Source organism: Klebsiella sp. BIGb0132 (assembly GCF_024810075.1).
Lineage (GTDB): Bacteria > Pseudomonadota > Gammaproteobacteria > Enterobacterales > Enterobacteriaceae > Klebsiella > Klebsiella terrigena.
The window spans coordinates 225,387-283,057 of sequence record NZ_JANUDW010000007.1 but is presented as its reverse complement, the minus strand read 5'-3'; the positions used below and the strand labels follow the sequence as shown (position 1 = coordinate 283,057).

The 57,671-nt window shown below is 57.5% G+C and carries 51 protein-coding genes (1 of these 51 only partly in view); 33 read left to right on the top strand and 18 right to left on the bottom strand.

The genetic code is table 11. From position 1 onward, the window contains the following. Positions 1–47 precede the first annotated feature (47 nt). The 3 genes from msrQ to acuI form a co-directional block, all read right to left on the bottom strand. Entirely contained in the window at positions 48–647 is a 600-nt protein-coding gene (gene msrQ, locus M2416_RS19600) for a protein-methionine-sulfoxide reductase heme-binding subunit MsrQ (protein ID WP_259226353.1), read from the bottom strand. Then, positions 647–1,648, bottom strand: coding sequence for a protein-methionine-sulfoxide reductase catalytic subunit MsrP (gene msrP, locus M2416_RS19595; RefSeq protein WP_076946534.1), 1,002 nt, complete (start codon positions 1,646–1,648; stop codon positions 647–649). Before msrP ends, msrQ begins: the two co-directional genes overlap by 1 nt. A 77-nt stretch (positions 1,649–1,725) precedes the next feature. Next, complete coding sequence (gene acuI / locus M2416_RS19590) at positions 1,726–2,700, bottom strand: acrylyl-CoA reductase (NADPH) (protein ID WP_076946535.1); 975 nt, start codon at positions 2,698–2,700, stop codon at positions 1,726–1,728. Positions 2,701–2,919: 219 nt separating this feature from the next. Between acuI and csrD the strand changes: the two genes are divergently transcribed. The 8 genes from csrD to tldD all read left to right on the top strand — a co-directional run bounded on the left by csrD (position 2,920) and on the right by tldD (position 15,389). Beyond that, positions 2,920–4,860 (top strand): RNase E specificity factor CsrD, encoded by a 1,941-nt coding sequence (csrD, locus tag M2416_RS19585; protein ID WP_076946536.1) that lies wholly within the window; start codon positions 2,920–2,922, stop codon positions 4,858–4,860. A 304-nt stretch (positions 4,861–5,164) separates the two neighbouring features. Next, a complete protein-coding gene (gene mreB / locus M2416_RS19580) occupies positions 5,165–6,208 on the top strand; it encodes a rod shape-determining protein MreB (protein ID WP_002918653.1) in 1,044 nt (347 codons plus the stop codon). A 69-nt stretch (positions 6,209–6,277) separates the two neighbouring features. After that, positions 6,278–7,270 (top strand): rod shape-determining protein MreC, encoded by a 993-nt coding sequence (mreC, locus tag M2416_RS19575; RefSeq protein ID WP_076946537.1) that lies wholly within the window; start codon positions 6,278–6,280, stop codon positions 7,268–7,270. Further along, positions 7,270–7,758, top strand: a complete 489-nt coding sequence (gene mreD, locus M2416_RS19570; RefSeq protein ID WP_041147459.1) for a rod shape-determining protein MreD — start codon at positions 7,270–7,272, stop codon at positions 7,756–7,758. The genes mreC and mreD overlap by 1 nt, the downstream gene beginning before the upstream one ends. 7 nt (positions 7,759–7,765) lie before the next feature. Further along, positions 7,766–8,347: a Maf family protein gene (locus tag M2416_RS19565; protein ID WP_045856513.1), complete on the top strand. Its 582-nt coding sequence runs from the start codon at positions 7,766–7,768 to the stop codon at positions 8,345–8,347. Positions 8,348–8,349: 2 nt separating this feature from the next. Continuing rightward, positions 8,350–9,819, top strand: coding sequence for a ribonuclease G (gene rng, locus M2416_RS19560; protein ID WP_041147457.1), 1,470 nt, complete (start codon positions 8,350–8,352; stop codon positions 9,817–9,819). Between the two features lie 123 nt (positions 9,820–9,942). Then, positions 9,943–13,743, top strand: a complete 3,801-nt coding sequence (gene yhdP / locus M2416_RS19555; RefSeq protein ID WP_259226352.1) for an AsmA2 domain-containing protein YhdP — start codon at positions 9,943–9,945, stop codon at positions 13,741–13,743. Positions 13,744–13,943: 200 nt separating this feature from the next. Continuing rightward, the gene (tldD, locus tag M2416_RS19550; protein ID WP_259226351.1) at positions 13,944–15,389 is read left to right on the top strand and encodes a metalloprotease TldD; all 1,446 of its coding nucleotides are present in this window, start codon (positions 13,944–13,946) and stop codon (positions 15,387–15,389) included. 78 nt (positions 15,390–15,467) lie between these two features. Here tldD and aaeR read toward each other — a convergent pair whose 3' ends face one another. Then, the gene (gene aaeR, locus M2416_RS19545; protein ID WP_076946539.1) at positions 15,468–16,397 is read right to left on the bottom strand and encodes an HTH-type transcriptional activator AaeR; all 930 of its coding nucleotides are present in this window, start codon (positions 16,395–16,397) and stop codon (positions 15,468–15,470) included. 131 nt (positions 16,398–16,528) lie between these two features. Between aaeR and aaeX the strand changes: the two genes are divergently transcribed. The 4 genes from aaeX to M2416_RS19525 all read left to right on the top strand — a co-directional run bounded on the left by aaeX (position 16,529) and on the right by M2416_RS19525 (position 20,078). Further along, the gene (aaeX, locus tag M2416_RS19540) at positions 16,529–16,732 is read left to right on the top strand and encodes a p-hydroxybenzoic acid efflux pump operon protein AaeX (protein WP_004868260.1); all 204 of its coding nucleotides are present in this window, start codon (positions 16,529–16,531) and stop codon (positions 16,730–16,732) included. 7 nt (positions 16,733–16,739) lie between these two features. Next, positions 16,740–17,672 (top strand): p-hydroxybenzoic acid efflux pump subunit AaeA, encoded by a 933-nt coding sequence (gene aaeA, locus M2416_RS19535; RefSeq protein ID WP_076946540.1) that lies wholly within the window; start codon positions 16,740–16,742, stop codon positions 17,670–17,672. Between the two features lie 5 nt (positions 17,673–17,677). After that, positions 17,678–19,645 carry a p-hydroxybenzoic acid efflux pump subunit AaeB gene (gene aaeB, locus M2416_RS19530; RefSeq protein ID WP_045856525.1) on the top strand — a complete coding sequence of 656 codons (1,968 nt, stop codon included), beginning with the start codon at positions 17,678–17,680 and terminating at the stop codon, positions 19,643–19,645. A gap of 157 nt (positions 19,646–19,802) precedes the next feature. Next, positions 19,803–20,078 (top strand): barstar family protein, encoded by a 276-nt coding sequence (locus M2416_RS19525; protein ID WP_041147450.1) that lies wholly within the window; start codon positions 19,803–19,805, stop codon positions 20,076–20,078. A 49-nt stretch (positions 20,079–20,127) separates the two neighbouring features. On the opposite strand, the gene yhcN-B is transcribed toward M2416_RS19525, so the two are convergent. The 3 genes from yhcN-B to argR form a co-directional block, all read right to left on the bottom strand. Next, positions 20,128–20,394: a DUF1471 family stress response protein YhcN-B gene (gene yhcN-B, locus M2416_RS19520; RefSeq protein ID WP_045857851.1), complete on the bottom strand. Its 267-nt coding sequence runs from the start codon at positions 20,392–20,394 to the stop codon at positions 20,128–20,130. A gap of 104 nt (positions 20,395–20,498) precedes the next feature. Further along, positions 20,499–20,762 carry a peroxide/acid stress response protein YhcN gene (yhcN, locus tag M2416_RS19515; protein WP_041147449.1) on the bottom strand — a complete coding sequence of 88 codons (264 nt, stop codon included), beginning with the start codon at positions 20,760–20,762 and terminating at the stop codon, positions 20,499–20,501. Between the two features lie 359 nt (positions 20,763–21,121). Further along, positions 21,122–21,592 (bottom strand): transcriptional regulator ArgR, encoded by a 471-nt coding sequence (gene argR / locus M2416_RS19510; protein ID WP_259226350.1) that lies wholly within the window; start codon positions 21,590–21,592, stop codon positions 21,122–21,124. 415 nt (positions 21,593–22,007) lie between these two features. Here argR and mdh point away from each other — a divergent pair, with 415 nt between their 5' ends. The 6 genes from mdh to M2416_RS19480 all read left to right on the top strand — a co-directional run bounded on the left by mdh (position 22,008) and on the right by M2416_RS19480 (position 29,590). Next, positions 22,008–22,946, top strand: a complete 939-nt coding sequence (gene mdh / locus M2416_RS19505) for a malate dehydrogenase (RefSeq protein WP_041147447.1) — start codon at positions 22,008–22,010, stop codon at positions 22,944–22,946. Positions 22,947–23,191: 245 nt separating this feature from the next. Then, on the top strand, positions 23,192–24,091 hold the full coding sequence (locus M2416_RS19500; protein ID WP_259226349.1) for a helix-turn-helix domain-containing protein: 900 nt from the start codon (positions 23,192–23,194) through the stop codon (positions 24,089–24,091). Further along, positions 24,088–25,521 (top strand): arabinose isomerase, encoded by a 1,434-nt coding sequence (locus tag M2416_RS19495; protein ID WP_259226348.1) that lies wholly within the window; start codon positions 24,088–24,090, stop codon positions 25,519–25,521. The genes M2416_RS19500 and M2416_RS19495 overlap by 4 nt, the downstream gene beginning before the upstream one ends. 18 nt (positions 25,522–25,539) lie before the next feature. Next, on the top strand, positions 25,540–26,940 hold the full coding sequence (locus tag M2416_RS19490; protein WP_115191780.1) for a sugar isomerase: 1,401 nt from the start codon (positions 25,540–25,542) through the stop codon (positions 26,938–26,940). A gap of 169 nt (positions 26,941–27,109) precedes the next feature. Next, on the top strand, positions 27,110–28,558 hold the full coding sequence (locus M2416_RS19485; protein ID WP_259226346.1) for a sugar porter family MFS transporter: 1,449 nt from the start codon (positions 27,110–27,112) through the stop codon (positions 28,556–28,558). Between the two features lie 9 nt (positions 28,559–28,567). After that, positions 28,568–29,590 carry an alcohol dehydrogenase catalytic domain-containing protein gene (locus M2416_RS19480; RefSeq protein ID WP_259226345.1) on the top strand — a complete coding sequence of 341 codons (1,023 nt, stop codon included), beginning with the start codon at positions 28,568–28,570 and terminating at the stop codon, positions 29,588–29,590. 47 nt (positions 29,591–29,637) lie between these two features. Here the strand turns inward: M2416_RS19480 and degS are convergent, their stop codons facing one another. The 3 genes from degS to zapG form a co-directional block, all read right to left on the bottom strand. Continuing rightward, positions 29,638–30,696: an outer membrane-stress sensor serine endopeptidase DegS gene (degS, locus tag M2416_RS19475; protein WP_041147441.1), complete on the bottom strand. Its 1,059-nt coding sequence runs from the start codon at positions 30,694–30,696 to the stop codon at positions 29,638–29,640. A gap of 153 nt (positions 30,697–30,849) precedes the next feature. Further along, positions 30,850–32,217: a serine endoprotease DegQ gene (degQ, locus tag M2416_RS19470; RefSeq protein WP_259226344.1), complete on the bottom strand. Its 1,368-nt coding sequence runs from the start codon at positions 32,215–32,217 to the stop codon at positions 30,850–30,852. 175 nt (positions 32,218–32,392) lie between these two features. Continuing rightward, positions 32,393–32,791: a Z-ring associated protein ZapG gene (gene zapG, locus M2416_RS19465; protein WP_041147439.1), complete on the bottom strand. Its 399-nt coding sequence runs from the start codon at positions 32,789–32,791 to the stop codon at positions 32,393–32,395. Positions 32,792–32,981: 190 nt separating this feature from the next. Here zapG and zapE point away from each other — a divergent pair, with 190 nt between their 5' ends. The 11 genes from zapE (at position 32,982) to nanQ (ending at position 42,398) form a co-directional block, all read left to right on the top strand. Further along, positions 32,982–34,109 (top strand): cell division protein ZapE, encoded by a 1,128-nt coding sequence (zapE, locus tag M2416_RS19460; protein ID WP_178995350.1) that lies wholly within the window; start codon positions 32,982–32,984, stop codon positions 34,107–34,109. A gap of 289 nt (positions 34,110–34,398) precedes the next feature. Next, positions 34,399–34,827, top strand: coding sequence for a 50S ribosomal protein L13 (gene rplM, locus M2416_RS19455; RefSeq protein WP_004106200.1), 429 nt, complete (start codon positions 34,399–34,401; stop codon positions 34,825–34,827). A gap of 15 nt (positions 34,828–34,842) precedes the next feature. Next, a complete protein-coding gene (gene rpsI, locus M2416_RS19450) occupies positions 34,843–35,235 on the top strand; it encodes a 30S ribosomal protein S9 (RefSeq protein WP_003025138.1) in 393 nt (130 codons plus the stop codon). Positions 35,236–35,546: 311 nt separating this feature from the next. After that, on the top strand, positions 35,547–36,185 hold the full coding sequence (sspA, locus tag M2416_RS19445) for a stringent starvation protein SspA (protein WP_041147437.1): 639 nt from the start codon (positions 35,547–35,549) through the stop codon (positions 36,183–36,185). A 3-nt stretch (positions 36,186–36,188) separates the two neighbouring features. Continuing rightward, entirely contained in the window at positions 36,189–36,683 is a 495-nt protein-coding gene (gene sspB, locus M2416_RS19440; RefSeq protein WP_041147436.1) for a ClpXP protease specificity-enhancing factor, read from the top strand. Positions 36,684–36,854: 171 nt separating this feature from the next. Beyond that, positions 36,855–37,652 (top strand): transcriptional regulator NanR, encoded by a 798-nt coding sequence (nanR, locus tag M2416_RS19435; RefSeq protein WP_041147435.1) that lies wholly within the window; start codon positions 36,855–36,857, stop codon positions 37,650–37,652. 131 nt (positions 37,653–37,783) lie between these two features. Beyond that, a complete protein-coding gene (gene nanA / locus M2416_RS19430; protein WP_041147434.1) occupies positions 37,784–38,686 on the top strand; it encodes an N-acetylneuraminate lyase in 903 nt (300 codons plus the stop codon). Between the two features lie 150 nt (positions 38,687–38,836). Beyond that, positions 38,837–40,324, top strand: a complete 1,488-nt coding sequence (locus M2416_RS19425) for an MFS transporter (RefSeq protein ID WP_259226343.1) — start codon at positions 38,837–38,839, stop codon at positions 40,322–40,324. 48 nt (positions 40,325–40,372) lie between these two features. Beyond that, positions 40,373–41,062 carry an N-acetylmannosamine-6-phosphate 2-epimerase gene (locus tag M2416_RS19420; protein WP_259226342.1) on the top strand — a complete coding sequence of 230 codons (690 nt, stop codon included), beginning with the start codon at positions 40,373–40,375 and terminating at the stop codon, positions 41,060–41,062. Continuing rightward, entirely contained in the window at positions 41,059–41,934 is an 876-nt protein-coding gene (gene nanK, locus M2416_RS19415; RefSeq protein ID WP_076946546.1) for an N-acetylmannosamine kinase, read from the top strand. The genes M2416_RS19420 and nanK overlap by 4 nt, the downstream gene beginning before the upstream one ends. Then, a complete protein-coding gene (gene nanQ, locus M2416_RS19410; protein WP_259226341.1) occupies positions 41,931–42,398 on the top strand; it encodes an N-acetylneuraminate anomerase in 468 nt (155 codons plus the stop codon). The genes nanK and nanQ overlap by 4 nt, the downstream gene beginning before the upstream one ends. Positions 42,399–42,470: 72 nt before the next feature. Here the strand turns inward: nanQ and M2416_RS19405 are convergent, their stop codons facing one another. Further along, the gene (locus M2416_RS19405; RefSeq protein ID WP_041147429.1) at positions 42,471–43,889 is read right to left on the bottom strand and encodes a glutamate synthase small subunit; all 1,419 of its coding nucleotides are present in this window, start codon (positions 43,887–43,889) and stop codon (positions 42,471–42,473) included. 9 nt (positions 43,890–43,898) lie between these two features. Further along, complete coding sequence (gene gltB / locus M2416_RS19400) at positions 43,899–48,359, bottom strand: glutamate synthase large subunit (RefSeq protein ID WP_071844990.1); 4,461 nt, start codon at positions 48,357–48,359, stop codon at positions 43,899–43,901. 672 nt (positions 48,360–49,031) lie between these two features. Here gltB and mnmL point away from each other — a divergent pair. The 4 genes from mnmL (at position 49,032) to mtgA (ending at position 54,062) form a co-directional block, all read left to right on the top strand. Continuing rightward, positions 49,032–49,961 carry a tRNA modification radical SAM protein MnmL/YtqA gene (gene mnmL, locus M2416_RS19395; protein WP_259226357.1) on the top strand — a complete coding sequence of 310 codons (930 nt, stop codon included), beginning with the start codon at positions 49,032–49,034 and terminating at the stop codon, positions 49,959–49,961. Positions 49,962–50,112: 151 nt separating this feature from the next. Continuing rightward, the gene (gene arcB / locus M2416_RS19390; protein ID WP_041147426.1) at positions 50,113–52,452 is read left to right on the top strand and encodes an aerobic respiration two-component sensor histidine kinase ArcB; all 2,340 of its coding nucleotides are present in this window, start codon (positions 50,113–50,115) and stop codon (positions 52,450–52,452) included. Positions 52,453–52,686: 234 nt separating this feature from the next. Next, positions 52,687–53,340 (top strand): isoprenoid biosynthesis glyoxalase ElbB, encoded by a 654-nt coding sequence (gene elbB / locus M2416_RS19385; RefSeq protein ID WP_259226340.1) that lies wholly within the window; start codon positions 52,687–52,689, stop codon positions 53,338–53,340. Beyond that, on the top strand, positions 53,337–54,062 hold the full coding sequence (mtgA, locus tag M2416_RS19380) for a monofunctional biosynthetic peptidoglycan transglycosylase (protein WP_259226339.1): 726 nt from the start codon (positions 53,337–53,339) through the stop codon (positions 54,060–54,062). Before elbB ends, mtgA begins: the two co-directional genes overlap by 4 nt. Positions 54,063–54,122: 60 nt before the next feature. Here the strand turns inward: mtgA and npr are convergent, their stop codons facing one another. From npr to lptB, 6 genes are all read right to left on the bottom strand, one after another. Further along, positions 54,123–54,395 (bottom strand): PTS phosphocarrier protein NPr, encoded by a 273-nt coding sequence (npr, locus tag M2416_RS19375; RefSeq protein ID WP_041147423.1) that lies wholly within the window; start codon positions 54,393–54,395, stop codon positions 54,123–54,125. Next, positions 54,392–55,246, bottom strand: coding sequence for an RNase adapter RapZ (rapZ, locus tag M2416_RS19370; RefSeq protein WP_041147422.1), 855 nt, complete (start codon positions 55,244–55,246; stop codon positions 54,392–54,394). Before rapZ ends, npr begins: the two co-directional genes overlap by 4 nt. Positions 55,247–55,291: 45 nt before the next feature. Beyond that, positions 55,292–55,780, bottom strand: a complete 489-nt coding sequence (ptsN, locus tag M2416_RS19365) for a PTS IIA-like nitrogen regulatory protein PtsN (protein WP_041147421.1) — start codon at positions 55,778–55,780, stop codon at positions 55,292–55,294. A gap of 73 nt (positions 55,781–55,853) precedes the next feature. Further along, positions 55,854–56,141 (bottom strand): ribosome hibernation promoting factor, encoded by a 288-nt coding sequence (gene hpf / locus M2416_RS19360; protein WP_004868168.1) that lies wholly within the window; start codon positions 56,139–56,141, stop codon positions 55,854–55,856. A 22-nt stretch (positions 56,142–56,163) separates the two neighbouring features. Next, positions 56,164–57,597, bottom strand: a complete 1,434-nt coding sequence (rpoN, locus tag M2416_RS19355) for an RNA polymerase factor sigma-54 (protein ID WP_076946552.1) — start codon at positions 57,595–57,597, stop codon at positions 56,164–56,166. A 47-nt stretch (positions 57,598–57,644) separates the two neighbouring features. Further along, on the bottom strand, positions 57,645–57,671 hold the 3' end of the coding sequence (gene lptB / locus M2416_RS19350; protein WP_004206203.1) for an LPS export ABC transporter ATP-binding protein. 699 nt of this gene lie beyond the right edge of the window; the window shows 27 of its 726 coding nt (coding positions 700–726); its start codon lies off the right edge, out of view; its stop codon occupies positions 57,645–57,647.

The window sequence follows — 57,671 nt, the reverse complement described above, 5'->3', positions numbered from 1 at the left end:
AGTCGCGGTTGATAAAAGATCTGCGGGAAACTGCACATATCCGGGGATTAGCGCCACCACTGACGGAACTTCTTGTAACGCCACGCCAAAAGCACAACCGCCAGCCCGGCATATATCAACGGCTGTGGGGATAATATCTTCACGGACCATAGATAGTGGATGGGCGCAAGGATCGCCACCAGATAGACGAAGTTATGCAACGTTTGCCAGCGACGGCCTAATTTTCGCTGCAGCGCCTGCGTCGAGGTGACCGCCAGCGCCAGCAGGGTAAGCCAGCTGATAAACCCCAGCGTCAGATAGGGCCGGCTCATCAGCTCAGAACCCAGCAGCGCCAGATTGTTAATCCCGAGTTCCAGCAGCGTATAGCTGGTCAGGTGCAGCGTCGCCCAGGCAAAGCACCACAGTCCCAGCAGGCGCCTGGTACGAATCAACAGCGGCTGTTTAGCGTAGCGCGCCAGCGGCGATACAAGCAAGGTTGCCAGCAGAAATTTAAGAGCCATCCTACCGGTAAAGTGTTGAATATCCTTTGCCGGGTCGGCGCTGAAATACCCCTGCTGCGCAGCCCAGAATAGCCAGAGAAAGGGAAGAAACCCGGCCAGATGGAGCATAACCTTAAGCCAGGTAATCTGTTTTACGTTCAGGCGCACTAGTAATTCTCCCGCAAATTCAGGCCCCGGTAGAGCGAAGCCACTTCGTCAGCATAGCCGTTGAACAGCAGCGTCGGCTGGCGCTTGACGTCCAGCACGCCTCCGGAACCGATAAAGCGTTCCGTTGCCTGCGACCAGCGGGGATGATCGACATGCGGATTGACGTTGGCGTAAAAGCCGTATTCATCCGGTCCCGCCAGATTCCAGGTGGTCGGCGGCCGCTCGCGGGTGAGTTCGATACTGACAATCGACTTAATCCCTTTGAAGCCATACTTCCACGGAACCGTCAGGCGCACCGGCGCGCCATTCTGCGGCGGCAGCGCCTTACCGTAGACGCCCACGCTCAGCAGGGTGAGGGGATGCATCGCCTCATCCAGGCGCAGGCCTTCGACATAAGGATAGGCCAGGCCGCCGCCGATGAAGCGATCCTTCTGCCCCGGCATCTGGTCGGGGGCATAGATGGTTTTAAATGCCACGTAGCGGGCGCTGCTGGTGGGCTCAACCAGCGCCAGCAGCTTATGCAGCGGGAAGCCAACCCACGGCACCACCATCGACCAGGCTTCGACACAGCGCATCCGGTAAATGCGCTCTTCGAGCGGAAAGCGGGTGGTCAGATCGTGATGATCGAGCGTCAGCGGTTTAGCAACCTCTCCGCCGATGGTCAGCGTCCACGGATCGGTTTTCAGGCTGCCGGCGTTGGCCGCGGGATCGGCTTTATCCAGACCGAACTCATAGAAGTTGTTGTAGCCGGATACCTTATCCTCCGGAGTGAGCGTTAGCGCGTTTTGCCATTCGGCGGGTTTGTCGAAAGTCAGTGCTTTGCCGGCCGGCGCGGGAGGGCGGTCGTGGCCTTTGAACCAATCGAGAAGATCGGCTTTTGCCGTGGGGGAAAGGGAAAGGGCCGTTGCGGTAATCCCCAGCGTTTTCAAAACCTGGCGACGCTGCAGCATAAAAACGGATTCTGCCGTGACGTCGGCTTCCGTTAGTTTTTTGTGTTTCATGACATCCTCCGGCATGCTTTTTCCTAAGCATGACGGAGGCGGAGAGTTATCGCGAATATGTCACGAAAAATTGCATATTAGGCGATTTTCACCAGCGTCCGGCCCTGGATTTGGTTAGCCATAATCTTATCGGCAAAGGCCGGCGCTTCGGCGAGCGTAATTTCCGTCGCGCTTTGCGCGTAGAACGACTCAGGCAGATCGCCAACCAGCCGCTGCCAGGCCTGAGCCCGGCGCGCGGGCGGAGTCATTACCGAATCAACGCCCTGCAGGCGGACGTTACGCAAAATAAACGGCATCACCGTCGTCGGCAGAGCAAAGCCGCCGGCCAGGCCGCAGGCGGCTACGCAGCCGCCGTAGTTCATCTGTGCCAGCACTTTCGCCAGCACCTTATCGCCGACGGTATCGACCGCACCGGCCCACAGCTGTTTCTCCAGCGGACGGGTTTCGGCAAACTCCTCGCGCCCAACGATCCGCTGCGCGCCCAGCGCTTTCAGATAATCATGGGTGCTTTCGCGACCAGAAACGGCGACCACCTGGTAACCCAGGCGATGCAGCAGGGCGACCGCGGTGCTACCGACGCCGCCGCTGGCGCCGGTGACGACAACCTCCCCGTCCTCGGGACGAATGCCGGCATCTTCCAGCGCCATCACGCACAGCATGGCGGTGAAGCCGGCGGTACCGATGGCCATCGCTTTACGACCGTCCAGCCCTTCAGGCATCGCAACCAGCCAGTCGCCTTTGACGCGCGCCTGCTCGGCCAGGCCGCCCCAGTGATTTTCGCCGACGCCCCATCCGGTGAGAAGCACCTGCTGGCCTGCATGGAAACGCGGATCTTCGCTGGTATGGACGATACCGGCAAAATCGATGCCAGGAATCATCGGAAAGTTGCGGATGATTTTTCCGCTGCCGGTGATCGCCAGCGCGTCTTTATAGTTGAGGCTGGACCACTGAATATCGACGGTCACATCGCCCTGCGGCAGCCGGCTGGCGTCGATGGTTTGCACCGAAGAGATTGTTTTGCCATCCTGCTGTTCTAATATTAAAGCCTGCATATGCGGGTCCTTATTGGTACAAAGATTGGAAAAATTTTTCTGCAGACTATACTCGCTATCGGCATTATTACGCCGATACAACGCAATAAATTGCCAGATACGTCAGCTTTGATAGTATGCCTCGCACTTTAAAAAGTTAGTGCTTACTTTGGGGAAAGCGCCAGTACCGGAGTCCGAATATTCATCGGGCAGTCATTCACACGCGGAGTTAACACAGGGATGCGATTAACGACGAAATTCTCAGCATTTGTCACGCTGCTTACCAGCCTGACTATCTTTGTCACGCTTATTGGCGCGTCGCTGAGTTTTTATAACGGTATTCAGCAAAAAATGGAGAATCGCGTCCAGGCCGTAGCGACGGTGCTGGATAACCGCCTGATCTCTTCATCCTTTGCCCGGCTTGAACCACAGATGGATGAGCTGATGACGCCGGTCGACGTTGTGCAGGTTGATTTTCTCCTTAACGGCAAATCGGTGTACAGCCACGCGCGTAGCGACAGCTACCGCCCGCTGGGGAGTAATAACCAGTTTCGGGAGATCACGGTCCCGTCGCTAAAGCACCCCGGCATGACGCTGCATCTGGTCTATCTGGACCCGATGGTTAACTATTTCCGCTCGCTGCACGTGACCGCACCGCTTTCTATCGCCATTGGCTTTATGGTGCTGATGATCTTTTTTTCCGTTCGCTGGATCCGTCGTCAGCTGTCCGGGCAGGAGCTGCTGGAGCTGCGGGCGACGAGGATCCTTAACGGCGAGCGCGGGCCTCAGGTGCGCGGATCGGTGCACGAATGGCCGGTGAGCACCAGCAGCGCGCTGGATATGCTGCTATCCGAGCTGCAGTTTGCCAGCGATCAGCGAAGCCGTATGGATACGCTTATTCGCTCCTATGCCGCTCAGGACACCAAAACCGGCCTCAATAACCGCCTGTTCTTTGATAACCAGCTTGCCACGCTGCTGGAAGATCAGGAAAAGGTCGGTTCATACGGCATTGTGATGATGATCCGCCTGCCGGAGTTCGATTTGCTGCGCGATAACTGGGGGCGCGCCGCAGCGGAGGAGCATTACTTCACGCTCATCAACCTGCTTTCTACTTTTATTATGCGCTATCCCGGCGCGCTGCTGGCGCGTTATCACCGCAGCGATTTTGCCGTCCTGCTGCCGCACCGCACCCTGAAGGAGGCGGACAGCATCGCCGGGCTGCTGCTGAAGGCGATGGACGCGCTGCCGCCCACGCGCATTCTTGACCGCGATGACATGATGCATATCGGTATTTGCGCCTTCCGCAGCGGACAGACCACGGCTCAGGTGATGGAGCGCGCGGAAGCGGCAACGCGCAACGCGGTTCTGCAGGGAAGCAATAGCTGGGCGGTTTATGACGATTCGCTGCCGGAGAAAGGGCGCGGCAACGTGCGCTGGCGCACGTTGATTGAACAGATGCTCAGCCGCGGCGGACCACGGCTCTATCAGAAGCCCGCGGTGAATCGCGACGGTCGCGTCCATCACCGTGAGCTGATGTCCCGCCTGTATGACGGTACGGAAGAGGTGATTGCGGCGGAATATATGCCGATGGTGCAGCAGTTTGGCCTGGCGGAAGAGTATGACCGCCTGCAGATCACGCGGCTGCTGCCATTTTTAGGCTTCTGGCCGGACGAAAACCTCGCTTTACAGGTGACGGTGGAGTCGCTGATCCGTCCTCGATTCCAGCGCTGGCTGCGCGATACTTTGATGCAGTGTGAAAAATCGCAACGTCAGCGCATTATTTTTGAACTTGCAGAGGCAGATGTTTGTCAATATATCGGCCGGCTGCAGCCGGTTATGCGGCTGGTTAACGCTTTAGGTATTCGAGTCGCCGTGGTTCAGGCCGGATTAACGCTGGTTGGAACCAGCTGGATCAAGCAGTTGGACGTTGAAGTCATCAAGCTACACCCGGGACTGTCGCGTAATATTGAAAAACGCAGTGAGAACCAGCTGCTGGTTCAGAGCCTGGTGGAGGCCTGCAAGGGTATGCCGGTCCAGGTTTTTGCTACCGGAGTACGCAGTCGTAGCGAGTGGCAGGTCCTGTCTCAATGCGGTGTTACCGGTGGCCAGGGGGAATTTTTTGCCGCCTCACAGCCACTTGACACAAATGTGAAAAAATATTCGCAAAGATACTCGGTTTGATCTGCCGTTTAGCGTGATTTCACGTAGAATAACGCGCGCCATAGTGAAGGGGGTGTGCTTGTCTACCTGCCGGATTATCGCAATGTAAATGCCAGTAAATGACCTTTGACAGGTTGCAAATTGAAGCGTGGAGCGCTGCTGAAGTTTTCAGCACTGAACGGAGCCGGAAAATTTGTAACAAAGGAAATGAACTGCACTAATTTTCACCGTAGCAGATGATTTTTGCGCCTTGTCGCTGCTGCGTGTGGTTGGTAAAGTAAGCGGATTTTGTTTTCCGCCCCAGCTTTCAGGATTATCCCTTAGTATGTTAAAAAAATTTCGTGGCATGTTTTCCAATGACCTGTCCATTGACCTGGGTACCGCGAATACCCTTATCTATGTAAAAGGACAAGGCATCGTATTGAATGAGCCTTCCGTTGTGGCCATTCGTCAGGATCGTGCCGGATCGCCGAAAAGCGTCGCCGCTGTCGGTCATGAAGCGAAGCAGATGCTCGGGCGTACACCGGGCAACATCGCGGCGATTCGCCCGATGAAAGACGGCGTTATCGCCGACTTCTTTGTTACCGAAAAAATGCTGCAACACTTCATCAAACAGGTGCATAGCAACAGCTTCATGCGTCCGAGCCCGCGCGTTCTGGTATGTGTACCGGTTGGTGCAACCCAGGTTGAACGTCGTGCCATCCGCGAATCCGCTCAGGGCGCTGGCGCCCGTGAAGTCTTCCTGATCGAAGAGCCGATGGCGGCTGCGATCGGTGCTGGCCTGCCGGTTTCTGAAGCAACCGGTTCGATGGTTGTGGATATCGGCGGCGGTACCACCGAAGTGGCGGTTATCTCCCTGAACGGCGTGGTTTACTCCTCTTCCGTGCGTATCGGCGGTGACCGTTTCGATGAAGCCGTGATTAATTATGTGCGTCGTAACTACGGCTCCCTGATCGGTGAAGCGACGGCAGAACGTATCAAGCATGAAATCGGCTCCGCTTATCCGGGCGATGAAGTGCGTGAAATCGAAGTGCGCGGTCGTAACCTGGCTGAAGGCGTTCCACGCGGCTTCACCCTGAACTCGAACGAAATTCTCGAAGCGCTGCAGGAACCGCTGACCGGCATCGTTAGCGCGGTGATGGTTGCTCTCGAGCAGTGCCCGCCAGAGCTGGCTTCTGATATCTCCGAGCGCGGTATGGTCCTGACCGGCGGCGGTGCGCTGCTGCGTAACCTCGACCGCCTGCTGATGGAAGAGACAGGTATTCCTGTCGTAGTTGCAGAAGATCCACTGACTTGCGTCGCGCGTGGCGGCGGTAAAGCGCTGGAAATGATCGATATGCACGGCGGCGACTTGTTTAGCGAAGAGTAGTCAGCCGAAGGTCTGGGGTGGCTCAAGGGTTGCCCCTGGTCTTAACTGACACGAGAATACGCATAGCCTATGAAGCCAATTTTTAGCCGTGGCCCGTCGCTACAGATTCGCCTTATTCTGGCGGTTCTGGTGGCGCTTGGCGTGATTATCGCCGACAGCCGCCTGGGTACGTTCAGCCAGATTCGAACGTACATGGATACAGCCGTCAGTCCTTTCTACTTTATTTCTAACGGTCCTCGGGAATTGCTGGATAGCGTATCGCAAACGCTGGCCACCCGCGATCAGCTCGAACTGGAAAACCGCGCGCTGCGTCAGGAACTGCTGCTGAAAAACAGCGACCTGCTGATGCTGGGCCAGTACAAGCAGGAGAACGCGCGTCTGCGTGAACTGCTGGGCTCCCCGCTGCGCCAGGATGAGCAAAAAATGGTGACTCAGGTCATCTCAACGGTTAACGATCCCTACAGCGATCAGGTGGTTATCGATAAAGGCAGCGTCAGCGGCGTTTACGAAGGCCAGCCGGTTATCAGCGATAAGGGCGTTGTCGGTCAGGTTGTTGCCGTCGCGAAGATGACCAGCCGCGTGCTGCTTATCTGTGACGCCACCCATGCGCTGCCGATTCAGGTGCTGCGCAACGATATCCGCGTGATTGCCGCCGGTAATGGCTGCACTGACGATCTGCAGCTGGAGCATCTGCCGGCGAATACCGATATTCGCGTCGGCGACGTGCTGGTGACTTCAGGTCTTGGCGGCCGTTTCCCGGAAGGGTATCCGGTGGGCGTGGTCTCTTCCGTCAAGCTGGATACGCAGCGCGCGTATACCGTTATTCAGGCTCGCCCGACCGCGGGCCTGCAGCGTTTGCGCTATCTGCTGCTGCTGTGGGGGGCCGATCGTAACGGCTCCAACCCGATGACCCCGGAAGAGGTTCATCGCGTCGCCAATGAACGTCTGATGCAGATGATGCCGCAGGTTCTGCCCGCGCCGGATGCCGTCGGGCCACAAATGCCGGCTCCCGCAACCGGCCTGACGCCACCTGCTAAACCTCTGCCTGCAGGGGGGCAATAGTGGCAAGCTACCGTAGCCAGGGACGCTGGGTTATCTGGCTCTCGTTTCTTATTGCACTCTTGCTACAGATCATGCCCTGGCCGGCGGACATCAGCGTCTTCCGGCCAAACTGGGTGCTGCTTATCCTGCTGTACTGGATCCTCGCGTTACCGCATCGGGTGAACGTCGGCACGGGCTTCGTGATGGGCGCCGTTCTCGATCTCATCAGCGGCTCGACGCTGGGCGTTCGCGCGCTATCGTTAAGCATCATCGCTTATCTGGTCGCTCTGAAATATCAGCTGTTCCGCAATCTGGCGCTCTGGCAGCAGGCGCTGGTGGTGATGATGCTCTCCCTCGCGGTGGACATCGTTGTTTTCTGGGCAGAGTTTTTAGTGATCAACGTCTCTTTCCGTCCGGAAGTGTTCTGGAGTAGTGTAGTAAACGGTGTGCTCTGGCCATGGCTATTCCTGCTGATGCGTAAAGTGCGTCAGCAATTTGCGGTGCAATAAGGTTGATATGACAACTCTGTATCTTGCTTCAGGTTCTCCACGTCGACAGGAGCTGTTGACTCAGATGGGACTCTCCTTCGAGCGCGTGGTTCCCGGTATTGAGGAGCGACGCCAGCCGCAGGAGAGCGCTCAGCATTACGTCACTCGCCTGGCGCGTGAAAAAGCGCAGGCCGGCGTTGCGCTGGCATCGCGCGATCTGCCGGTGCTGGGGGCGGATACCATTGTCATCCTTAACGGCGAGGTGCTGGAAAAGCCGCGCGATGCCGCGCATGCCGCAGAGATGCTGCGCATGCTTTCCGGGAAAACGCATCAGGTGATGACCGCGGTTGCCCTGGCGGATAAGCAGCAGGCGCTGGACTGTCTGGTGGTAACGGAGGTGACCTTCCGCCTGCTGAGCGAGCAGGATATCGCCGGCTACGTCGCCAGCGGCGAACCTTTAGATAAAGCAGGTGCATACGGTATTCAAGGGCTGGGTGGCTGTTTTGTCAGGAAGATTAATGGCAGCTATCACGCCGTAGTCGGCTTACCGCTGGTAGAAACGTATGAGTTGCTGAGTAACTTTAACTCACTGCGTGAAGAAAAGGGATAAAGATGACGGCTGAATTATTAGTGAACGTAACGCCATCGGAAACGCGCGTCGCGTATATCGATGGCGGTATTCTGCAGGAAATTCACATTGAGCGCGAAGCGCGGCGTGGGATCGTAGGCAATATCTACAAGGGTCGTGTCAGCCGAGTGCTGCCGGGGATGCAGGCGGCTTTTGTAGATATTGGCCTGGATAAGGCCGCATTTCTGCACGCTTCAGACATCATGCCGCACACCGAGTGCGTCGCCGGGGAAGAGCAAAAGCAGTTCACCGTGCGCGATATTTCCGAGCTCGTCCGTCAGGGCCAGGACCTGATGGTGCAGGTGGTGAAAGACCCCCTTGGTACGAAAGGCGCCCGTCTGACGACCGATATCACCATTCCTTCCCGCTATCTGGTGTTTATGCCTGGGGCCTCGCACGTGGGGGTTTCCCAGCGTATTGAGAGCGAAGCGGAGCGTGAGCGGCTGAAGAAGGTTGTCGCCGACTACTGCGATGAGCAGGGCGGATTTATCATCCGTACGGCGGCGGAAGGCGTACACGAGCAGGAAATGGCCGCCGATGCTGCCTACCTCAAGCGCGTCTGGACGAAGGTCATGGAGCGTAAGAAGCGCCAGCAGACCCGCTATCAGATGTACGGCGAGCTGGCGCTGGCTCAGCGCGTGCTGCGCGATTTTGCCGACGCCCATCTTGACCGCATTCGCGTCGACTCCCGCCTGACCTACGAATCGCTGCTGGAGTTCACCGCCGAATATATGCCGGAGATGACCAGCAAGCTCGAGCACTACAGCGGCCGTCAGCCGATCTTCGATCTCTTTGACGTGGAGAACGAAATTCAGCGCGCGCTGGAGCGTAAAGTGGAGCTGAAGTCCGGCGGCTATCTGGTTATCGATCAGACCGAGGCGATGACCACCGTTGACATCAACACCGGGGCCTTCGTCGGCCACCGCAATCTTGACGATACCATCTTCAATACCAACATTGAGGCGACCCAGGCGATTGCCCGCCAGCTGCGGCTGCGCAACCTCGGCGGGATTATTATCATTGATTTCATTGATATGAATAATGAAGATCACCGCCGCCGGGTGCTGCATTCTTTGGAGCAGGCGCTGAATAAGGATCGGGTGAAAACCAGCATCAACGGCTTCTCCCAGCTTGGGCTGGTGGAGATGACCCGTAAGCGCACTCGCGAAAGCGTGGAGCACGTGCTGTGTAAGGACTGCCCGACCTGCCACGGTCGCGGCACGGTAAAATCGGTTGAAACGGTGTGTTATGAAATCATGCGCGAGATCGTCCGCGTACATCATGCCTACGACTCCGATCGTTTCCTGGTCTATGCTTCTCCTGCCGTCGCGGAAACCCTGAAAGGGGAAGAGTCCCACGCGCTGGCGGAAGTCGAAATCTTTGTCGGTAAACAGGTCAAAGTGCAAATTGAACCGCTCTATAATCAAGAGCAGTTTGATGTGGTGATGATGTAATCATCTGGTTTGCCCTCGTTCGGCCTTTCGGCCGCGGTGATGCGCCGGCCGGGCGGAACCCGTGAACGCAGCGCCGAGGGGCAGATGAAGGATGAGGTGTAATAGTTTGACAAGGAGAGATGCGTGAGGCGACTGCCCGGGATATTACTGCTCACCGTGGCAACACTGATTGTTGTCATCGCACTGCTGGTGAGCGGTCTGCGTCTCGTGCTGCCGCAGCTGGACGCATGGCGCCCCCAGCTGCTGGAGAAAATCTCCGCGATCTCCGGCTCTCCGGTCGAGGCTTCCCGCCTGAGCGCCAGCTGGGAGACTTTTGGCCCCACGCTGGACGTCCGCGATGTGCAAGCCGGCCTCAAAGACGGCGGCGAGCTGTCGGTTAAACGCGTTACCCTCGCGCTGGACGTATGGCAAAGCCTGCTCCACATGCGCTGGCAGTTTCGCGATCTCACCTTCTGGCAGCTAAAAATCCACACCAACACGCCGATCCAGACCAACGACGGCGGTGAGAGCCTGAAAACCGACCACATCGGCGATCTGTTCCTGCGCCAGTTCGATCACTTTATTCTCCGCGACAGCCACCTTAGCTTCGTGACCCTCTCCGGCCAGCGCGCCGAACTCGCCATTCCGCAGCTCACCTGGCTGAACGGTAAAAATCGTCATCGCGCGGAAGGCGAGCTGAGCCTTTCCAGCCTCAACGGCCAGCACGGGGTGATGAAGGTGCGGATGGATCTGCGCGATGAAAACGGCCTGCTGAACAAGGGCCGCGTATGGCTGCAGGCGGATGATATTGACGTGAAGCCGTGGCTGGGCCGCTGGATGCAGGACAATATCGCCCTGCAGAGCGCGCGTTTTAGCCTTGAAGGCTGGATGACTATCGACAAAGGCGATATCGCCGGCGGTGACGTATGGCTGAAAAAAGGCGGCGCCAGCTGGCAGGGCGATAATCAGCCCCATCGGCTGGTGGTGGATAACCTGACGGCGCACATCTCCCGCGATAAGCAGAGCTGGGGCTTCCGTATCCCCGATACGCGGATCTCGATTGACGGCAAGTCGTGGCCTCGCGGCGCGCTGGCGATGGCGTGGATCCCGGCGCAGGACGTTGGCGGGGACGACCGTTCCCGCAGCGACGAGCTGCGCATCCGCGCGAGCAACCTTGAGCTGAACGGTCTGACCGGGCTGCAGCCTTTTGCCGATAAGCTGGCGCCCGCGCTCGGCGAAATCTGGCGCACCACCCGGCCAAACGGCAAAATTAATCTTCTGGCGCTGGATATCCCGCTGCAGGCGGCGGAAAAATCGCGCTTTCAGGCCAGCTGGAGCGACTTTTCGTGGAAGCAGTGGAAGCTGCTGCCCGGCGCGGAGCACTTCTCCGGCAGCGTCGCCGGAAGCGTAGAGAACGGCTCCCTGCATGCCAGCATGACGCAGGCGAAAATGCCCTATGAAACGGTATTTCGCGCGCCGCTGGAAATCGCGCAGGGCGACGCGACCCTTAGCTGGGTAAAGAATGAAAAGGGCTTTATGCTCGACGGGCGCAATATTGACGTACAGGCGACCGGCGTGCGCGCCCGGGGCGGCTTCCGCTATTTACAGCCGCAGGGCGATGAACCCTGGCTGGGCATTCTGGCAGGGATCAGCACCAATGACGGCGGCCAGGCGTGGCGCTATTTCCCGGAAAACCTGATGGGCAAACAGCTGGTGGATTACCTCAGCGGCGCGATTCAAGGCGGCCACTCCACCGATGCGACCCTGGTTTACGGCGGCAACCCGCACCTGTTCCCCTACCTGCACAACGAAGGCCAGTTCGAGGTTTCCGTCCCGCTGACCAACGCCACCTTCGCTTTCCAGCCGGACTGGCCGGCGCTGACCGGTCTGGACATCAACCTCGACTTTATCAACAACGGGCTGTGGATGAAGGCCGATAAGGTCATGCTGGGCAAGGTGACCGCCAGCAACCTTGATGCGGCGATCCCTGACTATTCGCGGGAAAAGCTGCTGATCGACGCCGATATCAACGGTGCGGGCAAAGAGGTTGGCCCGTACTTCAAAGAGACGCCGCTCAAAGAGACGCTGGGCACCGCGCTGGATGAGCTGCAGCTGGATGGTGGTGTGAGCGCTCGCTTACATCTCGACATTCCGCTGGACGGTGAGCTGACGACCGCCAAAGGCGACGTGAACCTCAAAAATAACAGCCTGTTTATCAAGCCTATCAATGCGACGCTGGACAACCTCAGCGGTAAATTCAGCTTTGTTAACGGCAATCTGCAAAGCGAGAACATGAGCGCCAGCTGGTTTAATCAGCCGCTGAATCTTAATTTCTCCACCGCCGAGGGGCAGAAAGCCTTCCTGGTCGACGTGGGAATGAACGCCAGCTGGCAGCCGTCGCGCACCGGCCTGCTGCCGAAAGCTATCGATGAGGCGGTGAGCGGCAGCGTGCCGTGGGACGGTAAGGTGGCGATTGAGCTGCCGTATCGCGGCAGCGCAAGCTACAAGGTCGATATTAACGGCGATCTAAAGAATGTGAGTAGTCGCTTACCTGCGCCCGTAGACAAGCCAGCCGGCGAAGCGCTGCCGGTGAAAATTAACGTCGCGGGCGGGCTCAGCAGCTTTGATTTGACCGGCTCCATTGGCGCGAAAAACCATATCAACAGCCGCTGGCTACTGAACCGCAAGCTGACGCTGGATCGGGCGATTTTAACCTCCGACAGCAAGGCCATTTCGCCGCTCCCCGAACAGGCTGGCGTAGAGCTCAACATGCCGCCGATGGACGGCGCGCAGTGGCTGGCCCTGTTCCAGGGCGGTGCGGCCAATGAAGTCAGCAGCAATATCATCTTCCCCGAGCGGATCACCCTGCGGACGCCGTCGCTGACCTTTGCCGGGCAAAGCTGGAATAACGTCAGTCTTGTCTCCCGACCGGAGGCCGGTGGTTCGAAGGTTGAAGCGCAGGGCCGGGAAATTAACGCTTCCCTGACCATGCGCCAAAACGCCCCGTGGCTGGCGGCCATTCGTTACCTCTATTACAACCCGACCGCCGCGCAGAAGAGCGATGCGGCGCCGGGCGGCAGCAATCCTTTTGCCGATAGCCGAATTGATTTCCGCGGCTGGCCGGATCTCCAGCTGCGCTGCGCGGAGTGCTGGCTGTGGGGGCAAAAATACGGGCGTATCGACGGCGACTTCGCGATTAGCGGCGATACGCTAACGCTCGCCAACGGGCTGGTGGATACCGGTTTCGGCCGTCTGACCGCCGATGGCGTGTGGGTCAATGCGGCAAGCGGCGTACGCACCTCGTTGAAAGGTAAGCTTCATGGCAATAAAACGGACGCTTTCGTCGGCTTCTTTGGTGTCTCAACGCCGGTGAAAGGCTCGTCGTTTGACGTCGACTACGATCTGCACTGGCGCGCGCCGCCGTGGCAGCCGGACGTGGCCTCGCTTAACGGGGTGCTGAAAAGCCGCCTTGGAAAAGGCGAGTTTACCGACATTAGCACCGGTCACGCCGGCCAGCTGCTGCGCCTGCTGAGCGTAGATGCGCTGCTGCGCAAGCTGCGCTTCGACTTCAGCGATACCTTCAGTGAAGGGTTCTGGTTCGATTCGATCCGCAGTACCGCATGGATTAAAGATGGCGTGCTCAATACCGATGATACGCTGGTTGACGGCCTTGAAGCGGATATTGCGATGAGAGGCTCGGTGGATCTCGTGCGCCGCGAACTGGACCTGCAGGCGGTGGTGGCGCCGGAAATCTCGGCGACCGTCGGCGTGGCAACGGCGTTCGTGATTAACCCGATTGTCGGGGCCGCGGTGTTTGCCGCCAGCAAGGTGCTGGGGCCGCTGTGGAATAAGGTGTCTATTTTGCGCTATCGCATCACCGGTCCTATCGATCAGCCGCAAATCAATGAAGTGCTGCGCCAGGCGCGCAGCGACAAAAAGCAATGATTTGACGATTGCGGGGAATTATCGCACTCTCAATATATAGCGTTCTATACCCGTTATATTTCAAACTGCAGATGCGTTGGCTACGCCTGTTGACCCCGGAGCTAAGCTGCCGGGGTTGGTCAGCTGCCGCCTTTCTGCAACCTGAACGATTATGGGTACCTATTTCCGCCTGACGGGCGGCAACAAACGAGTAGCAAACGATGAGTCTGAACCTGGTAAGTGAACAATTACTGTCGGCAAACGGCCTGAGCCATCAGGACCTTTTCGCCATTCTTGGCCAGCTGGCCGAGCGCCGTCTTGATTACGGCGATCTCTATTTTCAGTCGAGCTATCACGAATCCTGGGTTCTGGAAGACAGCATCATCAAAGATGGTTCGTATAATATCGACCAGGGCGTCGGCGTTCGCGCGGTAAGCGGCGAAAAGACCGGCTTCGCCTATGCTGACCAGATCAGCCTGCTGGCGCTGGAACAAAGCGCGCAGGCGGCGCGTACCATCGTGCGCGACAGCGGCGACGGTAAGGTTTGCACTCTTGGTGCGGTGGAATATAGCCCTCTGTATGCCAGCATCGATCCGCTGCAAAGCATGAGCCGCGAAGAGAAGCTGGATATTCTGCGTCGCGTAGACAAAGCGGCGCGGGCCGCCGATAAGCGCGTGCAGGAGGTTTCTGCCAGCCTCAGCGGCGTGTATGAACTGATTCTGGTTGCGGCGACCGACGGTACGCTGGCGGCGGACGTTCGACCGCTGGTCCGCCTTTCCGTCAGCGTGCTGGTGGAAGATGATGGCAAACGTGAGCGCGGCTCCAGCGGCGGCGGCGGACGCTTTGGCTACGACTATTTTCTCGGCAGCGAAGAGGGCGAAGTTCGCGCTGACGCCTGGGCAAGAGAAGCCGTGCGCATGGCGCTGGTTAATCTCTCCGCCGTGGCGGCCCCGGCCGGCATGCTGCCGGTGGTATTAGGCGCGGGCTGGCCTGGGGTACTGCTGCATGAAGCGGTAGGCCACGGCCTGGAAGGCGACTTTAACCGTCGCGGGACGTCGGTGTTCAGCGGCCATATGGGCGAGCTGGTGGCGTCTGAACTCTGTACTGTGGTCGATGATGGCACCATTGCCGATCGCCGCGGTTCGCTGGCTATTGACGATGAGGGTACGCCGGGGCAATACAACGTGTTGATCGAGAACGGTATCCTCAAAGGCTATATGCAGGACAAGCTCAACGCCCGCCTGATGGGCGTCGCGCCTACCGGTAACGGCCGTCGCGAATCCTACGCGCATCTGCCGATGCCGCGTATGACCAACACCTACATGCTGGCGGGTAAATCGACGCCGCAGGAGATTATCGAATCGGTTGATTACGGTATCTTTGCGCCAAACTTCGGCGGCGGCCAGGTGGATATCACCTCCGGCAAGTTTGTCTTCTCCACCTCTGAAGCCTATCTGATTGAAAAAGGGAAGGTGACTAAGGCGGTGAAAGGGGCGACGCTTATCGGCTCCGGGATCGAAGCCATGCAGCAGATTTCTATGGTGGGGAACGATCTGAAGCTCGATAGCGGCGTTGGCGTTTGCGGTAAAGAGGGCCAGAGCGTGCCGGTTGGCGTCGGTCAGCCGACGCTGAAGGTCGATAAGCTCACCGTCGGCGGCACTGCCTGAGTATCCTCAATACGCCTTCGCATTCGTCGAAGGCGTAACCTTTCCCGTGCTTATCCCGCCGAGCGTTATTGCCAGCGGCTAGTGGTCGAGCCCGCGGCCGTGCATCCCCTGATAAATTTTCGCCACCTCGACAAAATACTCGGTCAGGTAGTTAATGCACACCTGGACCTTCAGCGGCAGCTTGTCTTTTTCGGTATAGAGCGCGTACACCGGGCGGGGATCCGACTGATAGCTTGGCAGCAGGATCTCGAGCTCCCCGCGGTTGATCTCTTCGATCGCCCACATCAGCGGAACGTAAGCGACGCCGACGCCGGCGGTCAGCCAGCGCACCAGGGTCATCGGATCGTTAGTGACGAAGCGCCCCTGCGGGATCAGCTTCGTCGAGATCCCTTCCGGCGCGATGATTTCGAATTCGTTATCCGGACGCACGCTGTATTCAAGCCAGGAGTGGCTGGCGAGATCCGCCGGCTTTTCCGGGGTTCCCGCCTGCTGCAGATAGCTCTTTGCCGCGCAGAGCAGCATCGGCATCGACCCCAGACGACGTGAAAAGAGGCTGGAATCCTGCAGCGCGCCGACGCGAATAACCACGTCCAGGCCGTCGGCGATCAGGTCCGGTGCCGGGATCCCGGTGACCAGGTTAACCGACAGTCCGGGGTACTCTTTGAGCATGCCTGCGGTAATGTGGGACAGGACATTCTGTGCCATAGTTGAAGAGCAGCCGACGCGCAGCGTGCCGATTGGCGTGTTGTTAAACGCGTAAAGCTGCTCGTGGACGTCCTGGGCTTCATGCAGCATTCGGCGGCAGCCCTGATAATAAATTTTCCCGGCTTCCGTTAAGGCAAGGCTGCGGGTGCTGCGGTTAAGCAGCTTTACCTGCAGCTCATCTTCCAGCCTGGATACGGTTTGGCTGATTGAAGAAACGCTCATCTGGAGCTGGCGGGCCGCGGCGGTAAATGAACCCAGTTCAACCACTCTGGCAAAAACGGACATGCGTTTTAGTCGTTCCATTGTTCACTCTGACTTAAAAGTGATTTAGATCACATAATATAGATCATGCTGCAATTGTTACGTTACTATATTGTTAGCTACATAATAAATGCTTCACGCTTACCACCTGTACGCTTCTTATCAAGGTCATCATGAGTCTGTTTCCTGTCATCGTGATTTTCGGCTTGTCGTTTCCGCCGATCTTCTTTGAGCTGTTAATATCGCTGGCCATTTTCTGGCTGGTGCACCGACTGCTGGTTCCCACCGGCATCTACGACTTCGTCTGGCACCCTGCACTGTTTAATACCGCGTTATATTGCTGCCTTTTTTATCTGATATCGCGTTTGTTCGTTTGAGGTTGATGTGAAAACACTAACAAGAAATATCTTCCGTACCGCAATCACTGTGATACTGGTTATCCTGGCATTTGTCGCAATTTTTCGCGCGTGGGTCTACTACACCGCATCGCCGTGGACGCGCGATGCGCGCTTTAGCGCCGACATCGTGGCCATCGCCCCCGACGTCTCGGGGCTGATTTCGCAGGTTAATATCAAGGATAACCAGCTGGTTAAGCAAGGTCAGGTTTTATTCGTGATCGACCAACCGCGCTACCAGAAGGCGCTTGAAGAGGCCGAGGCCGACGTCTCCTATTACCAAACTCTGGCCCAGGAAAAACGCGTTGAGGCCGGCCGTCGTAACCGGCTCGGCGTTCAGGCAATGTCCCGGGAGGAGATAGATCAGGCCAATAACGTTCTGCAGACGGTGGAACACCAGCTGGCAAAATCGGTGGCAAGCCGCGATCTGGCGAAGCTCGACCTGCAGCGGACGGTTATCCGCGCGCCGGCCGATGGCTGGGTGACCAACCTCAACGTCTACAGCGGTGAATTTATTACCCGCGGCTCTACGGCGGTGGCGCTGGTGAAACAGGATACCTTCTACGTGGTGGCCTACCTCGAAGAGACCAAGCTGGAAGGCGTACGTCCGGGCTTCCGGGCGGAGATAACCCCGCTGGGCAGCAGCAGCACGATCAAAGGGACGGTTGACAGTATTGCCGCCGGGGTAACCAACGCCAGCAGCAGCAGCGATGCAAAAGGCATGGCCTCCGTGGACTCGAACCTTGAGTGGGTGCGCCTGGCGCAGCGCGTACCGGTGCGTATTCGTCTCGATAAGCAGCAGGGCAACATTTGGCCGGCGGGAACTACCGCAACGGTGGTGATCACCGGGAAAGAGGACCGCGACGTCCGCCAGGCGAATTTCTTCCAGAAACTGGCCCTGCGCCTGCGTGAGTTTGGTTAATCATCATGGGGATCTTCACTATTGCCCCCCGGCACCTCCGCTTTGCCATTAAGCTGGCGTGCGCGGTGGTGCTGGCACTCTTTGTTGGCTTCCACTTTCAGCTGGAAACGCCCCGCTGGGCGGTGCTGACGGCGGCAATCGTCGCCGCGGGCCCGGCGTTTGCCGCCGGGGGAGAGCCCTACTCTGGCGCCATTCGCTATCGCGGGATGCTGCGTATCGTCGGCACCTTTATCGGCTGCATTGCGGCGCTGGCTATTATTATCCTGATGATCCGCGCCCCGCTGCTGATGATGCTGGTGTGCTGCCTGTGGGCCGGATTCTGCACCTGGATCTCTTCCCTGGTGCGAGTTGAAAACTCCTACGCCTGGGGACTCGCGGGCTATACCGCGCTGATCATTGTTATCACCATTCATACCGATCCGATGCTGGCACCGCAGTTTGCCGTCGAGCGCTGCAGCGAGATCGTGGTCGGTATCGTCAGCGCCATTGTGGCGGACCTGCTGTTTTCGCCGCGGTCGATCAAAAAAGAGATCGACCTCGAGCTGGATAACCTGCTGGTTGAACACTATCGCCTGATGCAGCTCTGCGTGGCGCATGGCGACAGCGAAGTGGTGGATAAAGCCTGGGGAGCGCTGGTTCGCCGGACCAGCGCGCTGGAAGGCATGCGCGGAAACCTGATTATGGAGTCCTCGCGCTGGGCCAAGGTCAACCAGCGGCTGAAGGCGATTAATACTCTCTCCCTGACGCTGATCACCCAGGCCTGCGAGACCTACTTAATCCAGAACTCACGCCCGGAAATGGTGACGGATGATTACCGTGAGCTGTTCGCCGAGCCGGTTGAGAGCGTGCAGGACGTCCATCGCCAGCTGAAGAGAATGCGCCGCTTTCTGACCTGGAAAGGGGAGCATAATACGCCGGTCACGATCTATAGCTGGGTCGGCGCCGCGACGCGCTATCTGCTGTTAAAAAGGGGCGTGGTCGGCAATACCAAAATTAGCCGCATTGAAGATGAGGTGCTGCGGGGCGAAGTGGTCATCAAGGCCGAGTCGGCCGAGCGCCACCATGCGATGGTAAACTTCTGGCGAACCTCCATTTCCTGCATTCTCGGCACCTTGTTCTGGCTGTGGACCGGCTGGACCTCCGGCAGCGGGGCGATGGTGATGATCGCGGTAGTCACGGCGCTGGCGATGCGCCTGCCGAACCCGCGGATGGTGGCGCTGGACTTCCTCTACGGGATGCTGGCGGCGCTACCGCTGGGGGCGTTTTTCTTCCTCGTGATTATGCCCGCCACGCAGCAGAGCATGCTGCTGCTGTGCATTAGCCTGGCGGTGATGGCATTCTTCATCGGGATTGAAGTACAGAAGCGGCGGCTGGGTTCGATGGGGGCGCTGGCCGGTACCATTAATATCCTGGTGCTGGATAACCCGATGCAGTTCCAGTTCAGCCAGTTCCTTGACAGCGCCTTAGGCCAGATAGTCGGCTGTTTCCTCGCGCTGATGGTTATCCTGCTGGTGCGGGATAATTCGCGGGCGCGCACCGGGCGCGTGCTGCTCAATCAGTTTGTCTCGGCGGCGGTGTCATCGCTCACCACCAATACCGCCAGGCGCAAAGAGAACCATCTCCCGGCCCTCTATCAGCAGCTCTTCTTATTGCTGAACAAGTTCCCGGACGATATTGCCCGTTTCCGCCTGGCGCTGACGCTGATTATTGCTCACCAGCGCCTGCGCGATGCCCCGGTGCCGGTTAACGACGATCTGTCGGCATACCATCGCCAGCTGCGCCGCACGGCGGATCACGTTATCTCCGCAGGCAATGACGACAAGCGTCGACGCTACTTCTCCCGCCTGCTCGACGAGCTGGATATTTATCAGGAGAAGCTGCGGCTCTGGGAAGCCTCGCCGCAGGTGACGGAGCCGGTCCGACGGCTGGTGGAGATGCTGCGTAAGTATCAGCATGTGCTGACAAATAGCTAAAGACTAAAAGCCGACGCCTGAAGCGTCGGTTTTTTTATCGCTATACTTATTCATCAACGGTACCCCTTCGATGGAGAAATATAAGGATGGCAAAGCGACCGTCCGGCGGTATGGTATTTAGCGGGGAATAGCTGCGGGTATTAAGCGGGGGCGGGCGATGACGGTCTACACGTTTGATTTCGATGACATAGCGGAACAGCAGGATTTCTATCGCGAGTTTTCACGCGTCTTTGAGCTGGGTCGGGAGAGAGTCAACAACCTGGATTCGCTCTGGGAAGCGACCACCGGCGGACTGCTGCCGCTACCGCTGGAGATTGAGTTTATTCACTTGAGCGATAAGCAGCGACGGCGCTTTGGCGCGTTGATTCTGCTGTTTGATGAAGCGGAAGAGGAGCTGGAAGGGGAGCTGCGTTTTAATGCCAGACAGGCATAAAAAAGCCCCCGACAGGCGGGGGCAAGTCGTCGGATAAGACGACGAGGGTTTATTTGTACAACTCAGCCGTAGCGTGCCAGCTGTCGCCGGTACGGGCTTCAATAATACGGTAGCTGCTGGCGCCTTCTTTAGCGGCTTTCGCCGCCAGTTCCTGGCGCATATCCATCGGCGCGCTGCCTACCTGCGAGACAGAAACGGTGCCCATGGACTGTAGGTTTTGCGCCTGTTCGGCGTTGACCTGCTGTACGGCGGCGCTGGCGCCGAAGGAGAGTACGGAAGCCAGGCCCAGGGATGCGATGATCATTGCAGTTTTCATAATTTTTACTCCAACCATGTTGATTGCAGCGGCGGGAGGTTTGCGATGTACCTGGGCCGCTGGAGATATTCTGTATTCAGTTAATAACCGACTGTCGTTAACGCTTATTTATAAAGTTCTGCCGTTGCGTGCCAGTGGTCACCGGTGCGCGCTTCGATAATGCGATAGGAAGAAGCCCCTTCTTCCTGCGCTTTTTTGTTCAGCATTTCGTGCATATCCATCGGGGAAGCACTTACCGCGCCGACGGAAACGGTGCCGATTGACTGACGGCCTTGAGCCTGATCGCTGTTGATTGAATCAGCGGCAAAAGCGCCAAAAGAGAGAACGGACAGGATACTGAGTGCAGCTACGGTTGTTTTGATTTTCATGATGTTCACCTCGTCGAATCTTTTTATTGAGGGCTCTTTGTTTCGTGACCCTCATCACAAAATCAAGTATACACTAATCACCAAAAATATTAATACCGTGCTAATTGTTTTGAGTGTAAATAATTACATAGAAATGTCTTTTTTATAACGTATAAGAATTAGAAATGTCATTTATTAGCCGCAGGTGCCCGCTATTTCTAATAAAATCATATGGATGGATGTATTTGATATTTTGTGCGTTTTCGGCCCATTCATTCAGTAAAGGAATGTATAGGCGTGAAAAACCACACTAAATGTTAAAAAAATGCTGCATTTTTTGAAGGACCCTCCGGCGGCAGCCAGAGGGTGAGGGAGAGGGCTTAGAGTTCTTGCTCAAACAAGACCAGAATCGCGTCGTGCAGATCTTTGACGGTAAAGCCTCTGGCCGGGGTGGTAAATATGGTGTCATCGCCGGCAATACTGCCGAGGATGCCTTCCGCTTTACCCAGGGAGTCGAGAAGACGCGCGATGAGCTGCGCCGCGCCTGGGCTGGTATGGATAACCACGACGGCGTCGTTATAGTCGATGTCCAGTACCAGGTTTTTCAGCGGGCTGGACGTCGTCGGAACGCCAAGCTCGGCAGGCAGACAGTAGACCATTTCCATTTTGGCATTGCGGGTGCGTACCGCGCCAAATTTTGTGAGCATGCGCGAGACTTTCGATTGGTTGATATTATCGAAACCTTCTTCCTGCAGCGCCTGAACGATTTCACCTTGAGAGCTGAATTTTTCTTCTTTAAGCAGCAGTTTAAATGCTTTAACCAGTTCTTCTTGTTTTGCCGAAGTTCGCATAAGTCACCCAGATTATGGTGGTAAAAACAACATCATTATGCATAATCATGAATTTTTATGCAAATAATCCGCAAGGGGATAAAGTAAATAATGTTATGAAGGGGGCATATTTTAGCAAATAACCCTGCTAAGGAACATGCCTTCATCACGGGGCGTAAATAGCTGTAAAAGTAAATTAAATGTTATGAGATTGGTGTTGTTTTGCCGAACAGGCTGGGTGTATTGTAACCACTAGTCGGTCCGGTACTACGCTTTGCTGGATGGTCAGTCTCAGGGATGAAAATGCGAAGCGGATGCATCGCTGCGCACCAGAACGCATTCTTCAACCATACTTATTGTAATTGTTCATCTTGTGAATTAAGGTCCAGGCGACGGAGTAACGAAAGACTATATTAACCATAATAAGGAGTTTAGGATGAAAGTTGCAGTCCTCGGCGCCGCTGGTGGAATCGGCCAGGCGCTTGCCCTACTACTTAAGACCCAACTGCCTTCAGGTTCAGAACTCTCGTTGTACGACATTGCTCCGGTAACCCCGGGCGTGGCGGTTGATCTTAGCCATATCCCTACCGATGTAAAAATCAAAGGTTTCTCCGGTGAAGACGCAACCCCGGCGCTCGAAGGCGCTGATGTGGTGCTGATTTCCGCTGGCGTTGCGCGCAAGCCAGGAATGGATCGCTCCGATTTATTTAACGTTAACGCCGGTATCGTGAAAAATCTGGTTCAGCAGATTGCCAAAACCAGCCCGCAGGCCTGCATCGGTATTATTACCAACCCGGTGAACACGACGGTGGCGATTGCGGCAGAAGTGCTGAAAAAAGCCGGCGTTTACGATAAGAACAAGCTGTTTGGCGTCACCACGCTGGACATTATCCGCTCTAATACCTTTGTCGCTGAGCTGAAAGGTAAATCCTCATCTGATGTCGAAGTGCCGGTGATTGGCGGCCACTCTGGCGTCACAATCCTGCCGTTACTGTCACAGATTGCTGGCGTAAGCTTCAGCGAACAAGAGGTGGCAGACCTGACGAAACGTATTCAAAACGCCGGCACCGAAGTCGTTGAGGCCAAAGCCGGTGGCGGATCGGCAACCCTCTCTATGGGCCAGGCGGCAGCGCGTTTCGGCCTCTCGCTGGTCCGCGCGATGCAGGGCGAGAAGGGCGTGGTGGAATGCGCCTATGTTGAAGGCGATGGTCAGTACGCGCGCTTCTTCTCACAGCCGCTGCTGTTGGGCAAAAATGGTGTAGAAGAGCGCCGTTCGATTGGCACGCTCAGCGCGTTTGAACAACAGGCGCTGGAAGGCATGCTCGATACGCTGAAGAAAGATATCGCCCTGGGCGAAGATTTCGTTAATAAGTAACCGTGCTGATTTGTGAATGATATAAACGAGCGGGCAGCCTTGCCCGCTCGCTGTTTTAAAGCCTCTGCTGGTCCACTCGCCTTTAATTGTTATCAAAATGTGATCGCCTCTGCAACTTCTGCAATCCCTTCCTGATTCTTGATTTTTTGGTCACGCTACGACCGAATTTCCACCCGGCTCTTAAGGCGGCGCGGCTTTTGGCTGGCTTATATTGATTCCACCTTGCCGCCATCACCGGGAAAAACATGACCTCCTTAATGCTAAAGCGCAGTGATTACTTCGCGAGTGCCGCCCATCCGGTGGCGGTGGAGCACCGCTGTCCGCAGGGTATCTTTCCTTTGCATCGCCATGATTTTGATGAAATTGTTATCGTCTGGCGCGGTAATGGACTGCATATCTGGAACGGGTTGCCGTACCGAATTACCTACGGCGACGTGCTGTACGTGACCCAGCAGGATAGCCATTATTATCAGTCGGTCGATAACCTCGAGCTGGGCAACATTCTGTTTTGCCGCGACCGCCTGCGCCTGGGCACTGACTGGCACAATCTGCTGCCCGGCACGGAAACCCACCAGCAAAGCCGCAGCTGGCGATTGACCCGGGAATCGCTGGCGTTGATTCGCCAGCACGTTGAGCGCCTCGCCGCGGAGTGCAGCAAGCGGGATCCCCTCTCTTTACGCCTGACCGAGTCGATATTTCTCGAACTGGTACTTTTGCTAATGCGCCACCGCTATGCGCCTGACACGCTGGCTTCTCGCGCCCGTCAGGATATCGATCTGGTCATTGCCAGCCTCGGCTCGCGGCTGAATGAGAAGTTTGAGCTGGAGTCCCTCTGCGCGCAGCACCAGCTTTCTCCGCGTTCGGTGCGCGACGCTTTCAAACAGATAACCGGTATGACCATCAGCCGCTACCAGATGCAGCGCCGCCTGTGCCGCGCCATTACGCTGCTCGGCACCAGTGAACTCTCCATTGCAGAAGTGGCGGCGGTGAGCGGATTTAGCGACAGCAACTACTTCGCGGTCATCTTTCAGAAAACCTTTAACCAGTCCCCCAGCCACTGCCGGCGAGCGCTGCAGGAACGGGGCCCGGGACGCGGTCATTTTCCTTTCTCAGAAGATTTATCCTCATCAGGAGACAACCTATGAACACACCCGTCGTGCTTAATGCCGCGCTGTTTGGTATCGGGCTCAATACCTACTGGCCACAGTTCAGCGGCCTTGAGCAGCGCCTGCTGGGCTATCTGCAGGAGATTGAAGGGCAGCTCTGCGCGCCGTCGATCGATATTATCAACGGCGGGCTGGTCGATTCGCTGGAGAAAAGCGATGCGCTGGTCCGGCGCCTCAGGCAGTTTTCCCCGGACGTCATCGTGATCGCCATCAGCACCTACGCCCTGAGCTCGACGGTGCTGCCGCTGGTGCAGCAGTTTAGCGTGCCGGTGCTGATCCTCGCTCTCCAGCCCGAGCGCTCCTTGCCGTATAGCGTGATTCGCGATCTGCCCGATCGCGGGGCGCGCACCGGCGAGTGGCTGGCGCATTGCCAGGCATGCAGCGCGCCGGAGCTGGCGAACGTGTTTAATCGCGCCGGGATCCGCTGGGAAATGATCGTCGGGGCGCTGCATAACGATCCTCACGTCTGGCGTGAAGCCGGCGCCTGGCTGACGGCGCTGACCCTGAAAAAGCAGCTGGCGCAGACGCAGATTGGCGTGCTGGGCCACTACTACAACGGCATGTACGACGTCTATTCCAACATGACGAACCTCTCGGCAAAGCTTGGCGTGCGCTTCCAGCCGCTGGAGATGTGCGAGCTGCTGAGCTGGCGCGAGCAGGTTTCCGCCAGGCAGATAGAAGAGAAGCTGCGGGAAATAAAAGAAACGCTGGTCATCGATGACAGCTGCGATGAGCGGGAGCTGCTGCGGGCAACGCATACCGCCGTCGCCCTCGACGGCCTGGTCCGGGAAAACAAACTGCACGCGCTGGCTTACTACTACGAAGGCACGCCGGGCAGCGCCCATGAAAATATTGTCACCTCACTGATTCTGGGCAACACGCTGCTCACCGGACGCGATATTCCGGTCGCCGGGGAGTACGAGGTTAAAAACGTCATCGCGATGAAAATTCTCTCGCTGCTGGGGGCCGGAGGTTCGTTTGCTGAACCTTACGGCATTGATTTTGATGATGATGTTGTGCTGTGGGGACACGATGGTCCGGCGCATCCGGCCATGGCGGAAGGAGAGGTGCGTCTTGTTCCTTTGCCGGTTTATCACGGCAAGCCCGGCAAGGGGATCTCAATCCAAATGAGCGTACGCAACGGGCCGGTTACCTTTCTGTCGGTGGTAGAAGACGTCAATAACCGGGTGATTTTGCAGTACGCCGAAGGGGAGTCGTTGGCAGGTGAAGTGCTGGATATCGGCAATACCAACAGCCGCTACCGCTTCGCCTGCGGCGCCCGGGCCTTCACCGAAAGCTGGTCGCGCGGTGGGGCTGCTCATCACTGCGCCATCGGCATCGGCCACCACGGTGCAACGCTTGAAAAGCTTGCCGGCCTGCTCGGCGTGGCGGCTACCCGCATTGTATAACCGCAAAGGAGAACCTGTATGAGTGCAAAAATTGGTATTTTCGCTATCGGCCTTGAGGCTTACTGGCCGCAGTTTTCGGGCATGAAAGAGCGCCTGATGGAGCACCATCATCGGCTACTGGAAAAATTCTCGCCACGCGACGTCGTTGCCGTCGGGATGGTAGACAACCCGGAAAGGGCGCGGGAGGCGGGGCTGCGCTTTCAGGCGGAAGACGTGGATATTATCTTCTGCCACCTGACAACTTACGCCTCGTCAGAGTCACTGCTGCCGGTCGTGCGCGCGCTGGGCAACGTGACGCTGGTGCTGCTGAACGTGCAGTCAGTACCCGCGCTGGATCTGGATAAAACCCGGACTATCGACGACTGGCTGGGCCAAGGCTGTACCTGCGCCGGGCTGCCCGAAATGACTGCCGTGCTGCGCCGTTTCGAGCATTCTTTTGCGGTGGTTTCCGGCTATCTCGAGGGAGATACGATCCTTGATGAGAAGATGAGCCAGTGGTGCGATGCGGCCAACGCCTGTCGTCGTCTAAAGTCCGGGAATATTGGCATTCTTGGCCGCCCTTATCCGGGGATGATGGATCTCAACGTCGATGAAACGCAGATTTTCCGCACTTTCGGCAGCTACGTGAAGCACCTGAACTGGGAAGACATTGCGGCCAATATTGCTCACGGCTTTAACCAGGACGACATTGAGCGGGTGGGACGGGAGGTGAAAGAGGTGTTCCGCCTGCCGGAGGATCTGGATGAGCAGCACCTGACCTCAATGATTGAGGTCTATCTGGCGACCCGCAAGCTGGTGGACGATCACCGGCTGATTGCGCTGTCGAACCACTTCGAAGTGCAGCCTGGCGGCTATATGCACCAGATAATCTCCGCGTCGAATCCGGTCTTTTCCATGCTGACCCGCCAGGGCATCGCCTGCCCGGTAGAGGCCGACATCAAAACGGCGATCGCGCTGACGCTGATGAAATCCCTGGCCGGCAGTGCGACGCTGACCGAGCTTTACTCGATGGATTTTAACCAGGATCTTTGCATCGTTGGGCACAGCGGGGCGGGCGATCCTGACATCGCCGATGAAAAATCCCTGCTCAAAATGAGCCCGGTCTTCCACGGCAAGCCGGGCAGCGGTTTTCTGACGCAGTTTACCCCGGCTACCGGGCCGGTAACTCTGGCTTCAGTGACTCAAGGGGCCGACGGACAGTACATGCTGGTGCTGGCCGAGGGCGAGTTGGTGGAAGGTAAAACGCTGCAGCTTGGGGATACCAACGCCCTGTTCCGTTTCCGCAAAGGGCTGCGCGCTTTTGTGGATGAGTGGTCCGCTTGCGGCCCGACCCACCACTGCGCCATGGGACGGGGATACCACGCCCAGGCGTTTCATAAACTTGGGCAGCTTCTGAAGATCCCTGTTCACGAGGTGTGATCTTTAGCGCGCACGATCGTCCCGATCCGATTGCCGTAGCGCGCCGTACGACCTGTGGGAAGCCCGTTTTCTCCCATTAATCCTTACTTTTTGTGATACCTGCTATCGCCTGGCCTCCCTTTGCCGAAATTTGGCCCAGGGAGCCTGACTATTCTCTTGTGAGGTTAATATGAACAACTTATCGACCCGTCCCACAACCATCGATCGCGGTAGACGCTACAGCTTTCTGGTCGCCATCGGCGCAAGTATTGGCGGCCTGCTCTACGGCTACGATACGGGCATCATTGCCAGCGCCTTGCTCTTTCTGCGCGAGGATTTTGCCATCGCGGACAACGCCTTTATGCAGTCGGTGGTCACCTCCGCCACGCTGCTCGGTGCGATATTTGGCGCGCTGCTGACCGGCCCGCTCTCGGACCGCCTGGGCCGACGCAGAACCGTCATCGTCATCTCAATATTGTTTGCCCTGTTCGCTCTGGGCTGCGCCTTAGCGACCTCCCTCAATATGCTGATTGTCATGCGTTTCCTGCTTGGCCTGGGCGTTGGCGGCTCTTCACAAATCGTGCCGATGTATATCGCCGAGCTCGCGCCTGCCCATCGGCGGGGCGCTCAGGGCGTGCTGTTCCAGATGATGATCTGCGTCGGCACGCTGCTGGCCTACGCCGTAGGCTATCTGCTTGGCCCGTCCGGCGCCTGGGAGTGGATGCTCGGGCTGGCGGTTATCCCGGCGGTGATTTTTATCGTGATGATGCTGTATCTGCCGGAAAGCCCGCGCTGGCTGGTGGGCAAGCAGCAGGCTAAACGGGCGGAGGAAATACTCGTCCGCGTAGGGCGCACCGGACATGAAGCCGCTCAGGAAGTAAAGGAGATAGAACGGCTGCATCAGGACCAGCAGTCGAGCTGGAGAGAGCTGTTTCAGCCCTGGGTGCGCCCCGCGCTGGTCGCAGGCCTTGGCATCGCTATTTTCTCTCAGGCTACCGGCATCAGCGCCATCATCTATTACGCCCCTTCTTTACTGGTGATGGCGCAGTTTGGCAAATCGGTGGCGATCCTGGGGTCGGTTGGGATCGGCGTGGTGCTCACGGTGTTTACACTGCTGGGCATTTGGCTGCTGGACGTGCTCGGACGGCGGCGGCTGATGCTGATTGGCCTGCCCGGTGCGGTAGTCGTGCTGGCGGTGATGTCGATGCTGTTGCCCTGGTCCGCCCACGCGCAGGAGCTGCTGAGCGACGGCCATAAAATCATCGTGCTGGCCTGCCTGCTGGGATATTTCGCCTTCAACGGCGGCAGCCTGTCGGTGGTGACCTGGCTGTACTGCGCCGAAATATTCCCCCTTGGCGTGCGGGGCAAGGGGACGGCTTTGTGCTCGTTCGCGCTGTGGGTCGTCAATTTCCTTGTCACCCTGCTGCTCTATTTCACGGCGGATGCCCTTGGCATTGGCCTCGTGTTCGGCGCGCTGGCGGTGGTCAATGCGCTCGCCTGGGTCTTCGTATGGCGCTACGCCCCGGAGACGCGGGGAAGAACGCTGGAGGATATTGAACAGAGCCTGCTTAACGGGCAGTTCAACTCGCGCAATGGCGATTCTTCGGGCGTTTTGCTCAATAAAATCAACTCAGACTAAGAGGTCGTTATGGAATTTAAAACGGATATTCCGCAGAGCCAGCGCGCGCTGTTTCTGATGGCGAAAAAAAACCTTGAGCTGCGAACTACGGATGTGCCGCAGCCGCAGGCCGGAGAAGTATTGCTGAAAATCGGTTCGGTGGGCGTATGCGGTTCAGACAAGCATTTTTACTTCGACGGCAGATGCGGCAGCGAAATGATTACCGAGCCGATGATTATGGGGCACGAGTTTGGCGGTGCGATTGTGGCGGTGGGGAAGGGCATTTCTCCGCATAGAGTAGGTCAGCGCGTCTCGGTGGATCCGCTGGTGCCCTGCGGCCGCTGCCAGCATTGTTTGCAGGGGAATTACAATATCTGTCCGACGCAGAAATTTTTCGGCGTGCCGGGTACCTACGGCGCCATGCAGCAGTATCTTTGCGTCCCGTCAGGTAATGCGCATGCCATCAGCGAGGCCGTTAGCGACGGAGCGGCGGCGATGGTCGAAACTATTTCGGTTGCCCTGGCCGGGGCACAAAAAGGACGGATTGGCCTGGGTTCCCGGGTGTTAATTACCGGCGGTGGCCCGGTAGGTTTATTTGCCGTTCAGGTTGCGAAAACGCTTGGCGCGACGGAGGTCGTGCTGGCTGAACCTCAGGGAGGACGGCGCAAAATTGCCCACGAGCTGGGGGCTGAAACGCTGAGCGATCTGGCTGATAACGATCGGCAGTACGACGTGCTGCTGGAATGCACGGGCGTGCAGTCCGTGCGCCACGACGCCTGTCTGAGCGTGCTTTCCGGCGGCCGGGCAATAATGATTGGCGTGGGCGAGCAGGTGGGAGGCTTTCCTATGTCGGCAGTGATAGAACGCGAAGTCACTGTTCATGGCGTAATGCGCTACAAGTTTACCTGGCCTGCGGTTATTGCGGCGCTGGAGGCGCAGAGGCTGAACGCCGATATCCTGATAAGCCGACGTTTGCCGCTGGCGCGTGCGCAGGAGGCATGGACGCTGCCGGTGGCCAATGAAATTAAGACGATGATCGACGTTAACGACTGATTGACGTTAACGTCGATATGACGAGCTAAAGCCCGAGCCTTCGGGCTTTAGTTGGTTGCCGGGTATTCCTGAACGGCGATATGCAGGGTGATTTTCTTATCTTCGCGCATGATCACCACCGGAATTTCTGAACCTGGGCGGATCTCAGCAACCTGATCCATGGTTTCGAGGGCGGAAACCGCGGGCTTGTCATTGACCGAGATAATCACGTCGTTGGCGCGGATGCCGGCCTGGGCCGCAGGCCCTTCAGGCGCAACGTCGTTCACGACGATCCCCTGCAGCTGATCGATTCCGCCACCCTGCGCATGTAGCGGCGCGATCTCACGACCGCTAATGCCGATGTAGCCGCGGATCACGCGGCCGTCGCGGATCAGCTTATCCATGATCTTAGTCGCCAGCTGGAAGGGGATAGCAAAACCGATCCCTTCCGGCGTTTCGCCATCGTTGCTCTTATCAAATGAGAGCGTGTTAATGCCCATCAGCTCGCCCAGCGAGTTGACCAGCGCGCCGCCGGAGTTGCCGTGGTTGATAGAGGCATCGGTTTGCAGGAAGTTTTGTCGGCCCGTCGGGTTAAGGCCGATACGACCGGTGGCGCTGATAATCCCCTGAGTAATGGTTTGCCCGAGGTTATACGGGTTACCAATCGCCAGAACCACATCGCCAATATGCGGCACGCGTTTCGGATTAATCGGAATAACCGGCAGGCCGCCGTTGGCGTTGATTTTCAATACCGCAAGATCGGTCAGGGTATCAGAACCGACCAGCAGGGCTTCAAAGACGCGGCCGTCCTGCAGCGCGATGATGATCTGGTCAGCGTCGTTAATAACGTGCTTATTGGTCAGAATATACCCGCGCTGGTCCATGATGACGCCGGAACCCAGGGTCAGCTGATTGTGGCTGGTGCCGTTGAGGGCACGGTTATAGACGTTGACCACCGCAGGCGCAGCCCGGCGGACGGCAGGATTATAGCTGGCGGGCGATTCGTCCGCGCTATCGTACTGGGTCGTCGTCGACAGATGCCATTGACGTAGCGAGGGCATTGCGGCCAGCAGCAGTCCCCCGACGATCAAACCAATGAGTACTGAACGTAAAAGCTTTCCAGGCATGATGCAGGTATCGTTGATTAATGGACAGGCGCAGCATAACACGACTTACCGGCGTCGTCTTTCACGTTACCGGCGCGCAGGCTGCGTCCCGTCGCCCAATAGGAATAGCGTATTTCCGGACATCGCGGCGCTCGCCATGTCCGGACCCGTGCGTTAGCGCAGCAGGAGATAAATGCTTTCGTTACCGCGCATCACGTTCAGCGCGATGACCGCCGGCTTACTCTCCAGCACCTTGCGCAGCTCGGCGATAGTGCTAATGCGCTCGCGGTTAAGGCCGATGATAATATCGTCCTTGTGCAGGCCGACCTGTGCCGCAGGACTGGCCTTATCGACGCTATCAACCACCACGCCTTTGGTACCGTCCTTCATCTGGCCATCGCTCAACGATGCGCCCTGCAGGGCGGGTATAATCAGCTCGGCGCTGGCGCTGGAAGAGGTGCTCTTATCCAGGGTGACCTCAACATTCACCGGCTTACCGTCGCGCAGAAGCCCCAGCTTCACTTTGGTTCCCGGCTCGGTGGTGGCGATACGCGACCGCAGCTCGGCAAAGCTGTTGAGCGGCTTGTCATTCATGCTGACAATCACGTCCCCGGATTTAATCCCCGCCTTAGCTGAACCGGAGTTCGGCAGTACTTCGCTGACGAAAGCACCGCGCTGAGCGTCGATATTCATCGCTCTGGCGATATCGGCGCTCATTTCAGTACCTTTAATTCCCAGCAGGCCGCGTTTGATTTCACCAAACTGAATCAGCTGCTGAGCGAGGGTTTTCGCCATGTTGCTGGGGATGGCAAAGCCGATGCCGACGCTGCCGCCGCCCGGAGCCAAAATTGCTGTATTGATGCCAATAAGTTCGCCATTCAGGTTTAGCAGCGCGCCGCCGGAGTTACCGCGGTTAATAGAGGCATCGGTCTGTATGAAGTTCTCCAGCCCTTCCAGGTTCAGGCCGCTGCGGCCGAGGGCGGAGATAATGCCCGAGGTGGCGGTCTGCCCGAGGCCGAAGGGGTTGCCGACGGCGACGGCGAAATCACCCACGCGCAGCTTATCGGAATCGGCGATGGCGATTTGCGTCAGATTGGATGGTTTTAGCAGCTGCAGCAGGGCGATATCGCTTTGATCGTCGCTGCCGACCAGCTTCGCATCAAACTCGCGACCATCGTTGAGCTGGACGCTTATCTTTTGCGCCTGGCTGATGACGTGATTATTGGTCAGCACATAGCCTTTTTCGGCGTCGATGATAACGCCTGAGCCGAGCCCCTCAAAAGGCTGAGCCTGCTCCTGCGGCGCATTGTCGCCAAAGTATTTTTTCAGCTCTTCCGGCATGTTTTGCGCAGGAGAGGCGGTGCCTTCAACCTGAACGCTAACCACCGCAGGCAGCACTTTTTCCAGCATCGGCGCCAGGCTCGGCAGCGCTCCCTGGCCCGGTACCTGCGTGGGTATCGACGCCGTAGCCGTAGGTATAACGGACAACGATAACCCGATGCTTAACGCTAACGCACTCAACAGCAAAGTCTGTTTCTTCATTAGATGCTGGCTCTCGTAACCTGAGGTGTGTGGAAAATCGTCCCGAATGGCCTGATGTTATTGAATTTTCGACCAGGTAACAACGTGGTCAATGTTTTAAATTGTAGCTGGGATGTAGGGGGGAAGACGGGCGCAGAGAGTGCGCCCGGAAAATATTTTTACGCTAACCGCAGGATTAGTCGCGTTTTGCACCGCCGCGCAGCAGGCCGGATGCGCCTTCAGAATAGTCGCGCGGCATCTGCACCGGCGCCTGATCGTTACCGGCTTCTGATTCAGCCAAGCGGTTGCGGAATGGATTAGCCTCCGCCATGGTATCCGGCAGCAGGCTGCTGGAGCTTTTTGCCATATGCTGGTACAGCTGGCGATAGTCATCGGCCATGTTATCCAGCAGTTCAGCGCTGCGCGCAAAATGGCTGACCAGCTCTTCGCGATACTCTTCAAGCTCTGTTTTATTCTTTTCGAGTTCGAACTGCAGCGCCTGCTGTTGACGTAATTTGCGGTTGCCAAAACGCATGGCGACGGCACCGATGATGATACCGACAACTAGCCCAATTAGCGCATATTCCCAGGTCATGTACATCTCCCGTTGTTTTGTGGTTCCGTAGGGTGGCTATGAGGCTCTCCGCCTGCGCCCGATAGTGCCACTATAACCGCTAATTCCACAGAAGTGGAATCCTGGCGTATCATCGCGTAGTGTAGAACGGCCTTTTTTTCGACAATCGTGAGCTTTGACGTTACGATTTTCAAGGAATAACAATTAGATCATGCAAAGCCTGTCCCCAACATCGCGTTACCTTTTAGCTCTCAAAGAGGGCTCTCATCAGCCCGACGACGTCCAGCAAGAAGCGGTAAGCCGCCTCGATACTATCTATCATGAACTGCAGGAAAAACCCGCGCCAACTCCGCAAAGCGGCGGCCTGCGGGCGAAATTTGGCAAACTGCTGGGCAAGCGTGAGCCAGCGCCTGAAACGGGCTCTGCCCGCGGCCTGTACATGTGGGGTGGCGTGGGGCGCGGTAAAACCTGGCTGATGGACCTCTTTTATCAGAGCCTGCCCGGCGAGCGTAAGCAGCGCCTGCACTTTCACCGCTTTATGCTGCGCGTTCATGAAGAGCTGATTGCCCTGCAGGGGCACAGCGACCCGCTGGAGATCCTTGCCGACCGCTTCAAGGCGGAAACCGATGTGCTGTGCTTTGATGAGTTTTTTGTTTCAGACATTACCGATGCCATGCTGCTGGGTGGGTTAATGAAGGCGCTGTTTGCGCGCGGCATCACGCTGGTGGCGACCTCTAATATTCCCCCGGACGATCTGTACCGTAACGGCCTGCAGCGCGCCCGCTTCCTGCCGGCTATCGAGGCGATCAAGCAGCATTGCGATATCATGAACGTCGATGCGGGCATTGATTACCGTTTACGCACGCTCACTCAGGCCCACCTCTGGCTATCGCCGCTCAACGAGCAGACCCGGCAGCAGATGGATAAGCTGTGGCTGGCGCTGGCCGGCGCGAGGCGCGAGCAGACGCCGACGCTGGAGATTAACCACCGTCCTCTGCCCACGCTCGGCGTGGAGAACCAGACCCTGGCGGCGTCGTTCGCTACGCTGTGCGTCGATGCGAGGAGCCAGCATGACTATATTGCGCTATCTCGCCTGTTCCATACCGTCATGCTATTTGATGTTCCGGTTATGACGACGCAGCTGGAGAGCGAGGCGCGGCGCTTCATTGCGCTGGTTGATGAATTCTACGAGCGCCACGTTAAGCTGGCGGTCAGCGCGGCGGTGCCGCTGCACGAAATTTACCAGGGCGAACGCCTGAAGTTCGAGTTCCAGCGCTGCCTGTCACGCCTGCAGGAGATGCAGAGCGAGGAGTATTTAAAGCGTCCTCATATGCCGTAACGCGCCTTTCTCCCTCTCCCGGCGGGAGAGGGCTGACGCAGATGCGCGAGGGCCCGCTCCGGTCGCGAAAAAACCCAATCCAAATCACATAAAGGGGTCGATCTTTACGCGTGACTTCTCTATAATCTTGCGACCCCACGTTACGAGAAGGTTTTTTTCCCAAAACTTTCTATGTGCCGGCATAGGCTATTCGAAGGGGTAGGTTTGCTGGACAATGTCGTGTGAACCTCAACTGACTAAACGTTTGGGTGTTCACCAACGTGTAACTTATTATTTGGGTAAGCTTTTAATGAAAACTTTTACAGCTAAACCAGAAACCGTAAAACGCGACTGGTATGTTGTTGACGCGACCGGTAAAACTCTGGGCCGTCTGGCTTCCGAACTGGCTCTGCGCCTGCGCGGCAAGCATAAAGCGGAATACACTCCGCACGTTGATACTGGTGATTACATCATCGTTCTGAACGCAGAAAAAGTTGCTGTAACCGGCAACAAGCGCGAAGACAAAATGTATTACCATCACACCGGCCACATCGGTGGTATCAAAGAAGCGACCTTTGAAGAGATGATTGCTCGCCGTCCTGAGCGTGTGATTGAAATCGCGGTTAAAGGCATGCTGCCAAAAGGCCCGCTGGGTCGTGCTATGTACCGTAAACTGAAAGTTTACGCGGGTAACGAGCACAACCACGCGGCACAGCAACCGCAAGTTCTTGACATCTAATCGGGATTATAGGCAATGGCTGAAAATCAATACTACGGCACTGGTCGCCGCAAAAGTTCTGCAGCTCGCGTTTTCATCAAACCGGGCAGCGGCAAAATCGTTATCAACCAACGTTCTCTGGAACAGTACTTCGGTCGTGAAACTGCCCGCATGGTAGTTCGTCAGCCGCTGGAACTGGTCGACATGGTTGAGAAACTGGATCTGTACATCACCGTTAAAGGTGGTGGTATCTCTGGTCAGGCTGGTGCGATCCGTCACGGTATCACCCGCGCTCTGATGGAGTATGATGAGTCCCTGCGTGGCGAACTGCGTAAAGCTGGTTTCGTTACTCGTGATGCTCGTCAGGTTGAACGTAAGAAAGTCGGTCTGCGTAAAGCACGTCGTCGTCCTCAGTTCTCCAAACGTTAATTGTTTTCTGCTCACGCAGAACAATTTGCGAAAAAACCCGCTTCGGCGGGTTTTTTTATGGATAAAACGGTCGTTTTGCATGGCGAAGTCACCCATTCTTACCACTTTTTCAGCATTTCCAGAATCCCCTCACCACAACGTCGTCAAGATCTGGTAAACTATCATCCAATTTTCTGCCCAAATGCTGGTGATTGTTCGTTTTTTGTTTCTTTCATAAACGAGAATGTCTTCCCGCGAATGGGGTTTTTACATCTGGCTAGCCATGCGTGGCTGGTAGCAGTACAAAATTCTGAATATACCTGGAGGTTTTCATGGCTGTCGCTGCCAACAAACGTTCGGTAATGACGCTGTTTTCTGGTCCTACTGACATCTATAGCCACCAAGTCCGCATCGTGCTGGCAGAAAAAGGTGTTAGTTTTGAGATAGAACACGTGGAGAAGGATAACCCACCTCAGGATCTGATTGACCTCAACCCAAATCAAAGCGTACCGACGCTGGTGGATCGTGAGCTCACTCTGTGGGAATCCCGCATCATTATGGAATATCTGGATGAGCGTTTCCCACATCCGCCGTTAATGCCGGTTTATCCGGTGGCGCGTGGTGAAAGCCGTCTGTACATGCAACGTATCGAAAAAGACTGGTATTCGCTGATGAATACCATTCAGACCGGCACCGCCGCACAGGCTGATAACGCGCGTAAGCAGCTGCGTGAAGAGCTGCAGGCGATTGCGCCAGTCTTCACCCAGAAGCCTTATTTCCTGAGCGATGAGTTCAGCCTGGTAGACTGCTACCTTGCACCGCTGCTGTGGCGTTTACCGGTACTCGGCGTCGAAGTGATTGGTGCGGGTGCGAAGGAGCTCAAGGGCTATATGACTCGCGTATTTGAACGTGACTCCTTCCTGGCTTCCTTAACTGAACCCGAGCGTGAAATGCGACTCGGTCGAGGCTAACCGATGGATGTATCGCAGCTAACGCCGCGTCGCCCGTATCTGCTACGGGCGTTCTATGAGTGGCTGCTGGATAACCAGCTGACTCCGCATCTGGTCGTCGATGTCACTTTGCCGGACGTTATGGTTCCGATGGAGTATGCGCGCGACGGACAGATCGTTCTCAACATTGCTCCGCGTGCCGTCGGGAATCTGGAGCTGGCTAACGATGAAGTGCGCTTCAACGCCCGCTTTGGCGGCGTTCCGCGCAATGTCTCCGTACCGCTGGCTGCCGTACTGGCTATCTACGCGCGTGAAAACGGCGCAGGGACCATGTTCGAGCCGGAAGCGGCTTACGATGAGGACGCCATCAGTCTGAATGATGACGAAGCATCGTTAAGCAACGATAACGAAACGGTGATGTCAGTGATTGACGGTGATAAGCCGGATAATCACGAGGATGACCCTGATGACACGCCGCCGCCTCGCGGTGGGCGACCGGCGCTACGCGTCGTGAAGTAATCCTCCAGGCAGGGCCATCAGGCCCTGCTTTTTTTATCTCATCCTGTGCCTGAATCCAGCGGTCTCACGCATCGTTAGCCGTCGTTCTGCCCTGGCTGCCGTTAGCTTCACCCGCCAGATGTTCCTATGATATGATGAATCTGCTGTCACATTTGTCACTCTTCGCTACCTATGGACACTATGAAAGCATCGGATACGCCCGCTGAAAGTACTGCTGATAACGTCGGACGCTCGCTGCGTAGCCGGCCGCTGACGCGTAAAAAACTGTCCGAAATGGTCGAAGAAGAGCTGGAGCAAATGATTCGCCGGCGCGAGTTTGCCGAAGGTGAGCAGCTTCCCTCAGAGCGGGAGCTGATGACATTTTTCAACGTTGGCCGCCCGTCGGTACGTGAAGCGCTGGCGGCGCTAAAGCGTAAAGGTCTGGTGCAGATTAGCAACGGCGAGCGGGCCCGCGTTTCGCGACCTTCTGCCGACACCATCATCGGGGAGCTCTCCGGTATGGCGAAAGATTTCCTCTCCCATCCCGGCGGAATCGCGCATTTCGAGCAGCTACGTCTGTTTTTTGAATCCAGCCTGGTTCGCTACGCGGCTGAGCATGCCAGCGATGAACAGCTTGAAAAGCTGGTACAGGCTCTTGAGATCAACAGCCAGTCGCTGGATGACAATACGCTGTTTATCCGTTCAGACGTTGAGTTCCACCGCGTGCTGGCGGAAATTCCCGGCAATCCAATTTTTATGGCCATTCACGTTGCGCTCCTCGACTGGCTCATCGCCGCGCGTCCTAAGGTCCCTGAAAGGGAACTTTATGAGCATAATAATTTAAGCTATCAACAGCATATCGATATCGTTGCCGCCATTCGCCGCCGCGATCCGGATGAAGCCGATCGCGCTCTACAAACCCACCTCAACAGCGTCTCCGCCACCTGGCACGCCTTCGGCAAGAAAAAACAGCCGCGTAAATCCGTCTAAGGATCTTCAGGATCGTTTAGTGAAGCAGATCGCATAATAAGCGTTTGGTATGAGGCTGCTGCTTATTCGTTCTGGTATAACAGGTATAAAGGTACACAGTTAATCACAACAAATAACACGACGAGGTCTCTATGGCGGTGAATTTACGTGGGGTAATGGCGGCGCTGCTGACGCCGTTTGACGGGCAGCAAAAGCTGGATCAAGACAGCCTGCGGCGGCTGGTGCGTTTTAATCTCAATCAGGGGATCGACGGGCTGTACGTCGGCGGTTCTACCGGCGAGGCGTTCGTGCAGACCAGCGCTGAGCGCCAGCAGGTGCTGGAAATCGTGGCTGAAGAAGCGCAGGGGAAGATGACGCTGATTGCCCACGTCGGCTGCGTCAGCACAATGGAAAGCCAGCAGCTTGCGCAGGCAGCCGAAGGGTACGGCTACGACGCGGTGTCTGCGGTGACGCCGTTCTACTATCCGTTCAGCTTTGAAGAACACTGCGCTCACTATCAGGCGATTATTGATTCCGCTAACGGCCTGCCGATGGTGGTCTATAACATCCCGGTGCTCAGCGGCGTGAAGCTGACGCTCGATCAGATAGGCACCCTGGTGACGCTCCCGGGCGTGGGCGCGCTGAAGCAGACTTCCGGCGATCTTTACCAGATGGAGCAGATCCGCCGGTCGCATCCGGATTTGGTACTGTACAACGGCTTTGACGAAATCTTTGCCTCCGGGCTGGTGGCTGGCGCAGACGGCGGGATCGGCAGCACCTACAACATTATGGGCTGGCGCTATAAGGGGATCGTTAAAGCGCTTCAGACCGGCGATATTGCGCAGGCGCAAAGGCTGCAGGCTGAATGTAATAAGGTCATCGACCTGCTGATCAAAACCGGCGTATTCCGCGGGCTTAAAACCGTCCTTCACTATATGGACGTCGTTGCTGAACCGCTGTGCCGTAGGCCATTCGCGCCGGTGGATGAGAAATTCCTGCCGGAGCTGAAGGCGCTGGCGCAGCAGCTGCAGCAAGAGAAGCAGCATCTGGGTTGAGGATAGCCTCCGCGCTATGAGAGTGGAGCAACGCCCGGAGAGCGGCAGCAGCGCTTCCGTCCGGGCGACAACATTGATATGCCAGATGGGTGATAGCGGCATCTGGCATGAGAAACCAAGCGTGGGTCTGACCCATCGCGGGAGAGTAAAATGAGCACAACGACCCAGAACATCCCGTGGTATCGCCATCTCAACCGGGCGCAGTGGCGGGCTTTCTCCGCCGCCTGGCTGGGGTATTTGCTTGATGGTTTTGATTTTGTATTAATCGCCCTGGTGTTGACGGAAATCCAGGGAGACTTCGGCCTGACCACCGTTGAGGCGGCGAGTCTTATCTCTGCGGCCTTCATCTCGCGCTGGTTTGGCGGGCTGATGCTCGGGGCGATGGGCGATCGCTATGGACGGCGGCTGGCGATGGTCAGCAGCATTATTCTTTTTTCGGTGGGCACCCTGGCCTGCGGCTTTGCGTCGGGCTACACCACCCTGTTTATCGCCCGGCTGGTGATCGGCATGGGGATGGCAGGGGAGTATGGTTCCAGCGCTACCTATGTTATTGAAAGCTGGCCCCAAAAGCTGCGCAATAAGGCCAGCGGATTCTTGATCTCCGGCTTCTCCGTAGGGGCGGTCGTTGCTGCACAGGTCTATAGCCTGGTGGTTCCCGTTTGGGGATGGCGAGCGCTATTTTTCATCGGTATCGTACCGATTGTTTTTGCGCTGTGGCTGCGAAAAAACATCCCGGAAGCGGAAGACTGGCAGCAGAAGCATGGCGGAAAAACGCCGGTGCTCACGATGGTCGATATTCTGTACTGCGGAAAACAGCGGGTGATAAATATTTTCCTGACCCTCGCTGCGGCAACGGCGCTGTGGTTCTGCTTCGCGGGTGAGCTGCAAAATGCCGGAATCGTGGTGCTCCTGGGGCTGCTGTGCGCGGCTATATTTATCAGCTTTATGGTGCAAAGTAGCGGCAACCGCTGGCCGACCGGCGTGACGCTGATGGTCGTTGTGCTGTTTGCCTTCCTGTATTCATGGCCCATTCAGGCGCTTCTGCCAACCTATCTCAAGACGGATCTGGCTTACGATCATACTACCGTCGCGCAGGTGCTGTTTTTTAGCGGCTTTGGCGCCGCGGTTGGCTGCTGCGTCGGCGGCTTTCTCGGCGACTGGCTGGGCACGCGAAAAGCCTATGTTTACAGCCTGCTTGCGTCACAGCTCCTCATTATTCCCGTCTTTGCTATCGGCGGCACAAACGTCTGGGTCCTTGGCCTGCTACTGTTTTTCCAGCAGATGCTGGGGCAGGGGATCTCCGGGATCCTGCCGAAGCTGATTGGCGGCTACTTCGATACCGACAAGCGTGCGGCCGGCCTGGGTTTTACCTACAACGTGGGCGCGCTGGGCGGAGCGATTGCCCCGGTGCTTGGCGCCCTGATTGCGCAGCGAATGGATCTCGGCACGACCCTGGGATCGCTTTCCTTCGGCCTGACCTTCGTCGTGATCCTGCTGATTGGCCTGGATATGCCCTCCCGCGTTCAGCGCTGGATCCGTCCCGAAGCCTTGCGGACCCACGACGCGATTGATGGTCTGCCGTTCAGCGGCGCCGCGCCGTCGGGTACGCGCAAACGTGGCCTAATGAAAATCCGCTAACCTGTGCCCGGCGGCATGCCGGGCGATTGTCTTTGCCAGGGAGTCATCATGTCTTTGCTTGAACTACTCGATACCCGCATCAGCGCCAACGGTGGATTAATTGTTTCCTGTCAGCCGGTCCCCGGCAGCCCGCTGGATACGCCGCCCATCGTTGCCGCCATGGCGCTCGCCGCAGAACGTGCCGGAGCGGTGGCGTTACGTATTGAAGGCGTGGAGAACCTCCGCGCGACCCGGGACGCGGTGACGATACCGATTATCGGCATCCTCAAACGCGACCTGACGGATTCAGCGGTGCGTATCACGCCGTTTCTCGAGGATGTGGATGCCCTGGCGCTGGCTGGGGCGGATATCATCGCCATCGACGGCACCGACCGCCCGCGGCCGGTGCCGGTAGCGGCGCTGCTGGCGAGGATCCATCAGCACAATACGCTGGCGATGACCGACTGCTCATCTCCTGAAGATGGTCTCTCCTGCCAGCGGCTGGGGGCGGAGATTATTGGTACCACGCTGTCGGGCTACACCGGCGGGGAAACGCCGCAGGAGCCGGACCTCGCGCTGGTCCGCACCCTGCACGCGGCGGGCTGTCGGGTGATTGCGGAAGGGCGCTACAACACGCCGGAGCAGGCGGGGGAGGCGATGCGCAACGGCGCGTGGGCGGTTACCGTTGGCTCGGCGATTACCCGTCTGGAGCATATCTGTGAATGGTATAACGCGGCGCTGAAAAAGGCGGCACCATGAGCACGCTGGCGATAGATATCGGCGGGACGAAGCTGGCTGCGGGGCTGGTGGGCGATGAGCTTACGCTGCTGGAGCGGCGTGAAATGCCCACTCCGGCCAGCCGAACGGCGGCGGCGCTAGCCGCTGCGTTAGAAGAGCTCGTTGCCCCGCTGGCCGCGCGCGCAGAGCGTTTTGCCGTGGCCTCAACCGGGATCATCCGGCACGGCACCTTAACCGCCATCAACCCGGCCAATCTTGGCGGCCTGGCGTATTTTCCTCTGGTCGACTGTCTGTCCACGCTCACCGGGCTACCCGGTATCGCGCTCAACGATGCGCAGGCGGCGGCATGGGCGGAGTATCAGGCACTGCCGGAGAAAGTCGGTGAGATGCTCTTTTTAACCGTGTCGACGGGGGTCGGCGGCGGAGTGGTTAGCCGCGGCAGGCTGCATACCGGAAGCGGCGGTCTGGCCGGGCATTGTGGCCATACGCTGGCGGATCCCCACGGCCCGCGCTGCGGCTGCGGGCGTACCGGCTGCGTGGAAGCCGTCGCGTCAGGGCGCGGTATTGCGGCAGCCGCAGAGGGCGAGCTGAGCGGGCTGGACGCGAAAGCTATCTTTAGCCGTGCGGCACAGGGGAACCCGCAGGCGGAGCGGCTTATGCGGCGCTCGGCGCAAGCGCTGGCGCGGCTGATTGCCGACCTGAAAGCCGTTACCGACTGTCAGCTCGTGGTGGTTGGCGGCAGCGTGGGTCTTGCTGGCGGCTATCTGCCTCTGGTTAACGAATATCTGTTACAGGAACCCGCGGTCTATCATGTCCCGCTGCGGGAAGCTTACTACCGACACGATGCGGGCCTGCTGGGCGCGGCATTATGGGGACAGGGAGAGAACGAATGATTTTGGGCAATGTTCACCAGCCATTCGCCGCCGGCCTTCCGCCGGTGCTGGCGCAGGCAATTTTTCTGGCACAAGCTCACGACCTGCAAAGCATCGCGCCGGGGCGCTACGAGCTGCAGGGTGACAGCATATTTATGAACGTGATGCAGTTCAGTACCGGGGCGCCGGCAGAGAAAAAGGCGGAGCTGCATACGCGGTTTATTGATATCCAGATCCTGCTGGCGGGGGAAGAGCGGATATTTTACGGCGTAGCGGGAGCCGCACGCGAGTGCGAAGACGCGCACGACGAGGATGATTATCAGCTGTGCCGAAGCATTGACGGCGAACAGGTATTGACCCTGCAGGCCGGTATGTTTGCGGTATTCATGCCCGATGAACCGCATAAACCGGGCTGCACGGTGACGCAGGCCGCTGAGATTAAAAAGGTGGTGATCAAAGTTAGCGCCAGCCTGCTGGCGAAATAGAAAAAGCCCGATGGCAACAAACCATCGGGCTTTTTTTGGCGACCCGGCTAAGCAGCTATCCGGGCCCTGGCGTTACACTTCCAGGTAGTTGAGGATCCCGTCAGCCGCTTTGCGACCTTCGGCAATCGCCGTCACCACCAGGTCAGAACCGCGCACGATATCGCCGCCGGCGAAGATCTTCGGGTTGCTGGTCTGGAACGCGTTTTCGTTACCTTCAGGGGCAATAATACGACCCTGTGAGTCGAGCTCAACGCTGTGTTTCGCCAGCCATTCCATGCTGTGCGGACGGAAGCCAAACGCCATAACTACCGCATCGACCGGAATGACGTGCTCGGAACCGGCAACGATTTCGGCCCGACGGCGGCCCTTCGCATCCGGCTGGCCCATCTCGGTGCGCGCCATCTTCACGCCGCACACTTTACCGTTGGCATTCACCTCAACGCCCAGCGGCTGAACGTTGAACTGGAACTCCACGCCCTCTTCACGCGCGTTTTTGACTTCGCGTTTCGAGCCCGGCATGTTCTCTTCGTCACGGCGGTAGGCGCAGATAACGTGAGTAGCGCCCTGGCGGATAGAAGTACGCACGCAGTCCATCGCGGTGTCGCCACCGCCGAGAACCACGACGCGCTTGCCTTCCATGCTGACGTACGGCTCGTCCGGCGTTTCGCCAAAGCCCATCGTCTGCTTGGTGTTGGCAATCAGGAACGGCAGCGCATCATACACGCCGTTCGCATCTTCGTTTTCCAGCCCGCCGCGCATCGACTGATAGGTACCGACGCCGAGGAACACGGCATCGTACTCTTTCAGCAGATCGTCGAGCTGAACGTCGCGGCCCACTTCAACGTTGAGTTTGAACTCAATTCCCATGCCGGTGAAAATTTCCCGGCGGCGGGTCATGACCTCTTTTTCCAGCTTAAATGCCGGAATGCCGAAGGTCAGCAGGCCGCCGATTTCCGGATGGCGGTCGAATACCACCGCCTTCACGCCATTACGGGTCAGGACGTCAGCACAGGCGAGGCCCGCCGGGCCCGCGCCAATGATGGCGACCGTTTTGCCGACCGGCTTGACGCCGGAAAGGTCGGGACGCCAGCCCATCTCGAATGCTTTATCGTTGATATAGCGCTCGATATTGCCGATGGTCACGGCGCCAAACTCATCGTTCAGCGTACAGGAACCTTCACACAGACGGTCCTGCGGGCACACACGGCCGCACACTTCCGGCAGGGTGTTGGTCTGATGCGACAGCTCAGCCGCTTCAAAAATACGCCCTTCATTGGCCAGCTTCAGCCAGTTAGGGATGTAGTTGTGAACCGGGCACTTCCATTCACAGTACGGGTTGCCGCAGGAGAGGCAGCGGTCTGCCTGCGCCTTAGCCTGGCCCTCTGAAAACGGCTCGTAAATCTCAACAAATTCAATTTTGCGGATCTTCAGCGGCTTCTTTGGCGGATCAACGCGCTGTAAGTCGATAAACTGGTATACGTTCTGGCTCATCTGAATTCCTTACTGCGCCTGCACACGCAGCTCTGCTGCGCTACGACTACGGTGACCCAACAGTGCTTTAACATCGCTGGACTTTGGTTTAACCAGCGCGAATTTCGCCGAGAAGGCCGGCCAGTTGGCCAGGATCTCTTCCCCGCGCGACGAGCCGGTCAGCTGCACGTGTTCGGTAATCAAACCGCGCAGATGCTCCTCGTGGATAGCCAGAGAGTCAACGTCCAGCACTTCCACCAGCTCCGGGTTCACGCGTTTGCGGAAGTCGCCGGCTTCATCCAGCACGTAGGCGAAGCCGCCGGTCATCCCTGCGCCAAAGTTGACGCCGGTTTTACCGATCACGCAGACGATGCCGCCGGTCATATATTCGCAGCCGTTATCGCCGATGCCTTCAACGACGGTGATGGCGCCGGAGTTACGCACCGCAAAACGTTCACCTGCGCGACCCGCCGCGTACAGACGACCGCCGGTCGCGCCGTACAGGCAGGTATTGCCGATGATGCTCGCTTCATGGCTGCGGAAGGCGGAGCCTACCGGAGGACGAATCGCGAGCAGGCCGCCGGCCATACCTTTACCGACGTAGTCGTTCGCATCACCGGTCAGGTGCAGCTCCACGCCGCCGGCGTTCCATACGCCGAAGCTCTGGCCCGCGGTACCGCTGAAGTGGGCGGTAATCGGGTCGGCAGCCAGCCCCTGGTCGCCGTGAGTCTGGGCAATATAGCCGGACAGCGAGGCGCCAACGGAGCGGTCGGTGTTGCGGATATCAAACCAGAACGTTTTGCTCTGCTTGCCGTCAACGAACGGTTTTGCCTGCTGCAGCAGCTGCGCGTTCAGCACGCCGTTATCAAACGGCGGGTTGTTCTCGGTGCAGTACAGCGCTTTGCCCGCGTGCGGCTCGGCGGTCTCCAGCAGTTTTGACAGATCCAGCTTCTGCTGCTTTGCGGTAAAGCCGTCCAGCACCTTCAGCAGATCGGTGCGACCGATCAGATCTACCAGACGCTTCACGCCCAGCTGGGCCATCAGCTCGCGGGTTTCGCGGGCGATGAATTCAAAGTAGTTGGTCACTTTGAACGGCAGGCCGTGGTAGTGGTTCTTACGCAGTTTGTCATCCTGGGTTGCTACGCCGGTTGCGCAGTTGTTCAGGTGGCAAATACGCAGGTACTTACAGCCCAGCGCCACCATCGGACCGGTGCCGAAGCCGAAGCTTTCCGCGCCGAGGATCGCCGCTTTGATGATATCGAGGCCGGTTTTCAGGCCGCCGTCCACCTGCAGGCGAATCTTATGCCGCAGGCCGTTGGCCACCAGCGCCTGCTGGGTTTCAACCAGGCCGAGCTCCCACGGACATCCCGCATATTTCACCGAGGAGAGCGGGCTGGCGCCGGTGCCGCCGTCATAGCCGGCGATAGTGATAAGGTCGGCATAGGCTTTCGCCACGCCGGTGGCGATAGTGCCAACGCCCGGCTCGGAGACCAGCTTCACTGAAATCATCGCTTTCGGATTGACCTGTTTCAGGTCAAAAATCAGCTGCGCCAGATCTTCGATCGAGTAAATATCGTGATGCGGCGGCGGCGAAATCAGCGTCACGCCCGGTACCGAGTAGCGCAGTTTGGCAATGTACGGGGTGACTTTATCACCCGGCAGCTGGCCACCTTCGCCCGGTTTGGCGCCCTGAGCGACTTTAATCTGAATAACGTCGGCGTTAACCAGGTAAGCCGGGGTGACGCCGAAGCGGCCGGAGGCAACCTGCTTGATGCGCGACACTTTGTTGGTGCCGTAGCGCGCCGGGTCTTCGCCGCCTTCGCCGGAGTTGGAGAAGCCGCCGATGCTGTTCATCGCTTCCGCCAGCGATTCATGCGCTTCCGGGCTTAATGCGCCGATAGACATGGCCGCGGTATCGAAGCGTTTGTACAGCTCTTTTGCCGACTCAACGTGGGCGATATCGATCGCTTCGTCGCCAGGATTCAGCGCCAGCAGATCGCGCAGCGTAGCGGCCGGGCGCTCGTTGACCAGCTGAGAATACTGCTGGTAATCGCGGTATTCACCGCTCTGAACCGCCTGCTGCAGGGTGCGTACGACGTCCGGGTTATAGGCGTGATATTCACCACCGTGAACGTATTTCAGCAGACCGCCCTGGTCCAGCGGCTTGCGGACCAGCCACGCGCGTTTCGACAGGTTCAGCAGGTCCTGCTGGAAGTCGTCGAAGCCTGCGCCGCCGATGCGGCTGACTACGCCGAGGAAGCAGAGGTCGGAGACTTCGCGATGCAGGCCAACGGCTTCAAACAGCTTCGAGCAGCGATAGGACGCGATGGTCGAAATACCCATCTTCGACATGATCTTGTAGAGACCTTTGTTGATGCCGTTACGGTAGTTCAGCATCACCGTGCGGTAGTCTCTGTCGATGGCTTTGCTATCGACCAGTCTTGCCAGGGTTTCATAGGCCAGATACGGGTAGATAGCCGTTGCGCCGAAGCCCAGCAGGACCGCGAAGTGGTGCGGGTCGCGGGCGCTGGCGGTTTCAACAATGATGTTGGCATCGCAGCGCAGGCTCTTATCGACCAGACGAGTCTGGATAGCACCGACCGCCATTGGCGCCGGTACCGGCAGGCGATCTTTCGCAATGTTGCGATCCGACAGCACCAGCAGCACGGTACCGTTGCGTACCATCTGCTCCGCTTTGTCGCACAGCGCCTTCACGGTCTCGGCCAGGGTTGTTTCCGCGGCGTTGAAGGTGATGTCCAGGGTATCGGCGCGATAGTGCTCCTCTTCCATGGTGGTCAGCTGTTTGAAATCAGAGTACAGCAGGATTGGCGATTTGAAGCTCAGGCGGTGCGCCTGGCCTTCCGCTTCGCAGAAGACGTTCATTTCGCGGCCAATGCTGGTGGCCAGAGACATCACGTGCGCTTCACGCAGCGGGTCGATCGGCGGGTTGGTCACCTGCGCGAACTGCTGGCGGAAGTAATCGTAAATAATACGCGGCTGGCTGGAGAGCACGGCAAACGGCGTGTCGTCGCCCATGGAGCCGACGGCTTCCTGGCCGTTCTCGCCCAGCACGCGCAGCACGGAATCCAGCTCTTCAGCGCTGTAGTTAAACTGTTTCTGGTAGCTGGCGAGCGTATCGTCATCCAGCTGGCGGCTGCCAACGTCTTCGTCAGGCAGGTCTTCGAACGGCACCAGGCGACGAACGTTTTTCTCCATCCACTCTTTGTAAGGGTGGCGGCTTTTCAGGTCGTCGTCGGTCTCTGCTGAGTGCAGAATGCGGCCACCGCGGGTATCGATAACCATCAGTTCGCCTGGACCGACGCGGCCTTTTTCAACCACTTCATCAGGCTGATAATCCCAGATGCCCACTTCGGAGGCGCAGGTGATCAGCTTGTCTTTGGTGATGACGTAGCGTGCCGGACGCAGACCGTTACGGTCGAGGTTACAGGCAGCGTAGCGCCCATCGGACATGACGATGCCCGCCGGGCCGTCCCACGGCTCCATATGCATGGAGTTAAAGTCGAAGAACGCGCGCAGCTCCGGATCCATATCCGGGTTGTTCTGCCAGGCCGGCGGAACGAGCAGGCGCATGGCGCGAACGATATCCATCCCGCCTGCCAGCAGCAGTTCCAGCATGTTATCCATAGAGCTGGAGTCTGAGCCCGTTTCGTTGACGAACGGTGCGGCATCGTGCAGATCGGGGATCAGCGGGGTCTGGAACTTATAGGTACGCGCGCGCGCCCACTGGCGGTTGCCGGTGATGGTGTTGATTTCGCCGTTGTGCGCCAGGTAGCGGAACGGCTGTGCCAGCGGCCAGCGCGGCACGGTATTGGTGGAGAAGCGCTGGTGGAACAGGCAGATTGCCGACTCCAGACGCAGGTCCGCAAGGTCCAGGTAGAAGCGCGGCAAATCCGCCGGCATACACAGACCTTTATAGATATTCACCAGGTTCGACAGGCTGCAAACGTAAAAATCTTTATCATCCTGCAGGCGTTTTTCAAGGCGACGACGCGCGATGAACAGGCGACGTTCCATATCACGCGGGCGCCAGCCTGCCGGTGCGTTAACAAAAATTTGTTCAATACGGGGCAGCGAGGAGAGGGCGATTTCACCGAGAACCCCTTCGTTAGTTGGCACTTCGCGCCAGCCGACGATAGACAGGGTTTCACGTTGCAGTTCTTCTTCAACGATGCGGCGTGAGGCAGCAGCCAGTTCAGGATCTTTATTAAGGAACAGCATCCCAACGGCGTAATTTTTGGCTAAACGCCAGCCGCGTTCTTCCGCAACGATACGGAAGAAACGATCGGGTTTTTGCAGCAGCAAGCCACAACCGTCGCCGGTTTTACCGTCGGCGAGGATCGCGCCGCGGTGCTGCATTCGGGCCAGTGCGTGTATAGCGGTACGCACTACCTTGTGGCTAGGTTCGCCTTCTATGTGGGCGATCAGGCCGAAACCACAGTTATCCCTCTCAAGGGATTTATCGTACAACATATCAGTGAACCTCCCCAGGCTCTACGGGACACCCTCCGATACCGATTGCGCACGGGCACAGAAAGAGCATGGCGACGGGGTTTGCACCTCGCATTCGCCCTCTTTAAATCCTTTTCGCATCGGTACGCAAGTTTGAGGACTTGCTGTAAGAGGGAATCTCAATTACTGCATAAATATGATGAGCAGAGAGCTCATCCAGAAAGCTTCCAGCGGATTCCCAACTTATCGGGAATCCACACTTACGTCAAATGGCAATCTTATTTATACAAAAATGTGCTATGAGGTGTTTAATGTTATGATTATTAAAGATATTAACGGGTTTTTAACGCTATTGAAACGTACCGGAAAGCGTAATCTAGTGTGATCTGTCTCACTATATCGATAGCGTAACATTATCGATCTGTGCTGAAGTGTCTTTTTATTGCAGAATATTTAGCTGCTTATTGTCTCTGAAGCCATAAATAACACTGTTTTTAACCCTGGCGAAGATAATGGCAAACCAGAGGTTAAGTATAAGGAAAAGTCATCATAGAAATCGTGAATGAAATTGCAGTTATATTGAGTGGTTATGCAATGAGCTGAGCGGCCACTCTGACGATTGATCCAGGTCATCGCCGTAGGTGACTAAAAATGGCAGGCTTGGCCCCTTTCTTCAGGCCGGTCTATCAGATTATGCAGTTACAAAAATTAGTCAATATGTTTGGTGGGGATCTTATGCGTCGCTATGGCGAAAAGGTTCATAAACTGACGCTGCATGGCGGATTTAGCTGCCCGAATCGTGATGGCACCCTTGGCCGGGGCGGCTGCACGTTCTGCAACGTAGCCTCTTTTGCTGACGAAGAGCAGCAGCACCGCTCGATTGCCGAGCAGCTGGCGCTTCAGGCGCAGCGGGTGAACCGCGCGAAGCGCTATCTGGCCTATTTTCAGGCCTACACCAGCACCTTTGCCGAAGTGCAGGTGCTGCGCGCGATGTACCAGCAGGCGGTGAGCCAGGCCAATATTGTCGGGCTCTGCGTTGGCACCCGACCAGACTGTGTCCCCGAAACGGTGCTGGACCTGCTGACGGAGTACCGGGAGCAGGGCTACGAAGTCTGGCTGGAGCTGGGGCTGCAAACGGCGCACGATAAAACGCTGCATCGCATTAACCGCGGCCATGATTTTGCCTGCTATCAGCGCACCACCCGGCTGGCGAGAGCGCGCGGGCTGAAGGTGTGCGCGCATTTGATTGTCGGGCTGCCGGGCGAAGGGCCGGACCACTGCCTGCAAACGCTGGAGCAGGTGGTCGGGACCGGCGTGGACGGCATCAAGCTGCATCCGCTGCATATCGTCACCGGCAGCACGATGGCCAAAGCCTGGCAGGCCGGGCGCCTTAACGGCATTGAGCTCGATGACTATACCGTCACCGCCGGAGAGATGATTCGACATACGCCGCCGGAGGTGATTTATCACCGCATCTCGGCCAGCGCCCGCCGTCCCACCCTGCTGGCGCCGCTGTGGTGCGAAAATCGCTGGACCGGGATGGTTGAACTGGACCGCTATCTGAACCAGCACGGCGTGCAGGGTTCGGCCCTGGGACGCGCGTGGAGCCCGACCGCCGCATAGTCCGTGAATAGCGCGGCGTCGCGGATAGTTCAGCAGCGGCCCGCGCTGCGGCGGCCTGAAGTATGAAGAGGATCGGCATTTTTCGCACAACTTACGGCGCCTCGCTCAGAATTGGGTATTATTGTGCACAGTTGTGGCGAAGGAATCCCTTATGAAGCAAATCCGTATGCTGGCGCAGTACTATGTTGACCTGATGATGAAGCTGGGTCTGGTGCGTTTTTCCATGCTGTTAGCCCTGGCCCTGGTGGTGCTGGCGATAGTAGTGCAGATGGCCGTTACGATGGTGCTGCACGGCCAGGTTGAAAGCATCGATGTGATCCGCTCTATCTTCTTTGGCCTGCTGATTACCCCGTGGGCGGTCTACTTTCTGTCGGTGGTGGTTGAGCAGCTTGAGGAGTCGCGACAGCGCCTCTCGAGGCTGGTGGAGAAGCTGGAGGAGATGCGCGAGCGGGATCTGAAGCTCAACGTGCAGCTCAAAGACAACATCGCCCAGCTCAATCAGGAGATTGGCGAGCGCGAGAAGGCGGAAGCCGAGCGCGAAACCACGCTGGAACAGCTGAAGATTGAGATGAAAGAGCGTGAAGAGGCGCAGATTCAGCTCGAACAGCAGTCCTCCTTCCTGCGCTCATTCCTTGACGCCTCGCCGGATCTTGTTTTCTATCGCAATGAAGATAAAGAGTTTTCCGGCTGTAACCGGGCGATGGAGCTGCTGACGGGTAAAAGCGAGAAGCAGCTTATCCACCTCAAGCCGCAGGATGTCTATAACGAAGAGGCGGCGGAGAAGGTGCTGGAAACGGATGAGAAAGTCTTCCGACATAACGTCTCTCTGACCTACGAACAGTGGCTGGATTACCCGGACGGGCGCAAAGCCTGCTTTGAAATCCGCAAGGTTCCTTACTACGATCGCGTCGGCAAACGCCGTGGCCTGATGGGCTTCGGCCGCGATATTACCGAACGTAAGCGCTATCAGGACGCTCTGGAGCGTGCCAGCCGCGATAAGACGACCTTTATCTCGACTATCAGCCACGAGCTGCGTACGCCGCTTAACGGCATCGTGGGGCTCAGCCGCATCCTGCTGGATACCGAACTCACCGGCGAGCAGGAAAAATACCTGAAAACGATCCACGTCTCGGCGGTAACGCTGGGCAATATCTTTAACGATATTATCGATATGGATAAGATGGAGCGACGTAAGGTCCAGCTCGATAATCAGCCGGTGGACTTCACCAGCTTCCTTGCCGACCTCGAAAACCTCTCCGGCCTGCAGGCGCAGCAGAAAGGGCTGCGCTTCGTGATGGACCCGACGCTGCCGCTGCCGCATAAGGTCGTCACCGACGGTACGCGTCTGCGGCAGATCCTGTGGAACCTCATTAGCAACGCGGTCAAATTTACCCCTCAGGGCGGCAACGTGACCGTCCGTATTCGCTACGATGAGGGCAATATTCTGCACTTTGAGGTCGAGGATTCCGGTATCGGTATTCCGCAGGCGGAGCAGGATAAAATTTTCGCCATGTACTATCAGGTTAAGGATAGCCACGGCGGGAAACCTGCCACCGGCACCGGAATTGGCCTGGCGGTGTCGCGCCGGCTGGCACGCAATATGGGCGGCGATATCAACGTCGCCAGCCAGCCGGGCCAGGGCGCAACCTTTACCTTAACCGTGCATGCGCCGGCGGTAGCAGAGGAGGTTGAAGACACGCTGGCAGAGGATGAAATGCCGCTCCCGGCGCTGAACGTGCTGCTGGTCGAGGATATTGAGCTTAACGTGATTGTCGCCCGCTCGGTGCTGGAAAAACTGGGCAATAGCGTTGATGTGGCGATGACCGGTAAAGCCGCGCTGGAGATGTTCGAACCCGGTGAATATGACCTGGTGCTGCTGGATATTCAGCTCCCGGATATGACCGGTCTCGATATCTCACGCCACCTCAAGCAACGCTTTGCCGCCGACGAGCTGCCGCCGCTGGTGGCGCTCACGGCCAACGTTCTGAAGGACAAAAAAGAGTACCTGAATGCCGGTATGGATGATGTGCTGAGTAAGCCGCTGTCGGTCCCGGCACTCACCGCCATTATCAAAAAGTTCTGGGATTCGCCGGAAGATGACCAGGACGAGGCGCCGGCCGTGGATGCGGCTAAATCGGCCTCGGTGCTGGATATTCCGATGCTGGAGCAGTACATCGAGCTGGTAGGGCCGAAGCTTATCAGCGACGGTCTGGCGGTTTTCGAGAAGATGATGCCGGGCTATCTGGCGGTGCTGGAGTCCAACCTGACCGCCCGCGACCAGAAAGGGATTGTCGATGAAGGGCATAAGATAAAGGGCGCCGCGGGCTCTATCGGCCTGCGCCACATTCAGCAGCTTGGACAGCAGATTCAGACGCCGGACCTGCCCGCGTGGTCAGATAACGTTGGTGAATGGGTTGAAGAGATGAAATCGGAGTGGCAGAACGATGTGGCGGTGCTGAAGGCGTGGGTTGCGGCGGCACATAAAAAATGACCCCGGATAAACCGGGGTGCGCGAATACTGCGCCAACACCAGGGAACCGGTCGTTGCGCCACAATTTTTAGTGCTATTTTTTACACGGCGCAACCTGAGGATTTGGTTTGCTCGCTGATCAAGATAGCAAACCTTAAATTATTTGTTACATGAATCAGTCAAATATGTGAAGCAATGCGGGTAAATCAAAATTTTTGACTGGTTTCAGCGAATTTGCACTAAGGAGCAGGGGTGATGAAAAAGATTGGCGTCGTATTAAGCGGCTGCGGTGTCTATGACGGCAGCGAGATTCATGAGGCGGTTATTACCCTGCTGGCGATTGCTCGCGGCGGCGCCCAGGCGGTGTGCTTTGCCCCTGATAAGGCGCAAACGGATGTGATCAACCATCTGACCGGCGAGCTCCTGCCGGAAAGCCGCAACGTGCTGATTGAAGCCGCGCGCATCGCCCGCGGTGAGATCCAGCCTCTGTCCGACGCCCGGGCCGATGATCTCGATGCGCTGATTGTCCCCGGTGGATTTGGCGCCGCGAAAAACCTCAGCAGCTTCGCCTCCCGGGGCAGCGAATGCGTCGTCGACGGCGAGCTGAAGGCGCTGACGCAGGCTATGCATCAGGCCGGTAAGCCGCTGGGCTTTATCTGCATCGCACCGGCGCTGCTGCCAAAAATCTTACCCGCCCCGCTGCGGGTCACCATTGGCACCGATCTGGACACCGCCGAAGCGCTGGAGGATATGGGGGCCGAGCATGTGCCCTGTCCAGTCGATGACATTGTGGTGGACGAAGAGAATAAAGTGGTGACCACCCCGGCCTATATGCTGGCGCAAAATATTGCCGAAGCGGCGAGCGGGATTGAGAAGCTGGTGGCGCGCGTGCTGGTTCTCACGGCATGAAGACCCGCTTTTCGCCCCTGCGGAGGGTAAAGCGTGGGCTGCTGCGCGTGCTGCTGGTGGCCGCCGCCTTCTGGGGCGGCGGCATTGCGCTGTTTAGCGTGCTGCCGGTGCCCTTCTCGGCGGTGATGCTGGAGCGGCAGGTCGGCGCCTGGCTGAGCGGCAATTTTCATTATGTCGCCCACTCTGATTGGGTGGGGATGGATGAGATATCGCCGTGGATGGGGCTGGCGGTGATGGCGGCTGAGGACCAAAAGTTCCCCGACCATTGGGGCTTTGACGTTCCGGCGATAGAAAAAGCGCTGGCGCACAATGAGCGTAACGAAAACCGCGTTCGTGGCGCCTCGACCCTGTCGCAGCAGACGGCCAAAAACCTGTTTTTATGGGATGGCCGCAGCTGGCTGCGTAAGGGACTGGAGGCCGGTCTGACCGTAGGAATCGAGACGGTATGGAGTAAAAAACGCATCCTCACCGTTTATCTGAATATCGCCGAGTTTGGTGAGGGGACGTTTGGCGTTGAAGCCGCGTCGCAGCGCTACTTCCACAAGCCGGCGAGCAGGTTAACGCCTGCGGAAGCGGCCCTGCTGGCCGCCGTATTGCCTAATCCGATCCGCTTTCGCGCGGACGCGCCGTCGGGCTATGTCCGCAGTCGACAGGCGTGGATTTTACGCCAGATGCGTCAGCTTGGCGGGGAAGGGTTTATGCGGGAGAACAGGCTGTATTAATACGCTCGGCGGGTATGTTACCCCGGTAAGCATCGCGCGACCGGGGAAATGACGCCGGCGTTAGTCTTCGTCAAAACCGGCGTTAAACAGCGCAATAACCGCGGCCAGCGCTTCGACTTCCTGCGGACCGCTGGCCTCAATCTCAATTTGCCGACCCTTCGCGGAGTCGAGCATCAGCAGAGCAATCACGCTATTGGCTTCCGCCTCCGTGCCCTCATCGTTGCGCAGCAGCACTTCGGCATCGAAATTTTGCATCAGCTCGAACAGCTTCATCGCCGGGCGCGCGTGCATGCCCAGCTTGTTAGTGATCTCAACGCTCTGCTTTACGGTCATGATTTGCGTTTTTCCAGCGTCCGGTGACGCGACTGCACGTTCTTACCGCGCGAGCGGAAGTAGTCAGCCAGTTGTTCGGCGATATAGACCGAACGATGTTTACCGCCGGTACAACCGATAGCGACCGTCAGATAGCTGCGGTTATTGGTCTCCAGCATGGGTAACCATAGCTCAAGATAGCTGCGGGTCTGATAAATAAAGTTGTGAACCTCGGTGTGCCGATCGAGGAAGGCGGCAACGGGTTTATCGAGGCCGGTCATCGGGCGCAGCTTGGGATCCCAGTGCGGGTTAGGCAGGAAGCGCACGTCGAAGACGTAATCGGCATCAATCGGAATACCGTGCTTAAAGCCAAAGGATTCAAAGACCATGGTGAGCTCACGCTCGCGTTTGCCCAGCAGGCGCGTACGCAGCATTTCTGCCAGCTCGTGTACCGACATTTCGGAGGTGTCGACGATCAGGTCGGCGCGGGAGCGCAGCGGCTCCAGCAGAGCGCTCTCTTCGTCGATGGCGCTCTCAAGCGACAGGTTTTTACTTGAAAGCGGATGCAGGCGACGCGTGTCGCTGTAACGACGAATCAGCGTATTGCGGTCGGCATCAAGGAACAGCAGCTGAGGAGAAAACGCCTCAGGCAGGCTCTTCATCGCCTGTTCAAAGATTTCTGGCGACTCCGGCATGTTGCGCACGTCAATGCTGACGGCGGCGGAAATGTTTCTGTCGGCCAGCGATCTCGCCAGCTCGGGCAGCAGCACTACCGGCAGGTTATCTACGCAGTAGAAGCCCATATCTTCCAGCGCCCGCAGGGCGACGGATTTCCCCGATCCTGAGCGGCCGCTGACGATCATCAGTACCATGTACCGTTTCTCCTCAGTACGATAAAGGGGAGGCTATTGCTCCCGTTATGCGTCATCGCTGCTTCCTGCCTCGGTGATAATCTCATACAGCTCTTCGTCGCTTTGCGCGGCGCGCAGGCGACGGCAAATCGTTTTATCCGCTAGCCGTTTTGCCACCAGCGACAGCGTATGCAGATGGGTTTTTGTCTGATCGGCCGGCACTAAAAGCGCAAACAGCAGATCGACGGGCTGATTGTCGATCGCATCAAAGGCGATCGGCGTTTCCAGCTGCACAAAAACGCCAACGGCGCGCAGCGTATCCTCTTCAAGCTTACCGTGCGGAATGGCGATGCCGTTGCCAATTCCGGTACTGCCCATTTTCTCACGGGTGAGGATCGCTTCGAATACCACCTGGGACGGCAGACCTAGCTGCTTTGCTGCCAGCTCGCTGATGATCTCCAGCGCGCGCTTTTTGCTCTGGCAGTGAACCTGGCTACGGGTACATTCCTGATTAAGGACATTGCTCAGTTGTAGAGCTGAATCGTTGTTCATCATAATTTCACCTGAGCTCGCTCTCTGCCAGCTGCCGACAATAGCCGACGGCTGGCAGGGACGATCGCCCGGACAATTAGTGTTGTTTTAGTTTATCTTTATGTTTTGTTAACTGTCGTGCCAGCTTATCGATGAGACCATCGATAGCGGCATACATGTCCTGCCCTTCCGCACTGGCATGGATTTCGCCACCGTTGACATGCAGATTGGCGTCCGCAATTTGCGTCACCTTCTCTACTTTTAACACAATGTAGACCTGATTGATCCTGTCGAAAAACTGCTCCAGTTTGCTGAACTTCGCGTTGACGAACTCGCGCAGGGCCGGGGTGATTTCGACGTTGTGTCCTGTAATGTTGAGCTGCATAGTGTCTTCCTTATCGGTTGGGTCACACCAGCTGTTTACGCTGGTTAGACGGCGGAATGGATAAAGACTCTCGGTACTTAGCGACGGTGCGGCGCGCCACCATGATACCCTGTTCAGACAGGATGGTGGTGAGCTTACTGTCACTCAACGGCTTCGCGGGGTTCTCCGCGGCGATTAACTTCTTCACCAGCGCGCGAATGGCGGTCGACGATGCCTCGCCTCCGCCTTCGGTATTCACGTGGCTGGAGAAGAAATACTTCAGTTCAAAAATACCGCGCGGGCTGTGCAGGTACTTTTGCGTGGTCACGCGTGAAATCGTCGATTCATGCATTTCGACGGCCTGAGCGATATCCGCCAGCACCATCGGTTTCATAAACTCTTCGCCCTGTTCAAAGAAGGCCTGCTGCTGTTCGACGATGCAGCGGCTGACGCGCAGCAGCGTATCGTTGCGGCTTTCCAGGCTTTTGATCAGCCAGCGGGCTTCCTGCAGGTTGCTGCGGATAAACTGGCTATCGGCGTCGTTACGCGTGCTGTTGCCCATTGCGGCGTAGTGCTGGTTGATCTTCAGGCGCGGGATGCTGTCGGAATTCAGCTCTACGATCCAGCGATCGCTCACCTTACGCACCAGCACATCGGGAATCACGTATTCCGGTTCGCTGGTTTGGATCGACTGACCCGGGCGCGGATCTAACGACTGGATCAGATTAACCGCTTCTTTCAGAACGTCCTCTTTCAGCCGCGTGACGCGCATCAGGGAGCGAAAGTCGTGGTTGGCGAGCAGATCGAGATGATCGCTGATGATAAGCCGGGCCTCTTCCAGCCACGGCGTCTCTTTGGCAAACTGCGAAAGCTGAACCAGCAGACAGTCGCGCAGATCTTTTGCCGCGACGCCAACCGGGTCAAAACGCTGAATGCGCTTCAGTACCGCTTCAACTTCTTCGAGGCCGATTTCATCATCGTCAATGCTCTCAACGATATCCTCCACCCGCAGGGTGAGGTAGCCGGTATCATCAACGGCATCGACGATAGAGGTGGCGATAGCGCGGTCGGTATCGGTGAACGGTGTCAGCTGGACCTGCCACATCAGGTAATCCTGCAGGCTCTGAGTCGTTTCACCTTGATAGATAGGCAGCTCGTCATCCTGGTAATCGACGCCGTTGCCAGAAGGCGTGCCGGCGGTGTAGATCTCATCCCAGCTGGCGTCGAGCGGCAGCTCCTCGGGCATATCTTTTTGCTCAAGGGCGTCCACGGTATCCAGAGACTCGCGGTCCTCAACTTCTTTCGTTTCTACCTCTTCATGAAGATCGGTTTGCTCAAGCAACGGATTACTCTCCAGCGCCTGCTGGAGTTCCTGCTGGAGTTCTAACGTGGACAGCTGCAGCAAACGAATGGCCTGCTGCAGTTGTGGCGTCATGGCAAGCTGTTGGCTTAGCCTTAATTGCAAACCTTGCTTCATATTCAGGGCTAATATCTCCGGCTAAAACGTCTGTAACCTCTACCCTATCAGAGTCTGAAGTCTTCCCCAAGATA

Bases quoted from the DNA above. Each gene is read 5' to 3' on its own strand.
- rpoN (WP_076946552.1), bottom strand. From the start codon at position 57,597: ATGAAGCAAGGTTTGCAATTAAGGCTAAGCCAACAGCTTGCCATGACG.
- hpf (WP_004868168.1), bottom strand. From the start codon at position 56,141: ATGCAGCTCAACATTACAGGACACAACGTCGAAATCACCCCGGCCCTG.
- npr (WP_041147423.1), bottom strand. From the start codon at position 54,395: ATGACCGTAAAGCAGAGCGTTGAGATCACTAACAAGCTGGGCATGCAC.
- aaeX (WP_004868260.1), top strand. From the start codon at position 16,529: ATGAGTCTGTTTCCTGTCATCGTGATTTTCGGCTTGTCGTTTCCGCCG.
- rng (WP_041147457.1), top strand. From the start codon at position 8,350: ATGACGGCTGAATTATTAGTGAACGTAACGCCATCGGAAACGCGCGTC.
- M2416_RS19480 (WP_259226345.1), top strand. From the start codon at position 28,568: ATGGAATTTAAAACGGATATTCCGCAGAGCCAGCGCGCGCTGTTTCTG.
- nanA (WP_041147434.1), top strand. From the start codon at position 37,784: ATGGCGGTGAATTTACGTGGGGTAATGGCGGCGCTGCTGACGCCGTTT.
- nanR (WP_041147435.1), top strand. From the start codon at position 36,855: ATGGACACTATGAAAGCATCGGATACGCCCGCTGAAAGTACTGCTGAT.
- csrD (WP_076946536.1), top strand. From the start codon at position 2,920: ATGCGATTAACGACGAAATTCTCAGCATTTGTCACGCTGCTTACCAGC.
- acuI (WP_076946535.1), bottom strand. From the start codon at position 2,700: ATGCAGGCTTTAATATTAGAACAGCAGGATGGCAAAACAATCTCTTCG.
- sspA (WP_041147437.1), top strand. From the start codon at position 35,547: ATGGCTGTCGCTGCCAACAAACGTTCGGTAATGACGCTGTTTTCTGGT.
- M2416_RS19425 (WP_259226343.1), top strand. From the start codon at position 38,837: ATGAGCACAACGACCCAGAACATCCCGTGGTATCGCCATCTCAACCGG.
- mreB (WP_002918653.1), top strand. From the start codon at position 5,165: ATGTTAAAAAAATTTCGTGGCATGTTTTCCAATGACCTGTCCATTGAC.
- rplM (WP_004106200.1), top strand. From the start codon at position 34,399: ATGAAAACTTTTACAGCTAAACCAGAAACCGTAAAACGCGACTGGTAT.
- yhcN (WP_041147449.1), bottom strand. From the start codon at position 20,762: ATGAAAATCAAAACAACCGTAGCTGCACTCAGTATCCTGTCCGTTCTC.
- degQ (WP_259226344.1), bottom strand. From the start codon at position 32,217: ATGAAGAAACAGACTTTGCTGTTGAGTGCGTTAGCGTTAAGCATCGGG.
- rpsI (WP_003025138.1), top strand. From the start codon at position 34,843: ATGGCTGAAAATCAATACTACGGCACTGGTCGCCGCAAAAGTTCTGCA.
- M2416_RS19485 (WP_259226346.1), top strand. From the start codon at position 27,110: ATGAACAACTTATCGACCCGTCCCACAACCATCGATCGCGGTAGACGC.
- zapG (WP_041147439.1), bottom strand. From the start codon at position 32,791: ATGACCTGGGAATATGCGCTAATTGGGCTAGTTGTCGGTATCATCATC.
- M2416_RS19525 (WP_041147450.1), top strand. From the start codon at position 19,803: ATGACGGTCTACACGTTTGATTTCGATGACATAGCGGAACAGCAGGAT.
- M2416_RS19490 (WP_115191780.1), top strand. From the start codon at position 25,540: ATGAGTGCAAAAATTGGTATTTTCGCTATCGGCCTTGAGGCTTACTGG.
- M2416_RS19405 (WP_041147429.1), bottom strand. From the start codon at position 43,889: ATGAGCCAGAACGTATACCAGTTTATCGACTTACAGCGCGTTGATCCG.
- nanK (WP_076946546.1), top strand. From the start codon at position 41,059: ATGAGCACGCTGGCGATAGATATCGGCGGGACGAAGCTGGCTGCGGGG.
- ptsN (WP_041147421.1), bottom strand. From the start codon at position 55,780: ATGATGAACAACGATTCAGCTCTACAACTGAGCAATGTCCTTAATCAG.
- elbB (WP_259226340.1), top strand. From the start codon at position 52,687: ATGAAAAAGATTGGCGTCGTATTAAGCGGCTGCGGTGTCTATGACGGC.
- msrP (WP_076946534.1), bottom strand. From the start codon at position 1,648: ATGAAACACAAAAAACTAACGGAAGCCGACGTCACGGCAGAATCCGTT.
- mnmL (WP_259226357.1), top strand. From the start codon at position 49,032: ATGCAGTTACAAAAATTAGTCAATATGTTTGGTGGGGATCTTATGCGT.
- nanQ (WP_259226341.1), top strand. From the start codon at position 41,931: ATGATTTTGGGCAATGTTCACCAGCCATTCGCCGCCGGCCTTCCGCCG.
- mdh (WP_041147447.1), top strand. From the start codon at position 22,008: ATGAAAGTTGCAGTCCTCGGCGCCGCTGGTGGAATCGGCCAGGCGCTT.
- gltB (WP_071844990.1), bottom strand. From the start codon at position 48,359: ATGTTGTACGATAAATCCCTTGAGAGGGATAACTGTGGTTTCGGCCTG.
- mreC (WP_076946537.1), top strand. From the start codon at position 6,278: ATGAAGCCAATTTTTAGCCGTGGCCCGTCGCTACAGATTCGCCTTATT.
- tldD (WP_259226351.1), top strand. From the start codon at position 13,944: ATGAGTCTGAACCTGGTAAGTGAACAATTACTGTCGGCAAACGGCCTG.
- argR (WP_259226350.1), bottom strand. From the start codon at position 21,592: ATGCGAACTTCGGCAAAACAAGAAGAACTGGTTAAAGCATTTAAACTG.
- degS (WP_041147441.1), bottom strand. From the start codon at position 30,696: ATGCCTGGAAAGCTTTTACGTTCAGTACTCATTGGTTTGATCGTCGGG.
- zapE (WP_178995350.1), top strand. From the start codon at position 32,982: ATGCAAAGCCTGTCCCCAACATCGCGTTACCTTTTAGCTCTCAAAGAG.
- sspB (WP_041147436.1), top strand. From the start codon at position 36,189: ATGGATGTATCGCAGCTAACGCCGCGTCGCCCGTATCTGCTACGGGCG.
- M2416_RS19420 (WP_259226342.1), top strand. From the start codon at position 40,373: ATGTCTTTGCTTGAACTACTCGATACCCGCATCAGCGCCAACGGTGGA.
- M2416_RS19565 (WP_045856513.1), top strand. From the start codon at position 7,766: ATGACAACTCTGTATCTTGCTTCAGGTTCTCCACGTCGACAGGAGCTG.
- arcB (WP_041147426.1), top strand. From the start codon at position 50,113: ATGAAGCAAATCCGTATGCTGGCGCAGTACTATGTTGACCTGATGATG.
- mtgA (WP_259226339.1), top strand. From the start codon at position 53,337: ATGAAGACCCGCTTTTCGCCCCTGCGGAGGGTAAAGCGTGGGCTGCTG.
- yhcN-B (WP_045857851.1), bottom strand. From the start codon at position 20,394: ATGAAAACTGCAATGATCATCGCATCCCTGGGCCTGGCTTCCGTACTC.
- rapZ (WP_041147422.1), bottom strand. From the start codon at position 55,246: ATGGTACTGATGATCGTCAGCGGCCGCTCAGGATCGGGGAAATCCGTC.
- M2416_RS19495 (WP_259226348.1), top strand. From the start codon at position 24,088: ATGAACACACCCGTCGTGCTTAATGCCGCGCTGTTTGGTATCGGGCTC.
- aaeB (WP_045856525.1), top strand. From the start codon at position 17,678: ATGGGGATCTTCACTATTGCCCCCCGGCACCTCCGCTTTGCCATTAAG.
- M2416_RS19500 (WP_259226349.1), top strand. From the start codon at position 23,192: ATGACCTCCTTAATGCTAAAGCGCAGTGATTACTTCGCGAGTGCCGCC.
- aaeR (WP_076946539.1), bottom strand. From the start codon at position 16,397: ATGGAACGACTAAAACGCATGTCCGTTTTTGCCAGAGTGGTTGAACTG.